This is a genomic window from Rhodococcus sp. Q1 (assembly GCF_004153645.1).
Lineage (GTDB): Bacteria > Actinomycetota > Actinomycetes > Mycobacteriales > Mycobacteriaceae > Rhodococcus > Rhodococcus gordoniae.
The window spans coordinates 629528-686567 of the sequence record NZ_SDMJ01000003.1 but is presented as its reverse complement, the minus strand read 5'-3'; the positions used below and the strand labels follow the sequence as shown (position 1 = coordinate 686567).

At 67.2% G+C, this 57040-nt stretch carries 57 protein-coding genes and 4 pseudogenes (2 of these 61 cut by a window edge); 33 read left to right on the top strand and 28 right to left on the bottom strand.

Features of this window, described 5'->3' with window-relative positions:
* The 4 genes from EQ874_RS11810 to EQ874_RS11795 all read left to right on the top strand — a co-directional run.
* Positions 1–375, top strand: the 3' end of a protein-coding gene (locus EQ874_RS11810; protein WP_129976841.1) for a helix-turn-helix domain-containing protein. The gene continues 693 nt to the left of window position 1, outside the view; the window shows 375 of its 1068 coding nt (coding positions 694–1068); its start codon lies beyond the left edge, outside the window; its stop codon occupies positions 373–375.
* Between the two features lie 70 nt (positions 376–445).
* Positions 446–1297 carry a trehalose-phosphatase gene (otsB, locus tag EQ874_RS11805; RefSeq protein WP_242496730.1) on the top strand — a complete coding sequence of 284 codons (852 nt, stop codon included), beginning with the start codon at positions 446–448 and terminating at the stop codon, positions 1295–1297.
* A 65-nt stretch (positions 1298–1362) separates the two neighbouring features.
* Positions 1363–3780: a glycoside hydrolase family 65 protein gene (locus EQ874_RS11800; protein WP_207213525.1), complete on the top strand. Its 2418-nt coding sequence runs from the start codon at positions 1363–1365 to the stop codon at positions 3778–3780.
* Positions 3781–3795: 15 nt separating this feature from the next.
* A complete protein-coding gene (locus EQ874_RS11795) occupies positions 3796–4560 on the top strand; it encodes an HAD-IA family hydrolase (RefSeq protein WP_129976839.1) in 765 nt (254 codons plus the stop codon).
* A gap of 3 nt (positions 4561–4563) precedes the next feature.
* Here EQ874_RS11795 and EQ874_RS11790 read toward each other — a convergent pair whose 3' ends face one another.
* From EQ874_RS11790 to EQ874_RS23205, 5 genes are all read right to left on the bottom strand, one after another.
* On the bottom strand, positions 4564–6972 hold the full coding sequence (locus tag EQ874_RS11790; RefSeq protein ID WP_064064092.1) for a phosphoketolase family protein: 2409 nt from the start codon (positions 6970–6972) through the stop codon (positions 4564–4566).
* A gap of 61 nt (positions 6973–7033) precedes the next feature.
* Positions 7034–7717, bottom strand: a complete 684-nt coding sequence (locus EQ874_RS11785) for a DNA alkylation repair protein (protein ID WP_129976838.1) — start codon at positions 7715–7717, stop codon at positions 7034–7036.
* A 138-nt stretch (positions 7718–7855) separates the two neighbouring features.
* Positions 7856–8986, bottom strand: coding sequence for a tyrosine-type recombinase/integrase (locus EQ874_RS11780; protein ID WP_129976837.1), 1131 nt, complete (start codon positions 8984–8986; stop codon positions 7856–7858).
* Positions 8983–11475: an aminopeptidase N gene (pepN, locus tag EQ874_RS11775; RefSeq protein ID WP_129976836.1), complete on the bottom strand. Its 2493-nt coding sequence runs from the start codon at positions 11473–11475 to the stop codon at positions 8983–8985. The genes EQ874_RS11780 and pepN overlap by 4 nt, the downstream gene beginning before the upstream one ends.
* Positions 11472–11834, bottom strand: coding sequence for a hypothetical protein (locus EQ874_RS23205; RefSeq protein WP_242496729.1), 363 nt, complete (start codon positions 11832–11834; stop codon positions 11472–11474). The genes pepN and EQ874_RS23205 overlap by 4 nt, the downstream gene beginning before the upstream one ends.
* 61 nt (positions 11835–11895) lie before the next feature.
* On the opposite strand from EQ874_RS23205, the gene EQ874_RS23200 reads away from it, so the two are divergent.
* Positions 11896–12093 (top strand): hypothetical protein, encoded by a 198-nt coding sequence (locus EQ874_RS23200; RefSeq protein ID WP_242496728.1) that lies wholly within the window; start codon positions 11896–11898, stop codon positions 12091–12093.
* A gap of 92 nt (positions 12094–12185) precedes the next feature.
* Here EQ874_RS23200 and EQ874_RS11765 read toward each other — a convergent pair whose 3' ends face one another.
* Together EQ874_RS11765 and EQ874_RS11760 are read right to left on the bottom strand one after the other, a co-directional pair.
* Complete coding sequence (locus EQ874_RS11765) at positions 12186–12830, bottom strand: hypothetical protein (protein ID WP_129976835.1); 645 nt, start codon at positions 12828–12830, stop codon at positions 12186–12188.
* A complete protein-coding gene (locus EQ874_RS11760) occupies positions 12827–13072 on the bottom strand; it encodes a hypothetical protein (RefSeq protein WP_064064086.1) in 246 nt (81 codons plus the stop codon). Before EQ874_RS11760 ends, EQ874_RS11765 begins: the two co-directional genes overlap by 4 nt.
* A 992-nt stretch (positions 13073–14064) precedes the next feature.
* Here EQ874_RS11760 and EQ874_RS11755 point away from each other — a divergent pair.
* Complete coding sequence (locus EQ874_RS11755; protein ID WP_064064085.1) at positions 14065–14502, top strand: carboxymuconolactone decarboxylase family protein; 438 nt, start codon at positions 14065–14067, stop codon at positions 14500–14502.
* Positions 14503–14542: 40 nt separating this feature from the next.
* Here the strand turns inward: EQ874_RS11755 and EQ874_RS11750 are convergent, their stop codons facing one another.
* Together EQ874_RS11750 and EQ874_RS11740 are read right to left on the bottom strand one after the other, a co-directional pair.
* Positions 14543–14851 carry a LysM peptidoglycan-binding domain-containing protein gene (locus EQ874_RS11750; RefSeq protein WP_242496727.1) on the bottom strand — a complete coding sequence of 103 codons (309 nt, stop codon included), beginning with the start codon at positions 14849–14851 and terminating at the stop codon, positions 14543–14545.
* 592 nt (positions 14852–15443) lie between these two features.
* Positions 15444–16169 carry an amino acid racemase gene (locus tag EQ874_RS11740; protein WP_129976834.1) on the bottom strand — a complete coding sequence of 242 codons (726 nt, stop codon included), beginning with the start codon at positions 16167–16169 and terminating at the stop codon, positions 15444–15446.
* A gap of 258 nt (positions 16170–16427) precedes the next feature.
* Between EQ874_RS11740 and EQ874_RS11735 the strand changes: the two genes are divergently transcribed.
* A complete protein-coding gene (locus EQ874_RS11735) occupies positions 16428–19439 on the top strand; it encodes a Tn3 family transposase (RefSeq protein WP_005203168.1) in 3012 nt (1003 codons plus the stop codon).
* A gap of 35 nt (positions 19440–19474) precedes the next feature.
* On the opposite strand, the gene merB is transcribed toward EQ874_RS11735, so the two are convergent.
* Together merB and merA are read right to left on the bottom strand one after the other, a co-directional pair.
* The gene (merB, locus tag EQ874_RS23195) at positions 19475–20596 is read right to left on the bottom strand and encodes an organomercurial lyase MerB (RefSeq protein WP_242496726.1); all 1122 of its coding nucleotides are present in this window, start codon (positions 20594–20596) and stop codon (positions 19475–19477) included.
* 34 nt (positions 20597–20630) lie between these two features.
* Positions 20631–22067 carry a mercury(II) reductase gene (merA, locus tag EQ874_RS11720; RefSeq protein WP_005195274.1) on the bottom strand — a complete coding sequence of 479 codons (1437 nt, stop codon included), beginning with the start codon at positions 22065–22067 and terminating at the stop codon, positions 20631–20633.
* 122 nt (positions 22068–22189) lie between these two features.
* On the opposite strand from merA, the gene EQ874_RS11715 reads away from it, so the two are divergent.
* From EQ874_RS11715 to EQ874_RS11685, 8 genes are all read left to right on the top strand, one after another.
* Positions 22190–22576, top strand: coding sequence for a metalloregulator ArsR/SmtB family transcription factor (locus EQ874_RS11715; RefSeq protein ID WP_004018626.1), 387 nt, complete (start codon positions 22190–22192; stop codon positions 22574–22576).
* Entirely contained in the window at positions 22573–22896 is a 324-nt protein-coding gene (locus EQ874_RS11710; RefSeq protein WP_005180211.1) for a hypothetical protein, read from the top strand. Before EQ874_RS11715 ends, EQ874_RS11710 begins: the two co-directional genes overlap by 4 nt.
* A gap of 87 nt (positions 22897–22983) precedes the next feature.
* Positions 22984–23499, top strand: a complete 516-nt coding sequence (locus EQ874_RS11705) for a TlpA family protein disulfide reductase (protein WP_129976832.1) — start codon at positions 22984–22986, stop codon at positions 23497–23499.
* Positions 23499–23861, top strand: a complete 363-nt coding sequence (locus tag EQ874_RS23190) for a hypothetical protein (RefSeq protein ID WP_242496725.1) — start codon at positions 23499–23501, stop codon at positions 23859–23861. Before EQ874_RS11705 ends, EQ874_RS23190 begins: the two co-directional genes overlap by 1 nt.
* Entirely contained in the window at positions 23858–24403 is a 546-nt protein-coding gene (locus EQ874_RS23185; protein WP_235194085.1) for a cytochrome C biosynthesis protein, read from the top strand. The genes EQ874_RS23190 and EQ874_RS23185 overlap by 4 nt, the downstream gene beginning before the upstream one ends.
* 66 nt (positions 24404–24469) lie before the next feature.
* The gene (locus EQ874_RS11695; RefSeq protein ID WP_005206419.1) at positions 24470–25849 is read left to right on the top strand and encodes a mercuric reductase; all 1380 of its coding nucleotides are present in this window, start codon (positions 24470–24472) and stop codon (positions 25847–25849) included.
* Between the two features lie 167 nt (positions 25850–26016).
* Entirely contained in the window at positions 26017–26967 is a 951-nt protein-coding gene (locus tag EQ874_RS11690; protein ID WP_005195278.1) for a site-specific integrase, read from the top strand.
* Positions 26968–27378: 411 nt separating this feature from the next.
* On the top strand, positions 27379–28446 hold the full coding sequence (locus EQ874_RS11685; protein WP_129976831.1) for a hypothetical protein: 1068 nt from the start codon (positions 27379–27381) through the stop codon (positions 28444–28446).
* Between the two features lie 79 nt (positions 28447–28525).
* Here the strand turns inward: EQ874_RS11685 and EQ874_RS11680 are convergent, their stop codons facing one another.
* Together EQ874_RS11680 and EQ874_RS11675 are read right to left on the bottom strand one after the other, a co-directional pair.
* Complete coding sequence (locus tag EQ874_RS11680; protein ID WP_129976830.1) at positions 28526–28966, bottom strand: VOC family protein; 441 nt, start codon at positions 28964–28966, stop codon at positions 28526–28528.
* Positions 28967–29064: 98 nt separating this feature from the next.
* The gene (locus EQ874_RS11675; RefSeq protein ID WP_129976829.1) at positions 29065–29661 is read right to left on the bottom strand and encodes a hypothetical protein; all 597 of its coding nucleotides are present in this window, start codon (positions 29659–29661) and stop codon (positions 29065–29067) included.
* Between the two features lie 386 nt (positions 29662–30047).
* On the opposite strand from EQ874_RS11675, the gene EQ874_RS11670 reads away from it, so the two are divergent.
* The 5 genes from EQ874_RS11670 to EQ874_RS11650 all read left to right on the top strand — a co-directional run bounded on the left by EQ874_RS11670 (position 30048) and on the right by EQ874_RS11650 (position 34154).
* Complete coding sequence (locus EQ874_RS11670) at positions 30048–30479, top strand: hypothetical protein (protein WP_064064083.1); 432 nt, start codon at positions 30048–30050, stop codon at positions 30477–30479.
* Positions 30480–30854: 375 nt separating this feature from the next.
* Positions 30855–31199, top strand: a complete 345-nt coding sequence (locus EQ874_RS11665) for a lycopene cyclase domain-containing protein (protein WP_129976828.1) — start codon at positions 30855–30857, stop codon at positions 31197–31199.
* The gene (locus tag EQ874_RS11660) at positions 31196–31537 is read left to right on the top strand and encodes a lycopene cyclase domain-containing protein (RefSeq protein WP_129976827.1); all 342 of its coding nucleotides are present in this window, start codon (positions 31196–31198) and stop codon (positions 31535–31537) included. Before EQ874_RS11665 ends, EQ874_RS11660 begins: the two co-directional genes overlap by 4 nt.
* Complete coding sequence (locus EQ874_RS11655) at positions 31534–33108, top strand: FAD-dependent oxidoreductase (protein ID WP_064064080.1); 1575 nt, start codon at positions 31534–31536, stop codon at positions 33106–33108. Before EQ874_RS11660 ends, EQ874_RS11655 begins: the two co-directional genes overlap by 4 nt.
* 2 nt (positions 33109–33110) lie before the next feature.
* Positions 33111–34154 (top strand): DUF5914 domain-containing protein, encoded by a 1044-nt coding sequence (locus EQ874_RS11650; protein WP_129976826.1) that lies wholly within the window; start codon positions 33111–33113, stop codon positions 34152–34154.
* Positions 34155–34276: 122 nt separating this feature from the next.
* Here EQ874_RS11650 and EQ874_RS11645 read toward each other — a convergent pair whose 3' ends face one another.
* Together EQ874_RS11645 and EQ874_RS11640 are read right to left on the bottom strand one after the other, a co-directional pair.
* On the bottom strand, positions 34277–35530 hold the full coding sequence (locus EQ874_RS11645) for an acyl-CoA dehydrogenase family protein (RefSeq protein WP_129976825.1): 1254 nt from the start codon (positions 35528–35530) through the stop codon (positions 34277–34279).
* 56 nt (positions 35531–35586) lie between these two features.
* Entirely contained in the window at positions 35587–36510 is a 924-nt protein-coding gene (locus tag EQ874_RS11640) for a helix-turn-helix domain-containing protein (RefSeq protein ID WP_347400871.1), read from the bottom strand.
* Positions 36511–36706: 196 nt separating this feature from the next.
* On the opposite strand from EQ874_RS11640, the gene EQ874_RS11635 reads away from it, so the two are divergent.
* A complete protein-coding gene (locus tag EQ874_RS11635) occupies positions 36707–37681 on the top strand; it encodes a cyclase family protein (protein WP_064064106.1) in 975 nt (324 codons plus the stop codon).
* Between the two features lie 8 nt (positions 37682–37689).
* Positions 37690–39348 carry an AMP-binding protein gene (locus tag EQ874_RS11630; RefSeq protein ID WP_129976824.1) on the top strand — a complete coding sequence of 553 codons (1659 nt, stop codon included), beginning with the start codon at positions 37690–37692 and terminating at the stop codon, positions 39346–39348.
* A 153-nt stretch (positions 39349–39501) separates the two neighbouring features.
* Here EQ874_RS11630 and EQ874_RS11625 read toward each other — a convergent pair.
* Positions 39502–40010 (bottom strand): annotated as a pseudogene (locus tag EQ874_RS11625) (SRPBCC family protein).
* A 39-nt stretch (positions 40011–40049) separates the two neighbouring features.
* Between EQ874_RS11625 and EQ874_RS23180 the strand changes: the two are divergent.
* Positions 40050–40364: pseudogene (locus tag EQ874_RS23180) on the top strand (ArsR family transcriptional regulator); the annotation flags it as partial.
* Between the two features lie 184 nt (positions 40365–40548).
* On the opposite strand, the gene EQ874_RS11615 reads toward EQ874_RS23180, so the two are convergent.
* Both EQ874_RS11615 and EQ874_RS11610 read right to left on the bottom strand, forming a co-directional pair.
* On the bottom strand, positions 40549–40962 hold the full coding sequence (locus EQ874_RS11615) for a lipopolysaccharide assembly protein LapA domain-containing protein (protein WP_084421742.1): 414 nt from the start codon (positions 40960–40962) through the stop codon (positions 40549–40551).
* A 190-nt stretch (positions 40963–41152) separates the two neighbouring features.
* Positions 41153–41404, bottom strand: a complete 252-nt coding sequence (locus tag EQ874_RS11610; protein WP_016933973.1) for a DUF6480 family protein — start codon at positions 41402–41404, stop codon at positions 41153–41155.
* 375 nt (positions 41405–41779) lie between these two features.
* Between EQ874_RS11610 and EQ874_RS11600 the strand changes: the two genes are divergently transcribed.
* Positions 41780–43036, top strand: a complete 1257-nt coding sequence (locus tag EQ874_RS11600; RefSeq protein ID WP_242496723.1) for a cupin domain-containing protein — start codon at positions 41780–41782, stop codon at positions 43034–43036.
* Positions 43037–43102: 66 nt separating this feature from the next.
* Positions 43103–43942 (top strand): sucrase ferredoxin, encoded by an 840-nt coding sequence (locus EQ874_RS11595; protein WP_242496722.1) that lies wholly within the window; start codon positions 43103–43105, stop codon positions 43940–43942.
* Here the strand turns inward: EQ874_RS11595 and EQ874_RS11590 are convergent.
* The gene (locus EQ874_RS11590; RefSeq protein WP_165369226.1) at positions 43912–44163 is read right to left on the bottom strand and encodes a hypothetical protein; all 252 of its coding nucleotides are present in this window, start codon (positions 44161–44163) and stop codon (positions 43912–43914) included. The genes EQ874_RS11595 and EQ874_RS11590 overlap by 31 nt on opposite strands.
* 445 nt (positions 44164–44608) lie before the next feature.
* On the bottom strand, positions 44609–45490 hold the full coding sequence (locus EQ874_RS11585) for an NAD(P)-dependent oxidoreductase (RefSeq protein ID WP_129976935.1): 882 nt from the start codon (positions 45488–45490) through the stop codon (positions 44609–44611).
* A 152-nt stretch (positions 45491–45642) separates the two neighbouring features.
* Between EQ874_RS11585 and EQ874_RS11580 the strand changes: the two genes are divergently transcribed.
* Positions 45643–46299, top strand: a complete 657-nt coding sequence (locus tag EQ874_RS11580) for a ScbR family autoregulator-binding transcription factor (RefSeq protein WP_064065170.1) — start codon at positions 45643–45645, stop codon at positions 46297–46299.
* A 7-nt stretch (positions 46300–46306) separates the two neighbouring features.
* Here EQ874_RS11580 and EQ874_RS11575 read toward each other — a convergent pair whose 3' ends face one another.
* The 4 genes and pseudogenes from EQ874_RS11575 to EQ874_RS11565 form a co-directional block, all read right to left on the bottom strand.
* Positions 46307–47269, bottom strand: a complete 963-nt coding sequence (locus tag EQ874_RS11575) for a ScbA/BarX family gamma-butyrolactone biosynthesis protein (RefSeq protein WP_064065177.1) — start codon at positions 47267–47269, stop codon at positions 46307–46309.
* Positions 47270–47462: 193 nt separating this feature from the next.
* Complete coding sequence (locus EQ874_RS23175; RefSeq protein WP_242496749.1) at positions 47463–47831, bottom strand: hypothetical protein; 369 nt, start codon at positions 47829–47831, stop codon at positions 47463–47465.
* A 48-nt stretch (positions 47832–47879) separates the two neighbouring features.
* Positions 47880–48068 (bottom strand): annotated as a pseudogene (locus tag EQ874_RS23365) (helix-turn-helix domain-containing protein); the annotation flags it as partial.
* Positions 48069–48236: 168 nt separating this feature from the next.
* The gene (locus EQ874_RS11565; protein WP_129976934.1) at positions 48237–49025 is read right to left on the bottom strand and encodes a crotonase/enoyl-CoA hydratase family protein; all 789 of its coding nucleotides are present in this window, start codon (positions 49023–49025) and stop codon (positions 48237–48239) included.
* Positions 49026–49584: 559 nt separating this feature from the next.
* Between EQ874_RS11565 and EQ874_RS22885 the strand changes: the two genes are divergently transcribed.
* The 4 genes from EQ874_RS22885 (at position 49585) to EQ874_RS11550 (ending at position 52147) form a co-directional block, all read left to right on the top strand.
* The gene (locus tag EQ874_RS22885) at positions 49585–49758 is read left to right on the top strand and encodes a hypothetical protein (protein WP_165369235.1); all 174 of its coding nucleotides are present in this window, start codon (positions 49585–49587) and stop codon (positions 49756–49758) included.
* A gap of 247 nt (positions 49759–50005) precedes the next feature.
* The gene (locus tag EQ874_RS11560; protein WP_129976819.1) at positions 50006–50260 is read left to right on the top strand and encodes a hypothetical protein; all 255 of its coding nucleotides are present in this window, start codon (positions 50006–50008) and stop codon (positions 50258–50260) included.
* A 227-nt stretch (positions 50261–50487) separates the two neighbouring features.
* A complete protein-coding gene (locus EQ874_RS11555; RefSeq protein ID WP_129976933.1) occupies positions 50488–51246 on the top strand; it encodes an HAD-IIA family hydrolase in 759 nt (252 codons plus the stop codon).
* Between the two features lie 142 nt (positions 51247–51388).
* Positions 51389–52147, top strand: coding sequence for a DUF6544 family protein (locus EQ874_RS11550; protein WP_242496720.1), 759 nt, complete (start codon positions 51389–51391; stop codon positions 52145–52147).
* 47 nt (positions 52148–52194) lie between these two features.
* Here the strand turns inward: EQ874_RS11550 and EQ874_RS11545 are convergent, their stop codons facing one another.
* From EQ874_RS11545 to EQ874_RS11535, 3 genes are all read right to left on the bottom strand, one after another.
* Positions 52195–52803, bottom strand: coding sequence for a hypothetical protein (locus EQ874_RS11545; RefSeq protein ID WP_129976818.1), 609 nt, complete (start codon positions 52801–52803; stop codon positions 52195–52197).
* A gap of 142 nt (positions 52804–52945) precedes the next feature.
* Entirely contained in the window at positions 52946–53848 is a 903-nt protein-coding gene (locus EQ874_RS11540; protein ID WP_064065166.1) for a phosphatidylinositol mannoside acyltransferase, read from the bottom strand.
* Positions 53849–53919: 71 nt separating this feature from the next.
* Positions 53920–54624 carry a phosphatase PAP2 family protein gene (locus EQ874_RS11535; protein WP_242496719.1) on the bottom strand — a complete coding sequence of 235 codons (705 nt, stop codon included), beginning with the start codon at positions 54622–54624 and terminating at the stop codon, positions 53920–53922.
* A 129-nt stretch (positions 54625–54753) separates the two neighbouring features.
* On the opposite strand from EQ874_RS11535, the gene EQ874_RS11530 reads away from it, so the two are divergent.
* Positions 54754–55032, top strand: coding sequence for a hypothetical protein (locus EQ874_RS11530; RefSeq protein ID WP_242496718.1), 279 nt, complete (start codon positions 54754–54756; stop codon positions 55030–55032).
* Between the two features lie 214 nt (positions 55033–55246).
* Here the strand turns inward: EQ874_RS11530 and EQ874_RS11525 are convergent, their stop codons facing one another.
* On the bottom strand, positions 55247–55519 hold the full coding sequence (locus EQ874_RS11525) for a GlsB/YeaQ/YmgE family stress response membrane protein (RefSeq protein WP_026003569.1): 273 nt from the start codon (positions 55517–55519) through the stop codon (positions 55247–55249).
* 110 nt (positions 55520–55629) lie between these two features.
* Here EQ874_RS11525 and EQ874_RS11520 point away from each other — a divergent pair, with 110 nt between their 5' ends.
* Together EQ874_RS11520 and EQ874_RS11515 are read left to right on the top strand one after the other, a co-directional pair.
* Positions 55630–56328 (top strand): SIMPL domain-containing protein, encoded by a 699-nt coding sequence (locus EQ874_RS11520; RefSeq protein WP_064065164.1) that lies wholly within the window; start codon positions 55630–55632, stop codon positions 56326–56328.
* Between the two features lie 62 nt (positions 56329–56390).
* A pseudogene (locus EQ874_RS11515) lies at positions 56391–57040 on the top strand (replication protein) (it continues 93 nt past the right edge of the window).

Sequence of the window (57040 nt, the reverse complement as noted above, 5' to 3'; positions counted from 1 at the left end):
TTCACCGCCCCCGACGGCGTCACCGCGACCCGCGCGCGACTCGCCGAACGCATCGACATCCCCTACGCCCTTACCGGGGTCGGCGCCACCGACTACTCCGCACCGGCGCTGCTCGAGCTCTACGCCGACGATCCCGACGACTTCGCGGACGGTCTCGGTCTGCGCCCGGTCGAGCACGGCGGTGATGTGGTGGTGGCGATCCCCTGGTCGCCGGTGGTTTTCGAACGGATGGACCGCCGCGGCGGACTGCGTCACGCGGCAATTTCGCACGTCTACGCCGACCTGCTCGCAGGTCCCTTCCGCAACGACGATGCCGCCGAGCACGTCCGCTCCCGGCTCACCGCGAACGAGCACTGGCGGCGCCCGATCCGCTGACCGTCCCTTCCGGCCGCTCCCCTCCCCGGATCCCGGCCGAGCTTTCCGATCTTTGTGTACGGTGCGAACCATGACGGGTCGCCGCGACGACAGGAGTACCCAGCAGATGACCGCGCCGCGCACCGTGGAGGATCTACCGTCCGCACTCGACGATGCGGCCCTGGCCGACCGTCTCGCCGGTCGCCGTCCCGCGGTCTTCCTCGATTACGACGGTGTGCTCACCCCGATCGTCGCCCGTCCGGAGGACGCGGTGTGGTCGGATTCGATGCGCCGCACCGTCCGTGAACTCGCCGACCGCGTGTCGGTGTGCATCGTCACCGGCCGCGACCGCGACGTCGTCCAGCAGCTCATGGGCGTCGACGATCTCGTCGTCGCAGGCAGCCACGGATTCGACATCTGGAGCCCTACCGACGGGCAGATCGGCCACGACGTCCTCGACGACTTCACCGACCTCATCGTCGAGACCACCGACACCCTGCGCACACGCCTGGACGGTCTCGACGGTGTCGGCATCGAACCGAAACGCGCCTCGGTCGCCGTGCACTACCGGCAGGCCGCCCCCGAGGTGCACGACCGGGTGGGTGCGATCGTCGACGCGCTGCTGCGGGAGAACCCCGATCGCCTCGCGGTGGTGCCGGGCAAGATGGTCTACGAACTCAAACCGGCGGTGGACTGGAACAAGGGCAAGGCGGTCCTGCACCTGATCGAGGTCCTCGGTCTGGCCTCCGACGACGTCGTGCCGCTCTATCTCGGCGACGACATCACCGACGAGGACGCCTTCCGGGCGCTGCGCGGCCGCGGTATCGGGATCCTCGTCGGCAGCCCCGACGACCCGGAGATGGCCGGTCGCCGCACCGACGCCGAGTTCGTGCTGGCCTCCGTCGACGACGTCGAACGCTTCCTGTCGGCCCTGGGTAGATGAAAGTGCCGGCGGGTGAGAGCACCGCCGGACAGTACGTGCCGACTACGACCCGCCAGGAGGTTCGCGTGTACGACCCGGAGTTCACGCTCGACTACGACGGTTTCGATCCCGACGACGAACGCCTGCGCGAGGCCCTGACGTCGACGGGAAACGGCTACTTCTGTTCGCGGGGCACCGCGGAGTGGGAGGACATGGGCGAGGCCCACTATCCGGGGACGTACGCGCACCGCTGCTACAACCGCGAGACCACCATCATGGGCGGGAGCCCGGTCCTCAACGAGGATCTGGTCAATCTCCCGAACTGGCTCGTGCTGAAGCTGCGCATCGACGGTGGGGAGGCGATCCGCCTGGCGCAGGTGGAGATCCTGGCGTACCGGCACATCTACGACATCCGCACGGCCACCGTCGCCCGCGAGCTCCGGTTCCGTGATCGGCACGGCCGCGAGACCTCGCTGCGCAGCAGACGTTTCGTGAGCATGGAACATCCGAACCAGGGCGCGCTCGAATGGTCGCTGACCCCGGAGAACTGGTCGGGGCGGGTCGAGATCGTCACCGCGCTCGACGGGCGGGTCTCCAACCGCGCCGTGGCCCGCTACCGCGATCTCGAGGCCCGGCACCTCGATCCGGTCTCGCCGCGCACCTACGGTCCCGAGACGATCGCGTTGAAAGTGCAGATCCGCCAGTCCGACACCTATATCGCCCAGGCCGCACGGACCCGGGTGTTCCGGGAGGGTTCGGAAGGGGCGATGCTCGTCGATCGGGATCTGTACCAGATGGAGGACTACATCCAGCAGGTGCTCTCGTTCGACATCGCCGCGGGGTCGACGGTGCGGATCGAGAAGATGGTGGCGATGTTCACCTCCCGCGACGACGCGATCACCGAGCCCCTCGCCTCGGCGGGCCGACACGTGCTGCGTTATCCGGATTTCGCCGAGGCGTACGACGAGCACGTCGCGGCCTGGGACGAGTTGTGGGACATCTGCGACATCCGGCTGCCGCGGGAGCCGCGGGCGCAGTTGCTGCTCCGCCTGCACGTCTCGCATGTGCTGCAGGTCTGTTCGCGCCACACCTCACGTCTCGACGCCGGGGTGCCGGCGCGAGGACTCAACGGCGAGGCCTATCGCGGGCACGTGTTCTGGGACGAGATGTTCGTCTATCCCTTCCTGAACATGCGGGTCCCCGAGATCACGAAAGGGCTGATCCTCTACCGCTACCGGCGGCTCGGTGAGGCGCAGGCCGCGGCGAGCGAGGCCGGTTACCGGGGCGCGATGTTCCCCTGGCAGAGCGGCAGCGACGGCACGGAGGAGACGCAGACGGTGCATCTCAATCCGATGTCGGGGCAGTGGGATCCGGATCTGAGCCGCAACCAGCGGCACGTCAGTGCGGCGATCTTCTACAACGTGTGGCACTACTACCGGGCCACCGACGACGTCGACTTCCTCGCCGACTACGGCGCCGAGATGATGCTCGAGATCGCCCGTTTCTGGGCGTCGATCGCGCACTACAACCCCGACCGGGATCGCTACGAGATCCACGGGGTGATGGGCCCGGACGAATTCCACGAACGGTATCCGGGTGCCCGCGAGGCCGGCCTGCGCAACAACGCGTACACGAACGTGATGGCCGCGTGGATCGCGGCGCGGGCCCTCGACGTCTTCGAGGTGCTCTCGAAGAGCCGGCGCACCGCGCTGCGGGCCCGGCTGCGCGTCAGCGACGCGGAACTGCGCACCTGGTCGGAGATGAGTCGCAAGATGTTCGTGCCCTATCACGACGGGGTGATCAGCCAGTTCGAAGGTTACGAGGACCTCGAGGAACTCGACTGGGAGCATTACCGCACCGAGTACGGGAACATCGGGCGGATGGACCGCATCCTGCGCGCCGAGGGACGCGACCCGGATGCCTACAAGGTCGCCAAACAGGCCGACACGGTGATGTTGTTCTTCCTGTTCGACGACGCCGAACTGCGGCAGGTGTTCGAGCAGCTCGGCTGTCCCTACGATCGCGATCTGGTGCGCCGCACCGTCGACTACTACGACCGGCGCACCTCGCACGGTTCGACGCTCAGTCACGTGACGTTCGCCGGTGTGCTCGCCACCTTCGATCCACAGTCGTCGTGGCTGCGGTTCAAGCTCGCGCTCGAGAGCGACGTGAGCGACCTGCAGGGCGGCACCACCAAGGAGGGCATCCACATGGGGGTCATGGGCGGCACCCTCGATCTGGTGCAGCGCTACTACGTCGGTGCCCGCGCCTACGGCGACGTACTCGTCTTCCGGCCCAAGCTGATCTCCCACCTCGACGGCGTGTCCTACTCCATGCGGTATCGCGGCACTCCCCTGCGGGTGCGGATCGACGGCGACAAATTGTCGGTGCGCGCCGAGACGGAGGGTTTCCGGGTTCCGGTGCGGATCGCGGTCGAGGGTGAACTCGTCGAGCTCGGCCCGGGCGACTCGCACGAGTTCCGGCTCGCCGCCGTCCCGGCCTGACCACAGGGGGACATCATGGCCGAGACACGCTCGAGATTCCGCGCGGTGATCTTCGACGTCGACGGGGTGCTCGTCGACTCACCGCACGAGACGGCCTGGCGGGAAGCATTGGCCGAGTTGATGACCGGTGACTGGAAGGATCTGCGACCCGAGACCTCCTGGAAGGAGGACGCATTCACCGCCGCCGTGTACCGGCAGGTGCTGTCGGGCCGGCCGCGGATGGACGGTGCCCGCGCCGCCCTCGAACACTTCGCGGTACCGGACGCCGACCGCCGCGCCGTCGAGTACGCCGACCGCAAACAGACCCGGTTGCTGCAGCTGATCGACGAACGGCGATTCCACGCCTACGACGACGGGGTGCGCTTCGTCGCCGCGGTGCAGGCTGCGGGCATCGCGGTGGCAGCCGCGTCGTCATCGAGGAACGCCGCTCTGTTTCTGCGGGCGATCCCCGCCCCCGACCGGCCGGGCGAGACGCTGCTCGACCGGTTCGACGCGGATCTGTCGGGACGCCCGGTCGCCCACGGCAAACCCGACCCGGACTTGTTCCTCACCGCCGCGAGCGCACTCGACGTGCCCGCCGCCGAGTGCGTGGTGGTCGAGGACGCGATCAGCGGGGTGCAGGCGGCGAAGGCCGGCGGTATGTGGGCGCTCGGGGTAGCGCGCTTCGGCGACACCGACGACCTCGAGGACGCCGGCGCCGATCTGGTGGTGACCTCCCTCGACGAGGTCGATCTCGCCGCCTTCACGGCCGGTCGGCTCACCCGCCGCGGCGCGGTGTGACGTTCAGTCGATTCCGACCCCCTGCCAGTGCCAGTCGGTGATCACCGGCATGTCCTCACCGTGGGTGCGCACGTAGCGGGTGTGTTCGGCGAGGATGTTCTCGAGTTCGTCACGGGCGTGCCCGGCGATCGGCCGGATCCTCTCGACGCGGTCCAGGACGTCGAGGGCGAGGTGGTAGCGGTCGATGCGGTTGAGCACGCACATGTCGAACGGCGTGGTGGTGGTGCCCTCCTCGATGTATCCGTGGACGTGGAAGTTCTCGTGGTTGGTGCGCCGATAGACGAGGCGGTGGATCAGCCACGGATAACCGTGGTAGGCGAAGACCACCGGCCTGTCGGTGGTGAACAACGCGTCGAAGTGCGCGTCGGGCAGGCCGTGTGGATGCGCCCGATCGTCCTGCAGGCGCATGAGGTCGACGACGTTGACCACCCGGATCCGCAGGTCGGGAAAGCGGCGGTGCAGGATGTCGACGGCCGCAAGGGTTTCCGTCGTGGGGATGTCCCCGGCACAGGCGAGCACCACATCCGGCTCGGCGTCCCGGTCGGTCGAGGCCCACTGCCAGATTCCGATACCCTTGCGGCAGTGGGTCATCGCGTCGTCGATGTCGAGAAACTGCACGGCGGGTTGCTTACCCGCGACGATCACGTTGATGTACTGGCGGGTGCGCAGGCAGTGGTCGGCCACCGAGAGCAGGGTGTTGGCGTCCGGCGGCAGATACACGCGCACCACCTCGGGTTTCTTGTTGACGACGTGGTCGATGAAACCGGGGTCCTGGTGCGAGAAGCCGTTGTGATCCTGTCGCCACACGTGTGAGGTGAGCAGGTAGTTCAGCGACGGAATCGGCCGGCGCCACCGGATGCGGTTGGTGGTGAGCAGCCATTTCGCGTGCTGGTTGACCATCGAGTCGACCAGATGCGCGAAAGCCTCGTAGCTGGAGAACAATCCGTGCCGTCCGGTGAGCAGGTAGCCCTCGAGCCAGCCTTGGCAGGTGTGTTCGGACAGGATCTCCATGACCCGGCCGTCGGGGGCGAGACGGTCGTCGCCCGGGTCGATGCGTGCGTTCCAGGTGCGGTCGGTGGCGTCGAGGACGGCGTCGAGGCGGTTGGAGTTGTTCTCGTCCGGGGCGAACACGCGGAAGTTCTCGTCGTTGCGCCGCATGATGTCGCGCAGGAAGGTGCCGAGGACTCGGGTGGCTTCGGCGGTGGCGGTGGCCGGTTCGGGGACGTCGACGGCGTAGTCGCGGAAGTCGGGAAGGACCAGATCGCGCAGCACCGCTCCCCCGTTGGTGTGTGGGTTGGCGCTCATCCGCCGTGTGCCGCGCGGTGCCAGATCGCGCAGGGCCGCGACGGGAGCGCCGTCGTCGTCGAACAACTCGTGGGGCCGATAGCTGCGCAGCCAGGCTTCGAGATCACGGCGGTGATGCTCGTCGCCACGGGGATCGCCGATGGGCACCTGGTGGGCGCGCCACGTGCCCTCGACCGGTGCGCCGTCGACCTCCACCGGGCCGGTCCAGCCCTTCGGGGAGCGCAGCACGATCATCGGCCAGGCCGGGCGGGTCGCGTCGCCGGTGCTGCGGGCGGTCTGCCGGATCTCGGAGATCCGGTCGAGCGCCCGATCGAGGGCTGCGGCGAACCGCCGGTGCATGTCGGCGGGATCGTCGCCGGCGACGACGATCGGTTCGTGCCCGTAGCCGCGCAGCAGCGAGATCAGTTCGTCCTCTCCGATGCGGGCGAGCACCGTCGGGTTGGCGATCTTGAAACCGTTGAGGTGCAGGATCGGCAGCACGGCGCCGTCGCGTCGCGGGTCGACGAATTTCGTCGAATGCCAGCTCGCGGCGAGCGGCCCGGTCTCTGCTTCACCGTCGCCGACGACCGCGGCGACGATCAGATCGGGATTGTCGAAGGCCGCGCCGTAGGCGTGCGAGAGGGAATAACCGAGTTCGCCGCCCTCGTGGATCGACCCGGGTGTCTCGGGGGCGACGTGGCTGGGGATGCCGCCGGGGAACGAGAACTGGCGGAACAGGCGCCGCATGCCGTCCTCGTCGCGGGAGACGTCCGGGTAGACCTCGCTGTAGGTGCCTTCGAGCCACGCCGCGGCCACCGGTCCGGGTCCGCCGTGGCCGGGACCCATGACGTACATCATGTCCAGATCGCGGGCGGTGATCGCGCGGTTGAGGTGCGCGTACACGAAGTTCAGGCCCGGTGTGGTGCCCCAGTGCCCGAGCAGGCGCGGTTTGATGTGTTCGGGCCGCAACGGTTCGCGCAGCAGCGGGTTGTCCATGAGGTAGATCTGTCCGACGGACAGGTAGTTCGCGGCCCGCCACCACGCGTCGAGCGTGTCGAACTCCGGATCGATCGCGGGCCCCGGCTCGGAGGCTGCGTCGGAACTGGTCTGCGGGGTGCGAAGTGACATCGGATTCCTCGTCGTCGGCGACCGGGGTGCTCGTTGCAGCGGTACCCATCCGGCGACGGGCTCACTCGCCCCGTCGCCGCACCATCTCGCCGATCCAGCTCGGCGCGTAGGGCGACGTGCAGCCCGGCGAGGTGGGATAGTCCTTCAGTACCTCGAGGCGTTCGCCGATGTCGAGCGCGCGGGCGCGGTGCTCGGGGTGTTCGATGCCGATCTGCGCCAGGCACGTGTTCATCGCCCACTGCAGACGCTCCGGGGCGTCGCGCATCTGCGCGTCGATGGTGTCGAGCAGGCCGGACAGGTCGAGCCCGTCGGCATCCTTGACGGCGCGGTCGGCGGTGAGCGCCCAGCCGGCGCTCGCGACGATCGGATCGGGGTCGGTCATCCACCGTGCCCGCAGCTCCTCGGCATGCGGGTTCTTCTTCACGACGTAGTTGACGAACCAGTCGTGCACCTTCGGGGTGCCGGTCTCGCGGACCATCGCGTCGAGCTCGTCGACGGTGAACGCAGTGGGGCGGCAGATCAGCAAGGCGAGCAGGCGGGCGGCGGTGTCGCCGGTGGCCCAGAGTTGCTGTGCGAGCTCGTGCTGTGTTTTCACCCGCTTGGCGACGGAACGCAAGGCACTGAGGTTCACGCCGTGATCGTCGCCGTGCTTCTCGTTGACCGCACGGATCTTCGGGTCGTCGAGCGCGGCGAGTTCGGAGAGCAGCTCGTCGACGGTCGGAGCGTCCGTTGTCGTCTGTGCCACCGCGATCTCCTGTCCGTGTGTCGGTCGCGCCTCAGCCTACGAGCGCCGGCCCACAGTCCGGGTCGGTTCACGCTCGATCCGGGTGGGTTCGGCCCCGCCGAGCGGGGTCGGATCCACCGAAGTTCTTTCGCGACGTGGTTACAGCCCGAGCCGAGTGACGGCGTTGCCGACGAGACCGGCGTGGTGGCGGCTGTACAGCGCGACCATCCGTTCGTCCGCGTGCCCGGTCTGCGTCATGATCGTCTGTGTGGTCGCGCCACCGCGCACCGCCTGGGTGACGAACCCGGCCCGCAGGCTGTGCCCACCGAGGGTCGCGACGAGGTCGTCGCTGAACCCGGCGCGACGGGCGCGGCGCTGGATCATCGAGTGCACGGACTGCCCGGCCAGGGCCGTCGCGCCCACGGCGCCGCTGCGGTGCACCGGGCGGAACAGGGGCCGGTCGCCGTCCTGCGGGCGCCCGGCCGCCAGGCCCCGGCAGCAGTGCTCGGCCGGGTCGGGCGCGGCGGTGCCCAGCAGGTCGACGACCGCGTCGCGTCCGGACTCGTCCCACGCGTCGAGTACCTCTCGCCAGCGTCGATACGCGCACACCGGGCAGGTGTGCGGATCCGATCCGTACGGCAGGGTGACGGTGCGGCCGCGGGCGCTGCGGTCGGTCTTGGACCGGCGGACCGTCACGTACAGCCCGTCGGCGCGGTGCGGGATTACGTCGGAGACGACGAGCCCGGTGAGCTCGGAGCGGCGCAGCGCACCGGCCAGTCCCATGAGCAGCAATGCCGAATCGCGGCGTTCGGCGACGCGGTCGGCCCACCCGGCGTCGGCCGCGTCGGTGCGCATTGCGGTGAGGATGGTGCGGATGTCGTCGGTGAGCAGCGGGGTGCGCCGCGCCGGCGGGGCGGCCCGATCACGCCGGATGCCACGCAGTAGATCCCGAACCGATTCGTGCCCACCGGGTTTCGGAAGTCCGGCCAACGCGTGCATCTTGTTGATGGTCGATACCCACCGCGACAGCGTCGACGGCGCGTACGCCCAGCGTCCGTCGGGGCGCAGTTCGGCGGCCTTCTCGGTGAGGAACCAGCTCAATTGCTCGGCGGTCGCCGGCATCGGACTGTGCCCGGTGCGTTCGCACCAGCGGGTGAAGATGGTCCAGTCGCCGAGTTGGGCGACGCGGGTGTTCTCCGAGGCCGCCTTCTCCCGCAGCCGCCGCATGGCGATGGCGACCGTGTCCGGTACCGCGGGTACCTCGGGGCGGGGCAGATCCGGGCTCGTCACGGCGTGGTGATCCTCTGGACACGCATGTCGCGGGCGAGGTGGTCGCGTTGTTCGATTACGAGGCGCCGCAGCGCGGCCGGGGCGTCGGTGTGGGCGTCGAGCCACGCGTCGACGGGGTCGAGGCTGTCGGCCGCCGGGAACAACCCGATGACGATGCGGCGGGCGATCTCGATGCTGCGGCCGCTCCAGGTCTCGTGGAGCACCGCGAAATAGTCGGTGTCGTAGGCGGAGATCAGGTCGCGGCGCTCCCCGGCACGGAACCCGGCGATGGTCGCATCGAGATGGTCGTTGGTGAGAGTGTGATCGGCGAGGATCGTCGCCCACGCATGCGCCTTGACCTCTGCGCGCGGACGAGAGGCGAGCGCGCGCAGGTGAGCGGTGCGTCCCGAGGCGGTGTCGTCGTTGCGCAGTTCCTCGTCGAGGTCGGCCTCGTCGGCGTCGCCGGTGGTCGTCAACGCCGCCCACCAGCTCCACCGCAGGTCGGGGTCGAGGCGCAGCCCCGGCGGGGGTGCGGCGTTGCCGCACAGGATCGCCCGCAGGTCGGCGGCGTGCCGGTCGTCGACGCTCGCCGCGACACCGACCGCGCGGGCGAATGCCAGCTGGGCGTCGCTGCCGGGTGCGGCGCCGTGCAGCCCGTCCCACACCGTGTCCAGCCACCGACACCGCGCATCCGTCCGCCCCGCGGCGGGCACATAGTGCTCGACGGCGTGGGCCGCATTGGCGAGCACCGCGGTCAGCAGCGCGATGTCGGCCTCGTGCGGAGCGAACCGGGCGGCCATGGACAGATAGCGGTCGACGGCGAGTTCACCGTCGCGGGTGGCGTTCCACAGCGCCGACCACAGCAGTCCGCGCGTGAGCGGGTCGCGGACGCGGTCCAGGGAGGACTCGACCGTGTCGAGCGACCGCGCGTCGAGGCGGACCTTCGCGTAGGTGAGGTCGTCGTCGTTGAGCAGCACCAGCGCCGCCTCGGGCAGCTCGACGGGGGTGCGCTCGTCCGCGAGGTCGACCTCGACACGGTGGGTACGTACGAGGTCGCCGGAGTCGTCGGGGTCGTAACAGCCGACGGCCAGGCGGTGCGGGCGCGGATCGCTCTGCACGATCTCGTACGAGTCCCCCGCCGCCTCGAGGTGCAGGGTGGACACGCCGGTGGTCTGCAGCCATGCCTGTGCCCACGACGACAGGTCGCGGCCGGAGGTGCTCGACAGCTCGACGAGCAGATCGTCGAGGGTGGTGTTCCCGAAGGCGTGGGTGCGGAAGTACCGGCGGGCACCCTCGAAGAAGGCGTCGCGGCCGACGTAGGCGACGAGCTGTTTGAGGACGCTCGCACCCTTGGCGTAGGTGATGCCGTCGAAGTTCAGCTTCGCGGCCTCGAGATCGACGATGTCGGCGACGATCGGATGGGTCGTGGGCAGCTGGTCCTGCAGGTACGCCCAAGCCTTGCGGCGGTTCGCGAAGGCAACCCAGGCGTCGGTGAACTCGGTGGCCTCGGCGCTGGTGAAGGCGCCCATGAAGTCGGCGAACGACTCCTTGAGCCACAAGTCGTCCCACCACTTCATGGTCACCAGGTCGCCGAACCACATGTGTGCCATCTCGTGGAGGATCGTGTTCGCGCGTCCCTGGTGCTGGGCGGCGGTCGCCGCGCCGCGGAAGACGTAGGCTTCGGTGAAGGTGACGCACCCGGGGTTCTCCATCGCGCCCAGGTTGTACTCGGGCACGAACACCTGGTCGTACTTGCCGAACGGATACGGATAGTCGAAGTGCTCGGCGTAGAAGTCCATGCCTTGCCGCGTGACCTCGATGATCTCGTCGGCGTCGAGATGCTCGGCGAGCGAGGCGCGGCACAGCACCCCCAGCGGCACCGTCAGCTCGTCGCGGCTCCACGACGACTCGACCCGGTGGTACGGACCGGCGACGATCGCGGTGATGTAGGTGGAGATCGGCTGGGTCGGCGCGAACGTCACGGTATGCGTGTCGTCGCGCTGCACGGTGCGCTCGGCGGCCTCGTTCGACAGCACCTGCCATCGGCGCGGCGCGGTCACCACGAACGTGAACGGCGCCTTGAGGTCGGGCTGCTCGAAGCACGCGAAGACGCGGCGGGCGTCGGCCGGCTCGTACTGGGTGTAGAGGTAGGTTTCGCCGTCGACGGGGTCGACGAAGCGGTGCAGCCCCTCCCCGGACCGGCTGTAACGGCCGGTCGCGACGACGGTGACGACGTTGATCGCCTTCAGGCCACCGATCGCGATCCGAGCGCCGTCGTACACGACGGGCACGAGCTCGCCGTTGACGGTCACCGACTCGACGGAATCACCGATGAAATCGAGCCAGACCTCGTCGGTCGAGGCAGTGAATTCGAGCGTCGTGACCGTGGGGAAGCCGGTGCGGCGGGCATCGACGGCACCCCGCAGGTCGAGTTCGACGCGGTAGGAGTGCACGTCGAGTGCGCGGGCGCGGGCGGCAGTTTCGGCACGGGTCAGATTCGCGGAGCTCACGAGTCCCGATCCTGCCACCACGCGCCCGGACTCGGCGGTATTAGCGGCTGTCGGGCACCGATCGCCTCCGCAGCCGGTGGCGCGGGACATCCGATGAGTCGTTCGAGATCTCCGCTGTCGGTGTCGAGCGCACCGACGGCGATGTCTGCGTCCGAGTCGGCGAGGACGGTGGCGAACTGTGCGGGCACTCCGGCGATCTCGAGGATCCTCGAGTGCTCCTCCTTCGGCAGATCCGTGTAGGTGACGGGCACGCCGACGATGCCGGAGTGGACCTCTGCCAGTTCGGTGTAGGTCGGTCGCCGACCGCCGAGTTCGTAGACGACACCGGCGTGTCCCCGTTCTCGTAGTTCTTCCGGCACCAGCCGTTGCGAAGGAACGCGTGGTCGATGTCGGAGTGGCGAGCCGTTCCTCGGTGGCCTCGTGTTCACCGGCGAGGATCAACGGGCTGGGGGCGACGAGCAGAAGGGAGGTGTCGGTGATGAACGCGACGCTCGTGGTCTTCGCAGCGTCGATGATGTCGGTGTGCCGAGGTGGTCGCTGCTCCACTTCGCGGCCGGGCATGAGGAGCAACTCGTCGACATCGTCGCCGCGCAGGACGAGTACGACCGCACCCACTGATCCGGCGGGATCGTTTCTCTCGATGCCGCCTGTTCGGTGGGGTGTCCTCCGTCGAACAGAACACCGCCCGACGGAGGACAGCTCGAGGGGCGTCACGTCCCATAGGGACGCCGCCGCGGACGAGAGCGAATCCGCTCCTCCGGACCCGGTTCGGGAATCGGAACCCGAATCGGTGGTCGCACCTCCCAGTGCACCGGGAAGTCCGCTTTACGACTCAGCAAGGGTGGCGCCGCGCCGGCAAGCGACAGGCTCACCGTGAGCTCGCCGGCATCGCACTCGATGAAGTCGACTGCGCCGTGCCGAAGCGAGATGCTGGTGTGTCCCATCGCGAAGACGACGTCGAAATCGAAGTCGACGCGCGCCGATTCCTGGTTCTCGACGAGCAACGCCACGTAGGCGGAGCGACGGACCGGGATCCGGTAGGGATCCTGAATGGTCGCGACCACCCGGCGACCCGGGTCCGCCCGGGTGGCTCGAGCCGCGCCCATCACCTCCTGTAGGGCTCCGAGTCCTTTCGCGAACAGCGGGCCGGGATCGTCGTCGAGAAGACTCAGGGCCGTGGCCAGGATCCGACTTTCGACGAGCTTCAGGGCCGCGCGGGGAAGACGCGCGCCGCGCGTCCCGTCCGCGAGTCCCCGGCGGGGGAGGTTCGACGTCATCTGCTCGGTCAGAGCGGCGTCGTCGGCGCGGTCGAACACCAGCGTTCGAAGGGTGGTGTGAGTCTCGACGGTGGTCATGACTCCTCCTGGTTCGAGATTCTCAGTTCGAGATGGATGGAGCGGGTAGGTAGTGGATCCTCTGGCATATCGACCACGACGGGTGTTGCGGCGAGCCGGGTTTCGAAGCGGGTGACGAGATCGCGGCGTGATGTGTACCGCCGGTGGGCACGCGCGACCCGCACCATCAGGAACGTCCCGGCCAGTGCCGCGGCGAAGAGCAGCCATGCCTGGAAGTCCGTGACGACCGCCTTCGACTCCACATCGGCAGTCGACGGAGCCGGTAGCGGTGGGGGTGCCGGTGACTCTGATGGTGCCGGTGGAGCGAGCGGCGCGGACCCGACTTCGGATTCGGGTGGCGGCGCGGGTGGCGCGCTGTCGTCGGGTGCTCGACTCCGGCCTGCTTCGACCCTTGGGGTGGTAGGACCGGCCGGCGCAACTGTGTCCTCGACGGTGGTGGCTCCTGGTTGTTCCGACCGCGGCTGCAGAGATTCGAGGCGCTGCGGTGGGGATGGAGTCACCTCTGGTGTCCACGACGGCACAGAAGGCCGCGACCATGAAGGTGGAGTCCACTGCGGCGGCGTCCACGTAGGAGGTCGAGGGGGTGGCCACGAGAGGGTAGGAATCGGGATCCGCGGAATGACGAGTTCGCCACCCGTTCCACCGGAACCGCGCTTCGAACCGGATCCATCGCCTCCCGACGTCCCTCCTTCGGTACCGGACTCGGTCTCTCGTCGGTCGGGCCCCGAACAGGTCGAACACGCGTCGACTCCGGGCTTCTCCTGTGCTGCTGCGTGCATTGTGGACATCCCACCAACGAGAACCACTGCAAGGCAAAGTGTGAACAAGGCGCTGTATCGGCGTAACGGTGTCATCATGGTTCCCTCCCTGCGTGACATCCACTTTCGCGTCGCTTCACGGGCAACTCGCGAGTAGAGCACTACGCGAATCGGCGAACACGGGGCGCACGCGGTGGCCTGCGGGTCCCCACCGATGTTTCGATCGCTGCCGCACCGCCGTTCGACGTCCTGCTGATCTGGCACTGCATCCGTTCTCGCTCGTCGACCACGAACCGGCGTGCCGGGTCGCGCGACAGATGGACTACCGGTGGCAGGAATCCCCGGAACTCGACGGACCGGGACCGGCCGACCTCTGGTCGCAATGCAAAAATCCGCCCCCACCGGCCCGGACGTGGCTGACAGAATGAAGCAGCCGGTCGTTCCGACCGGTATCGCTCGCCGGAAGGACATTCACGATGGCGCATGTCAACCTCGGTAAGCAGCACCCGGCCGCCTACAAGAGCGTATTGGCCCTGAACAAGGAGGTCGAGGAGGCCGTCGCGCGAGCCGGACTCGATGCGAAGCTGGCCGAACTGGTGAAGGTCCGGACGTCGCAGCTCAACGGATGCGCGTTCTGCCTGCGCATGCACACACGCGACGCGCTCGACAAGGGCGAGACCACCGATCGTCTCGCGGTCCTTGCCGCGTGGTGGGAATCGCAGTACTTCACCGAACAGGAGCGGGCCGCGCTCGCGCTCGCCGAAGACGTCACGCACCCCATGGAGCCCGGCGGTCACGAGTGGGACAACGGATCACTGAGCGACGAGCAGGTCTCCGCGATCACGTGGCTCACGATCGTCATGAACGCGTGGAACCGCATCGCCGTCCGAAGCCACTACCCCGTCGCTCCGTGACCTGCGCCGGACACCACCGCCGACCGGAAGATCTCCCGCGTCAGAAGTCGGTGAGGTCCGGGAAGAACAACACCTGCCCGACGGTGATCTTGTTCGGATCGGCGATGTGATCGGTAGCCGCAACGATCGGGAACATCTCCGCGTTCCCGTAGTGGTGTTGCGCCAAGACCCGCAGGGTATCGCCGGCGACGACGGGGTGCCGGAAATTGAGTCCCGGACGGATCAGCACGCGTCCGACCTCGACGTGGTCGGGTTCGGCGATGCGGTTCGGGAACGAGATGATCGGATGCAACTGCGCCTCGCCGTACCAGCGACGTGCCAGTTCCGAGAGCGTCTCCCCTGCGACCACGGTGTGGTGCCCGACGTCCCCGAGTTCGGGAATGAGAAGCGATGGACGTCGGCGATTCGGATCGAGCCGCCGAGGACCATGCTGCTCATCATCAGCAGCAGGTACACGCGTAGCGCGCTACCCGAATTCACTACCGACGAGTCCCTTCGACTACGTCGGTGCCAGCAGTGGTCAGCAGAGAGGAGTGCGGCACCGAAGCCGCGCGAGTGCGAGCGCTCATCGCGACGTTCTCGAGGTGTCCCCACCGACTCGGTCGTAGGTGCGCTCGGGTCGGAACGAACTGCCGGTCATGATGTCCGCCCTCACGGCCGTTGCGCACCCCCGAAAGCACGCGGAACGTGCTCGACAAGATGGGATACCGGCGTCCGACGTACCCCCGGGGCTCACTGAGCCCGGGCCGTGTGGCCGCCGTGTCGGCACACGGCCGGCCGGGCAACGACCTGTCAGTGCCGGCTGGTGGATTCGTCGGTGACGAGCCGGTACAGCACGTACACCGCGAACCACGCGATGAGCACCGACGCGATCACGAGAGCGATCTCGTAGAAGAGGACCATGTGCTCGATGCTACGACCCCCTGGAGCCCGCCCGCCCACTATCGCGGGAACTGTCCGCCGCGCCAGGTCGGCAGGTCGCGAGTTCCGAGTGCCGTCTCGAGGGCCGCTCGTCCGGACAACCGAGTCGAATCCAGCACCGGTAGGGGCAAGTCGTCCGGAGAGAGCAGGAGTGGGATCTCGGTGCACACCAGCGCGACCGCATCGCACCCGGAGTTCCCGAGCCGGTCGATGATGTCGACGAAGGACGCCCGGGTCTCGTCCCGGAACACTCCGTGGACCAGTTCGTCGAAGATCGCCGCGTTCACCAGGGCCTGCTCGTCGTTCGTCGGGACGACGCCCTCGATCCCCCGGGCCGCCAGTTCCCGCGGATACAACGGGCCTTGCATCGTGAACCGCGTTCCCAGGATGCCGACACTTCGGTGCCCGGCGCGGTGCGCCGCCTCGGCCACGATGTCGATCAGGTGCAGGCCTGGAATCGCGAACGGCTCGCCAGGTGCTTCGAGCGCTAGGTGGGCGGTGTTGTCCGGACACACGAAGAAGTCGCAACCGGACCGCACCAGACGGTCGACGCTGGTCGCGAGCACTGCGCGCACCGCTGCGTAGTCGGATCGCTCCCAGGCGGGCATGCAGCGCTCGAACGAGATGCAATCCATGGTGATGTCCGGATGCGCCGGAAGGCCGAGACGGGTGCTGTGCTGGCAGACCTCGCGCCAACACGACGACGCACCTTCCCAGCTGTGGCCCAGGATCCCGACGTGCTTCACCCCTCTACCCCCTCTGTCCTGCGAGCATGGTAGTGGCGGACCAGGGTCCGGACGACGATCCCGTCTCGATCAGCTGCGTGATGACGACGACGAGAACATCCGCGCGGAACGGGGTCCCGGTAGTAATGGCGCAAAAAACAACGAAGTTCGCGTAGTGCCTGGTCAGCGGCGATTTCTCGGTTCGGGCTGCGGGCCGGGGTGGTTGGTGCTTGGCTTGTCTGCCGATGAGGTTGGTCGGCGTGTTGGAGGCTGGGGTTCGTGGCGACGCGGGTATTCGCGGACGAGGAGTTGCAGCGCCTGCGGGAGTTCCCGGAGATCAGTCGTGAGGAGTTGTTCCGGTACTTCACGCTGACCCCGGCGGATCTGGCGTTTGTTGCTCCGCAGGGCAGGGGCCCTGCGGTCCGTCTGGGCCTGGCGGTGGCGTTGTGCACCTTGCCGTGGCTGGGGTTCGTGCCGGACAAGGTGCCGTCGGCGCCGCCGGTGGCGGTGGCCCGGCTGGCGGATCAGCTGAATATCGATGCAGCGCAGCTTCGTTCGTATGGCAAGCGGGCGCAGACGCGGACCGAGCATGTGCGGCTGGTGGCCCAGTATCTGGGGTGGCGGCCTGCCGGGGCGATGGAGTTGAAGGAGCTGGATGAGTTTCTGCTGGCGCGGGCCATGGAGCACGATTCGCCGACGCTGTTGTTCCGGCTGGCGTGTGAGTACCTGATCTCGGCGCGGGTGATCCGGCCGGGCCCGGAAACGGTGGTCCGCCGGGTCGCGCACGCTCGCACGCGGGCGCAGCGGGAGACCTACGACCGGTTGGCGCGCGAGTTCACGCCGCAGCGGTGTAAGGAACTGGATGCGTTGCTGGTCGTCGACCCGTCGATCGAGATGTCGCGGTTGCGGTGGTTGTCGACCGGCCCGGTGGAGGCGTCGGCGACCGCGGTGAAGGCCGAGGTCGAGAAGCTGGTGTTCCTGCGCAACCTGGGCGCGGATGAGCTGGACATGTCGGTGCTGCCGGCGGAGCGGCGGCGGTTCCTGGCGACGGTGGGCCGCCGCTTGACGGGCCAAGCCCTCGAACGCCGGGATCCGCAACGCCGCTACCCGATTCTGCTCACCGTGTTGGCGCAGTCGGCCACCGATGTGCTCGACGAGGTGGTGCAGCTGTTCGATCAGGCGATCTCGGCCAGGTTGAGCAAGGCCGAACGCCGGATGCGCGACGAGCTGGCCGAGCGCGGTAAGGCCGGAGAGGATCGGCAGGGGTTGCTCGACGACCTGCTGGCGATCGTCTGTGACCTGCAGATCCCCGACGAGGAGATCGGCGGCCTGATCCGGGGCGATCGGATCGGATGGGAGCGGTTGCGGGCCGCGGTCGCGCAGGCCAAGCCTCGGCTGCCGCGCGATCACGGGCACCTGGCCGCTCTGGACAGCTCGTACTCCTACCTGCGGCAGTTCACCCCGCAGGTGCTGTCGACAGTCCGGTTCGCCGGCGGCACCGCCGCGACCGAGCTGCTGATCGGGGTGCACATGCTGCGGGAGCTGAACGCGACCGGTACCCGCAAGGTGCCCGACGACGCGCCGACCGGGTTCGTGCCGACGAAGTGGCGCGGCTACCTCGACGAGGCCCGCAAAGCCGGTAACACCACCGCCTATCGGCACTACTGGGAGCTGTGCGTGCTGCTGGGGCTGCGTGACGGGTTGCGCAGCGGGGATGTGTTCGTGCCGGGGTCGCGCCGCTACGCCGACCCGGCCGCGTACCTGCTGACCCCGCAGGCGTGGGAGCCGCAGCGTGACGAGTTCTGCCGCCTGGTCGGCAAGTCCGCTGATCCCGCTCGCGCGCTGGCGACCGCCACCGACGAGCTCGACGCCGCTATGGGCGAGTTGGAGAAGGTGCTCGCCGGCGGCGACGGGCCGGTCCGTCTCGATGAGGCCGGTGACCTGGTGATCTCACCGCTGTCGGCGGAGGATGTGCCCGCGGAGGCGACGGCGCTCAAGGCCGAGCTGACGGAGATGCTGCCGTTCGCGCCGATCGTGTCGCTGCTGATCGAGCTGGACAAACGCACCGGCTACCTGGACTGCTTCACCCACGCCGGCGGCAAACAGGCCCGCAGCCCGGAGCTGAAACGCAACCTCATCGCCGTCCTGCTGGCCTACTCCACCAACCTCGGGCTGACCCGAATGGCCGAGGCGTCGGGCCTCTCCTACGACATCCTGGCCTGGACCAGCGAATGGTATGTGCGGGAGGAGACGCTGCGGGCGGCGAACCTGACGATCATCGACTACCACCAAAGGCTGCCGCTGACCCCGGTCTTCGGCGCCGGCACCCTGTCGTCGAGTGATGGGCAACGGTTCCCGACCCGCGGCAAATCGGTCACCGCCAGAGCGTTGAGCCGCTATTTCGCGAACGAAGGACTGAGCACGTATACCCATGTCACCGATCAGCACGCCACCTACGGCACCAAGGTCATCGTCGCGACGAGACGCGAAGCTCACTACGTGCTGGACGAAATCCTCGGCAATGCAACGGATCTGCCGATCACCGAGCATGCGACCGACACGCACGGCGTCACCCTCGTGAACTTCGGGCTGTTCGACCTGCTCGGATTGCAGCTCTCGCCCCGCATCCGGGACCTGGGCCGGATCACCCTGTATCGGGCGGCGCCTCGGGCCCAGGTGGAGTCCGCGTTCCCGCACGCCGGGCCGCTGCTGACCCGCAAGCTGAATCTGGATCTCATCGCCGAGCACTACGACGACCTGCTCCGGCTGAGCGGGTCGCTGAAGTTCGGGCACGCCACCGCGTCGCTGCTGGTCGGCAAGCTCTCCGCGTCGGGCCGGCAGAACGCCCTCGCGGCGGCGCTCAAGGAATACGGGGCGCTGCGGCGCACGATCTACGCCGCCCGGTACCTGTCCGACCCGGGCTATCGGCGCAAGATCTCCCGACAGCTCAACAAGGGCGAATCCCTGCACGCGCTCCGCCGCGACCTGCTCTACGCGCACGAAGGCGCCGTGCGCGCGAGGCACCTGGAGGGACAGACCGAACAGGCATGGTGCCTCACGTTGGCGACCAACGCCGTCATCGCCTGGACCACAGAGTATTACGGGCTGGCGACCGAACAGATGCGGCGGGCCGGGCGGCGCATCGACGACGAGGTGCTGACGCACATCTCCCCGGCCCACAGCGAGAACATCAACTTCTTCGGCGCCATCGAGGTCGACATCGACGCCGAACTCGCCCAGCTCGGCCCCACCGGGTACCGGCCGCTGCGCGTGCGGGACACCCTGTTCTGACCCGCAGCGCCGGCCCGGATCGGCGGCGGCGCGATCTAGCAGCAGGCGCTGGTTCCGGTGGTCGTGGTCGGGTCGGTGATCGCGTCGGCGAGGGGGCGGGCGAGCTGGTGGTAGGCGTCGGTGACCGGCAGCACCGTCATGCCTGGGAATTTCGCCTGCCAGTGGTGGGCGGCGTCGGAGGTGGCGAGGAACATCTGCGGGTTGCAGCAGGTGGCGCGGAGGTGACCGGGCTGGATCCGGTCGGGGTCGACGAAGGCCACCATCGCGGTGGCCGGTTCCAGGTCGCTGACCTCGGTGACGGGGTCGATGGTCAGGCGCACGGTGGTGCCCGTGATCGGGCAGTCGGATTCGATGCAGGCGGGTGCGCCGATGACGGCGGGGAAGATGAGGGTCTCGGGGGCACACCAGGTGTAGAGCTGGTGGCCACCGACGCTGAACCGGTGCGGGGTCGGGTTGAGGGTCAGGCCCCAGCCGACGATCCGGCCGGCCTCGTCGTATTCGACGTCGGCGCCGATCGGCGTCTGCGCGGGGTCGAGGTCGGGCACTCCCGCGGCGGCGGCGAGTTCGGTGACGGTGACCGGGGTGCCGTGGGCGAGCAGCCGCAGCGCGGCGCGCATCAGCGCCCGGTCCCGGCCGGCGGGCAGGATCTTGGCGAAAACGTCGGCAGTGAGGTTGTCGGTACTCATGGGATCGGACTCCTCGAGGGCGATCGGACAGTGACGGTGCCGACGGTAGGGTCTGTCCCCGGGGTGAGGGTCAAGCCCGTAGCTCGCATCCGCACGGGTCACCGGCCCAGCACAGGTCGTCGGTGGCCAGATGCGCACGGTGTGCGGTTTCGAAGGCGTCGATGCGGTCGAGGATCTGCTCGGCATCGGGCGCAGCCGCTGCCGCGACCGCTGCAGCAGCTCGGCGAGATGGGCGCCGACCGAACGGCCGTGGTCGTCACGGTCGGTGGAGGTGAGCTGGCAGATCTCGGCGATGGTGAGCCCGAGGCCGCGCAGCTCGCCGATGAACCGCACGCACCACTCCGCGTCGTCGGTGTAGAGGCGGTAGCCGGCCGGGCTGCGGCCCAGGGTGTAGATCAGGCCGAGGTCGGTGTACTCGCGCAGCGCCTTCACCGGCACCCCGGTGCGGGCCGAGAGGTCCCCGATCGTCATGTGTCCGTTCATCACTGCCTCCCGTCCGACGGCGTCAGCCTGCGCAGCAGGACAGTTTGGTGACGTCGGTGGTGAAAGTCTGCGCGGTCAGTTTCAGCGCTTCGGCCATGGTCAGGTACGGCGCCCAGGTGTGGGCGAGCCGGTCGACGGTCAGACCCGCGGTCATCGCATAGGTGGCGGCGGTGATCAGGTCCCCGGCGCCGTCGCTGAGGGCGTGCACGCCCATGATCCGGCCGGTGCCGGCTTCGGCGACGATCTTGACCAGGCCGCGGGTGTCCCGGTTGACCAGCGCCCGCGGCACGCTCGACAACCCCAGCACCCGGCACTGGCAGGCCAGCCCGGCCGCGGCGGCTTGCGCGTCGGTCAGTCCGACCGAGGCGATCGCGGGGCTGGTGAACGTCACGCGCGGCACCGTGGTGTAGTCCAGGACGCGATCGGCACCGGCCAGGGCGTTGTCGGCGACCAGGGTGCCCTGCGCGGCGGCCACGTACACGAACTGCGGATCCCCGGCCACGTCCCCGGCCGCCCAGATGCGCGGATTGCTGCTGCGCTGGCGGTCGTCGACCACGACCGCGCCCCGCTCGTCGACGGCGACGCCGACCGCATCCAGGCCCAGCCCGGCGGTGTTGGGGCGGCGGCCGGTGGCCATCAGCACCTGCTCGGCCCGCAGCTCGGTGCTGGCGCCGCCGCCGGTGCGCACGGTCACCACCTTGTGCCCGTCGTCGGCGAGGACCTTCTCGACGGTGGCGGCGGTGAGCACGTCGATGCGCTCGTGGGCGAAGACGGCCTCGAGCGCGGCCGAGATTTCCGGTTCCTCACCCGAGGTCAGCCGGCTACGCGCGATCACCGTGACCTTGCTGCCCAGGCGGGCGAACAGCTGGGCCTGCTCGAGCCCCACATAGCCCGCACCCACCACGATCAGCGACTCCGGCAGCTGCTGGAGGTCCATGGCGGTGGTCGAGGTCAGATACCCGGCCTCAACGAGGCCGTCGATCGGCGGAGCCCAGGGCGCGGCACCGGTGGCGATCAGATACTGGTCGGCCTCGATCACCCGTACACCGCCCTCGGCGCGCGCGACCCGCAGCACGGGTGCCTCGGCGCTGCCGTCGAACACCGCGGTGCCGGAGACGATCTCCCACCCGTAGTCGGCGGCCAGGTCGACATACTTCTCCGCCTGCAGCTGCCCGACCAGCGCGTCCTTGCCCGCGATCAGGGCGGGGAAATCCAGCGGCACCTCGGCGGGGGTGAGCCCGGGGAACCGGCCCGCCGCCTCGGCGGCGTGGCGGGCCTCGGCGGCGGCCAGCAGCGCCTTCGAGGGCACACACCCGACGTTCACGCACGTGCCCCCGACCGTCCCGCGCTCCACCATCACCACCCGTTTGCCGAGGTTGACCGCGGCGATGGCGGCGGCGAACGCCGCCGAGCCGGAACCGATGATCGCCAGATCGGCGCGGGAATCTGTCAAGGTCACGAGGGTGCCTCCTGGTCGGGCAACCGCTGAACCGACAACGGCTGCTATTCGTGTTGACGAATATCTACCGGAACCATATTATGCGTTTATCCGAATAGTTCAAGTCTCGTGGAGGCGATCCCATGGCCCGGTCCACCACCGCCACTGTCACCGTGCCCGGTGCCGAGTCGGCGTGTACGCATCTGGATACGACGGCGAAGTTTTTTCGCGCCCTGTCGGATCCGACCCGGCTCAAGCTCCTCGAATTCATCCTCGCCGGGGAGCGCACCTCCGCCGACTGCGTCGAACACGCCGGCATCTCGCAGCCCCGGGTGTCGGTACACCTGTCCTGCCTGGCCGACTGCGGGTATGTCCTCGCGCGCCGCGACGGGAAGAAACTGCGGTACTCCGTGGGTGATCCGCGGGTAGCTGACCTGGTGATGCTGGCGCGGTCGCTGGCGGCCGACAACTCCGCCGCGCTGGGCTGCTGCCCGCGCATCCCCGCCGCGGACGGTAGTGGGCGGCGATGAACACACCCGACAACAAGGCGATGAACACACCCGACAACGACTCGGGCGGGTTCGGTGGTCTGCTCGCAGTGGCCGGTGGCGTGCTGGTGATGGTCGCCTGCTGCGCCGGTCCCGCCCTGATCGCCGGCGGCGTGCTCGCCGGTCTCGGCGGTGTCTTGACCAGCCCGTGGCTGCTTGCCGCAGGCGTGCTGGTCGTGGCCGCCGCCGTCGGCTACACCCTGCGGCGCCGCGCCCGTAAGGCCACGGGGTGTTGTCCGCCCCGACCCGGATCCCCTCGGTCGGCTCCGGCCGACCGCGACCGGACGGAAACCCCGGCATGACCGTCTCGAACTCTGACACCCCGATGAGCGGTCGCGAGACCGCGCTGACACTCCCTCGCCCCCCGCACGAAAGGCCACTGTCCTCGAATGGCCACTCTGCCACGCTTTCGCCGCCCCGCCCTCGCCGCCGCCGCGCTGGCGCTGTCCGCAGCCCTGGTCCTCACCGGGTGCACCTCGACCGACACGACGGCGCAGGATCCGGTGGCGCCGGTGCAGGTCGACACCGTCACCGGCACCTCCATCAGCGTGCCCGGTGACAAGCCGACCGCGTTGTTCTTCTTCTCCGTCGGCTGCGGCGAATGCGTGGGCGGCGCGAAATCGGTGGCGCAGGCGGCCGGACAACTCGGCGACAAGGCGTCGTTCGTGCTGGTCGACATGGATCCGGGTGAATCCGCGCAGACGGTGGCCGGGTTCCAGGACTTCACCGGCACCCAGGCGCTGCCCGCCGTGATCGACACCGGCGCCACCCTCACCACACGACTCTCGGTGGCGTCGCTCTCGACGCTGGTCGTGGTCGATCCGGCGGGCAAGGTCCCCTACCGCGCCACCGACCCGTCCGCCGACCAGATCACCACCGCACTGCGCGACGCGGGAGCGGCGTGATGGGCGGACTGCTGGCGCTGGCGTTCACCGCCGGGATGCTCGCCCCGGTCAACCCGTGCGGATTCGCGCTGCTGCCCGCCTGGATCACCCACACCCTCGGCGACACCACCACCGACACGTTCCCGGTCCGCATGGCGCGCGCCCTGCGCGCCGGGACCGCGCTCACCCTCGGATTCGCGGGCACCCTCGCCGCGGCGGGCCTGGCCGTCAGCGCCGGCGCCCGCGCGCTCATCGCCGCGGCCCCCGCCTCGGCCTGGCCGTCGGCGCGGCGCTGGCGGTGCTCGGGCTGGTCATGCTCACCGGCCGTGGCCTTGGCCTGCGCCTGCCCCGCCGCGCTCAGCGCCCGCCCCGCGCATCGATGACCACCACCGGTATGGTGGCCGCCGGTGCCGGCTATGCGGCCGCGTCGCTGTCGTGCACCTTCGGGGTGCTGCTCGCCGTGATCGCCCAAGCCCAGGCCACCGCCGGATGGGCAGCGCTGCTGGTGGTGTTCGCCGTCTACGCCGCCGGGGCCGCGACGGTCTTGCTGCTGGTCAGCCTCGCCACCGCCGCGGCGGGCACCGCTGCCACCCGCTACCTCGCGGTGCTCGCCCGCCACGGCACCCGCATCACCGCCGTCGTGCTCGTCGCTACCGGCGCCTACCTCGTCTGGTATTGGTGGCCCGCCGCTATCGGCAGTACCGGTGGTGCCGCGATGGGCTCCACCGCCTGGTCCGCCGCGGTGAGCATCTGGATTCAAAACCACACCGGCACGGTCATCATTCTCGCCGTGGCGGCCGTGGCCGCCACGCTTGCCGCCACCGTCGTTGCCCGCAACACCCGGGCCCGACACCGCGACGCCACCCCCGACAACGACTGCTGCGCCCCCGCACCCGCCACAATCGAGGAGAAACACGCGCGCTGACCGCGCCGACCGGTCGACTGCCGTACCCCTTCCAGAGCGATTCGATCGAGGAAAGGCACCGAGCACATGAGCGAACGCTACGACACCCTGGTACTCGGCGGCGGCATGGCCGGCCTGCCGCTCGCGCTGCGCGCGGCCCGGCACGGCCGCGTCGCGTTCGTGGAGAAAGAACTGCTCGGCGGGACCTGCCTCAACCGCGGCTGCATCCCCACCAAGACCATGATCGCCTCCGCCGCCGTGGCGCACCAGGCGCGCCGCGCCGCCGAATTCGGGGTCCGCCTACCCGGACCGGTCACCGTCGATTTGGCCGCCGTGGTCGACCGCAAGAACACCATCGTCGACTCCATCCGCGCGGGCTCCTACCGCACCGTCGAGAAATCAACGGACCTCGACTTCTACCACGCCACAGGACATTTCACCGCACCCCGCACACTCACCGTCGACGGCACCGACCTGACCGCCGACCGGATCTTGCTGGTCACCGGCACCCGCAGCACCATCCCCGCCATCGACGGCCTCGACACCGTCCCCTACTTCACTTCCCGCACCCTGCTGGACCTCACCGACCTGCCCTCACATCTGCTCGTCGTCGGCGGAGGCTACGTCGGCTGCGAGTTCGCCCAAATGTTCCGGCGATTCGGCTCCGAGGTCACCCTCATCCAACGCGCCGACCGGCTGCTGCCCGGCGAGGACCCCGACATCTCCGCCGCCGTCAGAGAGGGCATGACCGCCGACGGCATCACCGTGCTCACCGGCACCACCTGCACCGCGGCCACCGGCACCACCGGGAACATCCGGCTCGGCTGCACCGGCAGCGAAGCCGACGACATCACCGGCAGCCACCTGCTGATCGCGACAGGACGCACCCCCAACAGCGACAATCTCGGCCTCGAGTACCTCGGTCTCGAACCCGACCCACAGGGCTTCCTCACCGTCGACGCCTCCCTGCGCACCGACGCCGAAAATGTTTGGGCGCTCGGCGATCTGCGCGGCGGGCCCATGTTCACCCACACCGCCCGCGACGACGCCGACATCGTCTACCGCACCATATTCCGAAGCCAGGACCGCACCACAACCGGGCGCATCGTGCCTCACGCGGTGTTCACCGACCCCGAAGTCGGCGCCGTCGGGCTCACCGAACCTGCCGCCCGCGCCGCCGGCTACGACGTCGTCGTCGGGCGCCAGGACTTCACCGGCGTCGTGAAAGCCCGCGCCATCGGCAACACCCGCGGCCTGGTCAAATTCGTCGCCGACGCCGCCACCGACCGTATCCTCGGCTGCCACATCGCCGGACCCGACGGCGGGAACCTCGTTCACGAGGCCGTCATCGCCATGACCACCGGCGCCACCTACACCCAACTCGCCCAAGCCATCCACATCCACCCCACCCTCGCCGAAGCGGTCAACACCGCCGCCGGCGGCGTCCACCGCGAAATCGGCGCATAGACACCCCATGAGCATCGCCCGGTACTCGGGTGAGGCCATTTTCCGACTGCCACGGATAACACCCTGTTATCTGTAGCATCATGACATCCGGCCTGCGCCGACTCCGCTCCGGCGGTGCGCGACGCGGACCTGTTATCTGCGGCAAGCCCAGTGAGGGAGGTACCACCGTGCCGTCCGGGATCACCGTCCGCGCCGCCGGCGACAGCTTCCTCGACTCGATCGGCTCCCCGAACACCCGCCGCGCCTACGGCATCGCCGTCGACAAGACCACCGCCACGCTCGGCGAGACCCGGCGGCTGGCCGACGTCGCCGACGATGAGATCGGTGAAACCCTCGAAACCCTGTGGGGCTCCTCAGCAGTCAACACCTGGAACGCCCGCCGCGCCGCGGTCGCGTCGTGGCTGGCGTGGTGCCGCGAGCACGGCCACACCGCCCCGGCGGTCCCGGCCTGGGTGAAACGCTCCACTCCACCGGACTCCACCACCCCGGTGCACTCGCGCACCGCGATCGACCGGCTCATCGCCCGCCGCGACATCGACCTCCGGGAGAAGACGCTGTGGCGGATGCTCTACGAAACCTGCGCCCGCACCGAGGAACTGCTCCAGGTCAACATCGAGGACCTCGATCTGGCCGGGCGGTGTTGCCCGGTGAAGTCCAAGGGCGCCAAGCCCCGCACCCGCCGCCGCGGTGCCACCTACCACGAGTACGCGCACGAGCTCGTGTACTGGGACGCGGGCACCGCCCGGCTCCTGCCACGCCTCACCAAGGGCCGCACCCGCGGACCGCTGTTCGTCACCCACCGCCGACCGGGCCCCGGAAAGGCCGCCGCCGACCGGGACATCTGCCCCGACACCGGGCTGGCCCGGCTGTCCTACGGCCAGGCCCGCGCCGTGCTGGATGCCGCCACCGCGACGAATGGGCCCGGCACCGGTTGGGATCTGCACGAACTTCGGCATTCCGGCCTGACGCATCTCGGCGAGGCCGGTGCCAGCCTGGTGGAGCTGATGGCCAAGTCCCGCCACCGCAAACCCGAGAACCTACGCCGCTACTTCAAACCCTCACCGGCAGCCATGCGCGGCATCACCAGCCTCATCGGCCCCGACCGCAGCCACCGATAGCGGCCACCAACAAGAGCGTCCGTCTACCCGCTGACCAGGCACTACGCGAACTTCGTTGTTTTTTGCGCCATTACTACCGTGACCCCGGAACGCTGCCGCAAATAAGGGCCACTCCCCGAGACCGACTCCTCCCATGCCTCCGCCCGAAGGGGGTGCACAGTTTTCGTCGCCGCGCTCCACGTGATCGTCATAAGTGAGGATTATGACGATCAATGGCCGCGTCCGACTTTGTATCGAATTGCATGTATCCGATCGCAATAACCGTGACGAAATCATGAGTTTCCGCTATTTTTCCAGTTCGCAATATTCCATATCATATCGTTTCGTTTCAATATTGATATGTAATTATGTAATGAAATACGGTAAGATGCCCTTCAACAGACCCTTCGAGGCACCACGACGAGGACATCCATGACCGACACGCACCCCCCTGCACCCGAAGCGACCTCGCAGGCGGACGACTCGCCCAAGCCCCGGGTAGGGCGCCCTCGGAAGTACGCCACCGCAGCCGACCGTGTGCGCGCCTACCGCGAACGCGAGCGCGCCAAGAAGGAAGCGGTCGGCATGGCCCCACCCGTGGTCGAAAGCCCCGACGACGCGGTCTCCGCCCTGACGGCTGCCGCCACCGCACTGCGTGCCCTGGCCACCAATACCGTCGAGCAGCACGCCGCGATCGCCGAGCGGATCACCACCGCGGTCGACAAGCTCACCGATGCCGAGGCTCTCGAAGCGCAGATGACACGGGCCGCCGCCGAACTCGCCAAGGTCAAAGCCGACGCCGACGCGAAGGTCGTGCGGTTACGCGAGCAACTCGCCCAGTCGATCGAAGACCGCGACAACGCGGATGCCGCTGTCGCTGCCGTCGACGCCGAACTCGCCGACGCCCGTGCCGCTCACACCGATCAGATGCGCGGACTCGAAGAAACGCACAACGCCGAGCTGACTCGATTGAAGGACGAGCACGCCGCGACGCTGCAACGGTGGAAGGACGAGTTCGAGGCTGCGGCTGCCGAACATACGCGGACCCTCGGCGAGCTGCGGGCGACGATCGCCCAGCAGGACGAGTCCCTCTCTTCGCAGCGACGGCGACTCGACGACGCCACTGCACAGCACGAGCGGGCGACCGGGGAAATCACCGACCTGCGTGCCGAAATCATGCGCCTGCAGGCGGTTCTCGACCGGGAGGTCGCAACCCGAGAACGTCTCGACACCGAACTCACAACCGAGCGCGAACGCGCATCCGACCTGCGGAGCCGGCTCGAAGACTCACGCATCACCGCTGCTACCGCCCAGGCGGCCGAAACTGCGGCACGGGCGCGCGGCGACGAACTGCGTGCCGAACTGGCGACGCTGCGCGATGAGATCACCACCCTGCGCGACGAGACGAGGACACAGCAGGCCGAGAACGCCGCACTCAGGACCGAATCACGCGCTCTGCGCGCCGATCTGGAGGCAGCGAGGGCACTCGACAAGGGCTGAGCCGTCAGCTGTTCATCGGATGCATGTCCCCCAACGGCTCAGAAAGTTCGGCACCGATCTCTGCCCGCGAAGGCGAGCGTCAACCGAGTTGTTCGAACAACGAGACGATGATCCCGTCGGGTCCTCGCACGTAGGCCATCCGCACGCTGTTCTCGTACTCGCCGATGCCCCCGACGAGCCCGTATCCCTGCGCAGCAACGGAGTCGACGGCCGCCTGGAGGTTTTCGACCTCGAACGACACATTGCGGATCCCGAGCTCGTTCGGCATTGCTGCCGGCGAGCCAGGAAGGTGACCCGGCGTGATGAAGCTCGCCAGCTCGAGCCGGGCTCCACCGTCCGGCGGTCGGAGCATCGCGATCTCGCAGTGCGTGCCGGGGAGACCACAGACGGTCGTCGGGAAGTCGCCTTGGACAGAGCCTGTGCCCTCGACCTCGAATCCGAGTCCGACGAAGAACGCCGTCGCGACCTCGAGGTCCGAAACGGTGAGGCCCACGTGATCGAAGCGTCGCACGTGTGTCATGGGATCCATCCTTCGGTGTTGTCCGGTCCGTTCGATGCCGGGACGGAGTCGGTGCTCGGATCTCGACATCGCGCGTGGCTGCCGACCGCCACCCGGCTCTACGGCTTACCTACTGCCCTGCTACGTGCGCCTTTGATCCGAGAAGACCGGAGAATCATCAGCAGACATAGTCCGAGGCCCCACCCCAGCTCCGACAACATGACGCCTACTCCAGCCTGACCGGTGTCATCGGTGCCGGCGACCACGCCGAATGCGGTAGTGAACCCTGCAGCCGTACCTGTTGCGGCCGCGAGCCCGCCGCTCAGCGCCCAGCGAGATCGATGAGCGGCAAAGAAGCACGCCAGCACTACGGTCACTCCACAGGCGATCACCTGCCAGGTGGGGAACTCGTTCGGTGCAGGGAGGCCAGGACCTCGGAACTTCCCGTCGTATTCGGCCGACCAGGTCAACCATCCTGCGCAGGAAAGAAATCCGAGCGCGAATGCTACTGCGCCGGTCGCCCACAGTCCGAGCCGACCGGCGCCCGTGAATCGGGTCCGTGTCGAATTTCGGCGGGCCGGTGCGTGGCGGAGAGCGGCCTGCTCCGACTGCCGGGCGAACCGCACGATTCCCGCACCGAACAGTGTGGGAACGCCCACGAGGATGAGCACGTACCCGAGGAACTGCGACCAGGAGAAATCGAACACGGTGACCATAGGAGGCAGTCTTCTCACAACGCGCATGACTCGTCCACTCCTTACCGGCGATCCCGAATCGGAGCGGCAGAGTCCTCCCGTACTACGAACAGGACCGGACTCCCCATCCGAGAGCAACCGCTCACTCGACTGGGTCGGTGGGTACGGGCGCATGGATTCGGCCACCGTCATGTCCCAGCGTCCCGACTTCGGAAATCCGACCTTCGTGGACTCGGCCCCGTCGCCGACAAGGATCGATGCGGTCGGTGGCGTACGTCGAAAGCGAAGATGTCCCCCTCGCCGACTCGCGGTACGTCACAGGTGGCGTCAGTCGGTCGACCGCGGGATGATCGAAGTACTCCGATGCTCGACCCGAGGTTCGACCTTGCGCACAGAGGAGAAAAGCTGTGAGAGTAAGTCATCTTCCCCTGCGTCTGACAACCGGCGCGTTCATTCTCAACTCGGGCCTCGGTAAGCGAGCACTTTCTTCCGAAGCTGCCGCCGGGTTACAGGGCATGGCCGCCAACGCTGTTCCCGCTGTACGCACGATGCGTCCGGAGACTTTCGGCAAGACGGTCTCCGCGGCCGAAACGACCCTCGGCCTGGCACTGCTCGCACCGTTCGTGCCCTCCGCGCTTGCTGGGGCCGCACTCGCGGCCTTCAGTGGTGGATTACTGACCATGTACTGGAAGACCCCCGGCATGCACGAGCACGGCTCGATCCGACCCACCCAGGACGGCACCGCCGTGGCCAAGGACGTGTGGATGTTGGGCATCGGTGTAGCCCTCGTGACCGACGCACTCGATCTCGGACGGCGAACAGCGGTCGCGGCTCGGTAGAAGCTCCACCTCGACGGCGCGCAGACAGACAGGCACGCCGAGCTCCTGACGTGGCCTGACCGGACATTCGGCGGATCGCGCGCCGGCGATCGTCGCTGATCGACGGAGCCACCGATATCTACTCATCGATCGACTGCGGTGTCTCTCCCTGTGCCTTTCTGCGCCATTCGGGCATGACCGGAGCGATGTCGTGATTGGCTGTATTCGCGGATGCGTTGTCGACACGCGTCCGCAGAATGACGGAGTAGCGCTGAAATCATGGTCCGAACCGTGCTCGGTTGCGACGCTCCCGGCGATCAGGAGTCCGCCGGTCGGCCGAGATGCCCCTGCTGAACGCGAGCTGCATCGACTCCTTCACCCTGAGCGGAGTGTGAGATGGATTCCTGGCATTACGTGTTCGTCCTGGCGGCCTGCCTGATCGTGACCGCTCCCCTCGAGTGGGGTGCCCGGGTCTACCGGCAACCGGCCCGCGTCGTCCGAGCGGTCGCGCCGGTGGCACTCATCTTTCTGGCCTGGGATGTGCTGGCCGTTACCGCCGGGGTCTGGAGCTTCAATCCTCGCTACGTCACCGGGGTGGAACTACCGGGACACCTCCCGGTCGAGGAAGTCTTGTTCTTCGTCGTGATTCCGTTGTGTGGACTGCTCACCTACGGCGCCGTCGAATTTCTGTCGGGCCGGTTACCACAAGGTCGACGGCGAACCGGGCGGCAACGGTCATGACGGGTCTCGGATACACGCTGCCTGCAGCGATCGCGGTCCTGGCTGTATGTCTCGCCGAGACGGTGGTCCTGCGTACCGGCCTGTTCCGACGGCCCGCCTACTGGCTGAGCATGACCATCGTGCTCGGCTTCCAGATTCCGGTGGACGGCTGGCTCACCAAGCTCCACGCCCCGATCGTGATCTACAACGACCGCCACATCAGTGGTGTTCGCTTCCCGCTCGATATCCCGATCGAGGACTTCCTGTTCGGATTCGCATTGGTCACTGCAGTGCTGCTCGCATGGGAGCAACGCCGTCACCGGCGCGCCGACCGGAAACGGACACCAGAATCGCGATGACGCCCCGCACTCATGTCGATCCGCGGCGTATCCGGCACCGGGCACCACCGGGTCTGCCCGACGCCGCACTGCTCCCGGCACGCCCGCACGTAGTTGTCGTCGGAGCCGGTATCGCCGGACTCGCGGCCGCGACCGGCCTGGCGGAACGGGGCGTGAGCGTGGACGTCGTCGAGCGCGAACGTTACCTCGGCGGACGCGTCGGAGGTTGGACAGACCACCTCGCCGATGGCACCCCCGTCGCGATGAATCGTGGATTCCACGCCTTCTTCCGGCAGTACTACAACTTGCGGGCATTGTTGCGCCGCACCGACCCCGAACTCCGCTTCCTGACACCGCTCGACGATTACCCCCTGATCGATGCACACGGTCGACGAGACAGCTTCCGCGGTCTGCCTCGCACGCCACCATGGAACGCGCTCGCCTTCGTGCTGCGCAGCCCCACATTCGGCCTGCGCGACCTGATGCGCATCGACCCCCGTGCCGCGGCGCCGCTGGCAGCGGTGTCGGTTCCCGACATCTATCGTCGACTCGACCGGCTCGATGCCGAGACGTTTCTGGAACGGATCAACTTCCCTGCCGCCGCCCGGCACCTGGCTTTCGAGGTGTTCTCGCGCAGCTTCTTCCTCGAACCGGCGCGCATGTCCGCGGCGGAGCTGGCCACCATGTTCCACATCTATTTCCTCGGCTCGAGTGAGGGCCTGCTCTTCGATGTGGCCGGCACCAACTTCGACGAGCTGTGGGAGCCGCTACGCGAATATCTGACAGCCGAGCGAGTCCCGTCCCGTACCGGCACCGTGCGCTTCCACACCGGTGTCTCCATTGCCGCCATCGACACCACCACCGGCGCTCCATTTCGGCTCTTCGACACCACCGGCACCTGGGTGGATGCCGACGCTGTAGTCCTGGCCACCGATGTCGGCGCGCTCGGCCGTATCGTGGCAGCCTCACCCACCCTCGGCGACGCGGCCTGGCGGACTCGAATCGAACACCTGGGCACCGCGCCCGCATTCCTGGTACAGCGACTCTGGCTCGACCGGCCCGTCGACGAAGACCGCCCGGCATTTCTGGGGACCGGCAGCCTGCATCCGCTCGACAACATCAGTGTCGTCAACCGCTACGAGGACCGAGCCCGCCACTGGGCTCATCGCCACGGCGGATCGGTGATCGAACTGCACGCCTACGCCCTGCCCGAGACCGCGACCGTCGACCCGGACCGGGTCGCACTGCGACAGCAGATGTCGGCGCGACTGCACGCCCTGTATCCGGAAACCGCGGACGCCCGTATTCTCGGCGAACGCCTGCAGTACCGACGCGACTGCCCTCGACTCGGTCCCGGAGACTTCGCCTCCCGGCCCACCGTGGACACCCCACACCGCGGATTGGTGCTGGCCGGGGACGGAATCCGTATCGACCTACCGGTGGCGTTGATGGAACGGGCCGCCACCACCGGATGGTCGGCAGCCAACCACCTGCTCACCCACTGGGGCGTGAGCGGCCACGACCTGTACACCGTGCCCACCCAAGGCCGATCGGCGCTGCTCCGACGACTGGCCGCTCGAGAAAGCCGCTAGCCATGAGCATTCCGGAACCGATGTACCGACGGTGGCCTCGGACGTGGCCGCTGCAACCGATCCCACCGACCTCCTGGGCGCGGCAACAACCCACCTACCAGGATGCCGACCCCCGCGTGATCACCGCGATCCTCGATCGAGCACAACAACGACCCTCCGGCAACTGGTACGTCTTCGCCGCCGGCGACGCCATCCGTACCGATCGCCCGCTGGCCGCCTCCGTCGCCGGCGTCGAACTCGTCGCCTGGCGCGACTCTCGGCGACAACTTCATGTCGGGCCCGGCGCCTGCCCCCACCTCGGCGCGCCTCTGGCCTCGGCAGTCCTCGACTGCGACAACCTGGTGTGCCGTTGGCACGGACTACGCCTGGGCCCCGACGCCGGGCACGGGTGGACCCCGTTTCCCAGTCACGACGACGGCGTCCTGGCTTGGGTCCGTCTCGACCACATCGGCAACGAACCCCCACTGGACGCGCCGGTCATCCCGCCACGACCGCCGGCCCGCACCCACCTGGCGGCCGTAGCGACCCTCACCGGAATCTGTGAACCGGCCGACATCATCGCCAACCGACTCGATCCGTGGCACGGCGCGTGGTTCCACCCCTATTCCTTCACCCACCTGGAGGTCCTCGACGCGCCCAGCCGCCACCGCACCGACGACACCGGCGACCGATTCGTTGTCGCTGTGACCTTCCGCGTCGGCGGCGGGCTCGGCGTCGCGGTGAAGGCCGAGTTCACCAGTCCGGAACCTCGTACCGTCGTCATGCGCATCATCGACGGTGAAGGCACCGGCAGTGTCGTCGAAACTCACACCACACCCCTGGGCGTCGGAGCCGACGGACATCCGCGCACCTGTGTCATCGAGGCTGTCCTCGCCGACTCTCCCCGGCGCGGCTTCGCCGTTGCACGCCGTGCTCACCGTGCCCTCTCACCAGTACTCCGTAGGGCCGCGACCCGACTGTGGCGTGACGATCTGGCCTACGCTGAACGGCGTTATCGGCAGCGCAGCCTGGTCGATCGTGGTATCGGTCCCCGACTGTCGACCTGAACCATCCACTCCGCGGGCAACGGCTCGAGTGTCGTCTTCCCGGTTCGCATGACGTGAAAGTTCCTCCGCCGGCCGGAACCGAGCTCATCGCTCACGCGGGCGTTACTCCCTCGGCCCGGAAGTTACCTCGCATATCTGCGCAGTTCGTTCTTGGCGATCGTGCGCAGGTGTACTTCGTCGGGGCCGTCGTAGATGCGCATCGCGCGGTGCCAGCCGTACATCGCGGCAAGGGGAACGTCGTCGCTGATACCGGCGCCGCCGTACACCTGGATCGCTCGGTCGATCACCTCGAGGGTCATGCGCGGCACCGCGATCTTCGCCGCGGACACGTAGGGGGCTGCGGCCTTGTTGCCGTGTTCATCGATGGTCTTGGCTGCAAGACGACACAGCAGCCGGGCCTGTTCGATCGCGACGCGCGATTCGGCGATCTGGTGCCGGACGACACCCTGCTCGGCCAGCGTCTTGCCGAAGGCGACACGATCCTGGGCGCGGGTGGTCATCAGCGCCAGGGCCCGTTCTGCGGCGCCGAGAGCGCGCATGCAGTGGTGGATGCGGCCGGGTCCGAGACGCGCCTGCGCCATGGCGAACCCACCGCCCTCCTCCCCGAGGAGATTCTCGGCGGAAACGCGCACGTCGTCGTAGACGACTTCGCAGTGCCCGTGCTGGTCGTGTCGTCCGAACACCGGCAGGTCGCGGACGATCGTGACGCCGGGAGTGTCGATCGGTACCAGGATCATGGACTGCTGACGGTGGGTGTCGGCAGAGGGGTCCGTCTTTCCCATGACGATCAGCAGGGTGCATCGGGGGTCCGCAACGCCACTGGTCCACCATTTGCGGCCGTTGATGACGTAGCTGTCGCCGTCGCGCTCGATGCTGGTCTCGATGTTGGTCGCGTCGGAACTGGCCACGGCGATCTCGGTCATGGAGAAGGCCGACCGGATCTTCCCGTTCAGCAAGGGGTCGAGCCACTGCTTTTTCTGTTCATCGGTACCGAACAGGTGGAGCAGTTCCATGTTGCCCGTGTCGGGCGCTTGCCCGTTGATGGCTTCGGGTGCGAGATGCAGGCTCCAGCCGGTGATCTCGGCGAGTCCTGCATAGTCCAGCTGTCCGATGCCGGATTCGGAGGGTAGGAACAGATTCCACAGGCCGCGCCTGCGGGCCTCGTCCTTGAGAGTTTCGATGACGGGTGGAACGGTGTGGTCGTCGGGACCGACGTTGCGGCGGTAGGTCTCGTACTCGTGTTCGGCAGGGAACACGTGGCTGTGCATGAAATCCACCAGCGTCTGCTCGAGTTCGAGTGCTCTGGGCGAGGGTCGGAGGTCCAGCGATTCGGTATTCGTCTGCGCGGTGAGCATGCTGTCGGCTACGTCGGTCATGTGAGTTCTTTCTCGAAGGGCCGTGAAAGGGATGTCACGGGCGGCTCGTTGTTCCGTCAGGGTCCGCGGACGAGATCGGCGCCCCGGTATTGCATGAGATCGAGGGCGTACTCCACATACAGGTCTGCTACCTCTTCCGGGCTCATCCGGCCTCCCGGTCGCCACCAGGTGGGGAGGGCGGTGCACATCGAGACCACTGCGCGAGCGGCGTCCTCGGGGTTGCGGACCCGGAACGATCCGGCACGTACGGCGGCCAGTACCTTCTCGTCCACGACCGCCTGCTGCCAGTTCCTCTTGCCGGCAATGATCTGCCGGTTCTCCGGTGTGAGAGCACGCATCTCACTGGTGCCGATGAACCCGAGTTCACGGCGGTGCGTGTGGTACAGGGCCAGATTCTCGATCAACAGCGTGAAGACCGTGACGGGATCTCGGCCGGCGCCTTCGGTGAGCGCCCCGCGTGTGCGTTGCTCGAGGTCGTCCATCGTCACCTGATAGATCGTCATCAGGATGTCCTGCTTGCCGGTGAAGTAGTTGTAGATCCCGGGAACCGACAATCCACAACGATTGGAGATTTCACGCATGCTCGTGCCGTGGTAACCCACGGCGAGGATCTCCTCGAGCGCTGCCTGGACCACAGGCGCCAGCGACAACGGTTCGTACTCGCGCCACTGCCGGCGTGCTTGGGCCTGCCCGGCTGGGTCCGAACGAATCGCAGCGGGGGCGCCCGGCTCCACTACCGGTGTCGCGAGCGCCGCCCGACCGGCTTCGAGGATCTCCGCCGGCCTCACCCCGAGTGCGTCGGCGATGCGGTTCAGGCGATCGACGGTCAGTCCGGTCCTGTCGTTCTCGATCTGACTCAGCGTGGCCGGACTGACGTCGATGCGCTGAGCCAAGCCCCGCAGCGTCATGCCGCGCGCCATCCGTACCCGACGCAGACCTGCCCCGACCGATGCCGACCTGTCGACCGAAACCGCGCCCACCGACCACTCCCGTGTTTGGAATAGCTGAACACTGCATACACGATCCTCGACCGCCTCGGGCAGCGTATCCACTTCCACGGCTGCCCCGCAGGCATTTTCGCGAGCACATCGAAACGTTGACGTCGGCAGGTGTGACGTGCACCATAGACTTACCGAGCGTGTGCTCGCTCCCGCTGTTTACCCGATGGAGGACAACATGACCGAGGTCGACGCTCCCGCGATGCGTGAACTGCTCGGAGAGAACGCGCCGAGCAATTGGGGCAAGTGGGGACCCGACGACGAGTTGGGCGCCCTGAACTACCTCGACGCGAGCGAAGTGCTGCGCGGGGTGCGGCACGTCGAGTCCGGCGAGACCTTCACCCTGCAGATTCATATGGGACGCGCCGAGAGCCCCGGCGACCCGCTCTGGCCGGGTCGCGAAGGCATCAAGCGGCAGAACGTGCTCGACGAGAGCTCCTGGGACGGTGACGGTGCACCGGCCTTCCCCGGCGGCCTGCACTACGCCGACGACACCGCACTGGTCTTCCTTCAGGGATCGACCCAGTACGACGCGCTCGGACACGTCTGGTACGACGGCAAACTGTGGAACGGATACGACGCACGCAGCACCGTCGGAGGAATGGAGAAGGCTTCCGTCCTCCCGATCGCGGAGAAAGGGATCGTCGGCCGCGGCGTTCTCATCGATATGGCCCGGCATCGCGGCAAGTCCTATCTCGACAAGGGTGAGACATTCGACCACCGCGACCTCGAAGAAGCGGCGACCGCCCAGGGCGTGACCATCGAACCGCACGACATCCTGATCATCCGCACCGGATGGCTCAAGTACTGGTACGAGCTGAACAACCCCGAACAGTTCTACGACGGATTCTGCGAACCCGGCCTGACCTATTCCCCCGAACTCGTCGAGTGGTTCCAGGACAAGGAGATCCCGAACCTGGTGACCGACACGATCGCCAACGAGGTGACCTACGACCCGCAGAGCGGCGTCGCATTGCCGCTGCACTGTGCCCTTATGCGCAATCTCGGTGTCACTCTGACGGAGATCGCCTGGCTCGACGATCTCGCCGACGCCTGCGCCGCCGACGGTCGATGGAGCTTCCTCTACACCGCTGCGCCACTGAAGATCGTCAACGGCACCGGCGCCCCGGTGAACCCCATCGTCATCCGCTGAGGCGAACCATGAGCATCTACGACGACAAGGTGTGGTTGTCGCAGTACGACGCTGCGCAGCGGGAACCACGAACGATCGAGTTCGACAATGCCCTGGCGATGTTCCGGGCGACCGTCGAACGCAATCCGGACGCCGACGTCATCCGTTACTTCGACGGCCGAATCACCGCAGGCGAACTCGACGAACTGAGCGATGCATTCGCCGCCGGCATCCTCGACGCCGGGTTCCGTCCGGGCGAACGAGTCGCGATCTATGCACAGAACGTGCCCCAGTTCGTCATCGCTCAGGTCGGAACGTGGAAGGCCGGCGGTATCGCCGTGTCCGCCAACCCGATGTACCGCGAACGCGAACTCGAGGAGATCCTGCACGACTCCGGTGCGACGGTCCTGGTGGCGCTGCAGTCGCTGTACATCGACGTGGCAGCGAAGGCCGTCGAGTCGACCGACGTGCGCACCCTGATCACCACGTCCGAGTTGGAGTACCAGAGTGCGAACAGTGGCACCCTCGCCGGCGTCCAACGCATCGAGTGTGCGGGCACCACGGACATGGCGGAGATGCTCGCGGCCTTCCGGGGTAAGAGCGTCCCCCCTGCCGAGATCGGCCCCGACACGGTCGCTTTCCTGACGTACACCTCCGGGACCACCGGCCCGCCGAAGGGCGCGATGACCACCCACCGCAACGTGGCGTTCAACGCGCAGACCTACCGGGACTGGATCGACATCGGCCCCGACGACGTCGTCCTCGGCGTCGCGCCGCTGTTCCACATCACCGGACTCGTCGGCCACATCGCCTTGTCGCTGCTGACCGGTGCACCCCTGGTGCTGATGCACCGCATGGATCCGGCCGACACCATCGACACGATCGAGAAGCAACGCGCCACGTTCACCGTCGGATCGATCACGGTGTTCATCGCATTGATGAACGCCCCGAACGCGAGCAAGGAGGCCCTGGCGAGCCTGACCAAGATCTACTCCGGCGGAGCACCGATCCCACCGAGCACCATCGCGGCGTTCGAGGAGAGATTCGGTCACTACATCCACAACATCTACGGTCTCACCGAGACGACCTCCCCGTCGCACGCGGTGCCGCTCGGCAGGCGGGCACCGGTCGACGAGCTGACCGGAGCGACCTCCGTGGGCGTGCCGGTCTACGACACCGTCGTGCGGATCGTCGACGACAACGGCAACCACCTTCCCCCCGGTGAGGTCGGGGAGCTCGTGACCGCGGGGCCGCAGGTGGTGGCGGGTTATTGGAACAAGCCCGAGGCCACCGCGAACTCGATCCCGGACGGAGTGCTGCACACCGGCGACGTGGGCTACATGGACAGCGACGGCTGGTTCTACATCATCGACCGCAAGAAGGACCAGATCAACGCCAGTGGCTACAAGGTATGGCCTCGCGAGGTCGAGGACGTGCTCTACGAACACGACGCCGTTCGCGAAGCCGCAGTGGTCGGTGTACCCGACGAATACCGCGGAGAGACGGTCAAGGCCTTCGTCAGCCTCCGGCCCGGAACCACCGTCACGCCCGAGCAACTGATCGCATTCACGAAGAAACGGCTGGCCGCCTACAAGTGCCCACGCTTCGTCGAGATCATTCCCGACATCCCCAAGACGGCAACGGGTAAATTACTGCGCCGCCGGCTGCGGACCACAACACCTTCCTGACGGTCGTTACGGCGGAAGCGCTGTCGACCCCGCGAACCCGTGACGCGTGTCCGACCTGCAGTCGGTATTGATACCGTAGCGGGTGAGCGGACACACCTGTCGCCCCACTGAGAGGGTGCCGACCCGAACTTCTCGGGTCGGCACCCTCTCGTGTCACATCCGGGGTATGTCCGACAACAGCTCCGTCCGCCCTACCGGTCCTCGAGGAGTGGGTCGGTCCACGTCCCCGCGCCACCCACCGGTCTCGTGTCCGCTCTGCTCGATGAACTCCTTGAACTTCTTCATGTCGTTCTTGACCCGGTTGCCGAGAACACCGGGCTTGTCGGCGACATTCTCGACGAATCCCTCAGGGTCGACATCCATTTGGGCTGTCACTCGGGTCTTCTCGTCGGCGAGACGATGGAACGTGATCACTCCCGCGTGGTTGGGTCCCGAGTCCGAGGTCCACGCCACCCGCTCGTCCGGATGTTGCTCGGTGATGGTGGCATCGAACTCGCGGACCTGACCTGCGATATCGATCACCCAATGGACATGTGTGTCGTCGAGTTGCCGGATCTCTCGAACCCTCCCATGAAATGGGGAAACGATTCGAACTGCGTCCACTGGTTGTACGCGACCCGGATCGGTACATCGACGTCGACGGCTTCCGTGATTGTGCTCATGACGATTGCGTACCCCTCCCCCGGGAAGGCCACACCCGGCACGAGGTCGCACACGATGCCGGACGGCGCGTCGTCGCCGCCGCGGGGGGTGATCTTCTGGAGACGCTGCGCGGCTGCGGCTATCTGCCCCGCGTCGATGCCGACGGCGGTATCGACCTCCGCAACTGCCCCTTCCACCTCGTCGCCCGAGACCATCTGGATGTGGTGTGCGGGTTGAATCTGCACCTGATCGAGGGTTTGATCGCCGGTAGCAGCGAACCCCATGCGCATGCCGAACTGGAACCGAGACCGGACCGGTGTTGCGTGGTGATCCACAAAGCAGTCGCCGGTTCGAGAACTGCGCCGAACAGGTGACGGACGCGCCGCCTACCGTGCGGGCGGCCTCAAACCGTGCGGGCGGCCTCGTCGGTGTGCTTGCCGCGGCGATCGGTATCGATGCGCCGGCCGCGTGTTCACTCGCCGCCGATATCACCCGTCATCACTGTGACGACGACGCGACCGGGACAGCACACCACGGAGGTGCGGTAACCGGGGTCCGTCATCGGCCGGTGCCGAGCGTGCGCTGCCGGTTGGCAGCGTGGCGGAGCTGCAGGATCCGCAGGCCGCCCGCGATTCCGACGATCGCCGCTCCGGCGATCGCAGCGAACAGCAATGCCACGCCCAGCGGCAACGAGAAGTCCCACCCGAAGAGTTCGAGGGTGATGCTGTCGAGATTTTGCAGGATGAATACCAACAGCAACAGCAGAATGAGGACACCGAGTATCAGAGCGGTCCACAGGGCCCCGGTACGAGTCCCCCGGATGCCTTTGCCACGGGCAAGGTCAGGATGCAGTCCGGCGACCGCGTCCGGATCGGGTGTCGTGCCCGACGGGGGAACCGGAACGTCGCTGCGGCGCGCGGAAGGCGAGAAGTCGGAGTTCGAATCGCCTGGGCCTCTCGAGCTGGTTGTCATATCGGTCGAGTACCCCCGTCGTGCTCCGGTTATCCCGTTCCGTTCGGTCGCTCGAGGAGGGACACGGACGATGCGACTCGCAGTCGGCGGTAAGCACCACGAGGTCGACTCGTAGGCCTACACGCAGATGGCTCGACTCCGATAGAGAACTTCACTCCTCGATACGCTCGCCCCTCGCGTCTTCGACCGTTCAGAACAGGCCGATCGCTCGGACGATCAGCCCGACAGCAACCACCAGCACGACGATCACTGCAATCGCGATAGCAACGAGAGCACCGACACTGCGACGTTGCGGCGGCTCATGTTGCGGACCACCCACAGCGGTCTCGGCGGGCGGAGTATCTCCGGGCGCCACGCCTCCTCCGGGTTCGAGACCTGGAGTATTCGCGGGATCGGGGTTCTGCGGATCGAACCTGGACGCATCGGCATTCTCGTCAGCCATGCTTACGTGTACCCGAAAATCAGCGGCCGACGCCTCGATTGCCCCTATACGACGCGACAGTACTGAGGTCGTGAGTACAACCCCTGGGGCAACGATTCGGTGATCTCGAATTTCACATGTCCGCTGACCCGCGCGGATAAGCTGAAATCGGCCTAACGATGGACCGGCACGGGGCTTCGGCGCCGATAACGCCCCTGTTCCCAAGCCTTTCGATCTCGGGAGGAAGCATGACCGATTCACCGCAGGATCCCAGTAAAGAGGAAGGACGGGAAGGGCCGGCGGACGGCGGCGCAGCGGGCGTCCCGGGCGTTCACGACGGAGGTGCCGACGGCGGAGCCGACGGAGGTGCCGACGGCGGAGCCGACGGAGGTGCCGATGGCGGAGCCGACGGAGGTGCCGATGGCGGAGCCGACGGAGGAAGTTAGGTGTGAGCACCCGTCCCCCCGCGTCCAGGATTCCGGCAGCGAGGCAGACGTCGGAGTCCTGGAATCACGCCTGATCGACATCGGCCGGAAGAAGTTCGCATCGGAGATCTGGGGACACTCACCGCTGCTCACCCGCCGCACCGGCACCTTCTCCGATTTGTTCTCGGCAGACGCAGTCGACGAACTCATCTCGCGCCGAGGACTCCGCACACCCTTTCTTCGCGTCGCCAAGGACGGGGCGACGCTCGCGGACTCGTCGTTCACCTCCCCCGCCGGCGTCGGCGCTACTATCGCCGACCAACTCGACGACACCAAGCTCTGGCGCAGCCTCGCCGACGGCGCCACCCTCGTCCTGCACGCTCTGCACCGCACATGGGAGCCGATCACACAGTTCAGCGCTGATCTGAGCAGCGAACTCGGACATCCCGTCCAAGTCAACGCCTACATCACCCCACCGCAGAACCAGGGATTCGACCATCACTACGACGTTCACGACGTCTTCGTCCTGCAGATCGAGGGAAACAAGCGATGGGTTATCCATGAACCCGTCCACCCGGCTCCCCTGCGCGATCAACCCTGGACCGATCACCGCTCCGCCGTCACCCGAGCCGCGACAGGGCCGGCCTGTATCGACACCGTACTCGAGCCCGGTGATTGCCTCTATCTGCCGCGCGGCTGGATCCATGCCGCCGAAGCTCGAGGTGAGATGTCCGTTCACCTCACTGTCGGCGTTCACACGTGGACGCGTTACGCACTGGCCGAGCATCTGAGCCGAGCCGCGCTTGCCGCACTTGCCGACGATCCCGGGATGCGTCGCGCACTGCCTCTGGGTATCGATGCTCCGGACAACGAAATCGGTTCTGTTCGAGAAAGTCTCATCGACTGCATGTCCCGGGTCGACACCACTTCCCTGTTCCACCGTGTCCGGCGGGAACAGGGACGTCCGGCACCCCTGGGCCCGTTGGCCCAACTCGGTGCTGTTCACGATCTCGGCCCCGACACCGCAGTGCAGCTTCGCGGTGCGCTGCACGCACGCCTGGAAGGTTCGCATCTGGTCACGCGTGTGGGCCGGCTCGATGTGCCGGCCGGGGATCGGCCGGGAGTCACGCAACTACTCGACGGCAAGACCCACCTGGCAGAAACTCTCGGAATCGATCTGGTCGAGCGGCTGCTACGCGCAGGGATTCTCGTCCCCGCGGAACAGTGACGGTGCACTGTGGCCTCGGCCGAACGCTTCTTCTGCGCAGACAGTGCCCGGATGCGCGGTGACCCGATGGCCGGCACAGCACCTCGTGGCTTCGTCTGGGTTCTCATCGAATATCGAGGTCGGTGGCCGCTCGACGGCTTCGACGGTCTCGATCTCGAGCCTGCGACCAAGACGCTCGTGTTCTCCGCCGCGCAGACGGCACGGGCACGGATATTGCTGGTCGAGCGCCCGGGTCGCCGTCGCCGCGAAGGGCCCGACCGTTGGGCGGTGCTGCGCCGTGAGACGTCCGGTGTCGTGCGTCAGCAGTGGGGAACGTGGAGTGGTGACGAGGATCTGGCGCAGATCGCCACCGCCCTCGATACTCCCGGACGTCCGGGCGGGCCGCCCGTCCTTCTGGTCTGCACGCACGGTCACCACGATCCGTGTTGCGCCGTACGTGGGCGGCCGGTGGCACGCGCTCTCGCGAAGCACTGGCCGGAACAGGTGTGGGAATGCACCCACGTGGGCGGAGACCGGTTCGCAGCCAATGTCGTCATCGTGCCCGACGGTGTCTACTACGGCGGTCTCGATGCCGAGTCGTCCGTCGTCACGATCGAGGAGCACTTCTCCGATCGCATCCATCACCATCATTTGCGCGGATACACCGACCTGGCTCCGCTCCAGCAGGCCGCGATCGCGGCCACTCTCCGACGTTTCGGCCCGGCCGGACGTAGTGACTACACGGTCGCCGAGAGCGCCCGCCAGGGTGACCTGTGGCGGATCCGGCTCACCGGCCGTGCACCGCACCCGGAGCGCGTCGAGGTCGAGTTGCAGGTCCACCGTTCTCCACCGTGTCGATTGACCTGTCGTGGAGCGGCGGCGAGTTCGGCCCTCGTCTACGAACCCACGTCGGTCCACATCGTGTGAGAGGACGGCACGACCGAACGGTACCGCGTCAAGTCGTCACCCGAACTCTTCTTCTGCCTTCGCGAGTGCTGCGAACTCTTCCTCCGGGGAGTTTGCGACGAGACGGTGCCGAACACCGCCATGTCGAGGAGCATCGCGCCCTCACCTGTCAGCGACAGGACGAATCCGATCACGCCGGGCACGACCATCGCGAGCAGGGGTGCCTTGCGGGAATCGGTCACCGACAGGCTCTCGCCACGTCCTGCACTTCGGCACCCGTCATCGAGATCGTCGTCGAACGAGGAGGAGTTGTGCACACGGTCGAGTTCTCGAATAGTCTGTGCAGTGCCCCATGCTCCCTATGTGGGGCACAGTTCGCGCGCTTTCCCCCCCGACGCGCGGACCATGGTTCCGTCGGCGCCGTATGCCGACGGAACCTCGCAGGCCAGTGATGGTGAGTACCCCTCGTAAAGCTCGCCATCACTGGCCTGTCAGCCACTCCCGATATTCACCCGCATCGATGCCATCCGATACAAACAATACCATTCGACCGGTATTGCCGGTCCAATAGAGAATACCGCATGTACACCACATAGGGAACGCATCACCGACACATACACGCTGCACGGTCGCTCCGTCCCGGAGAACACGTCGAACCCGATCCACGTCGGGATTTCAGGAGCTTCCCTACCGCGAGGTGGGATCTGCCGGGATGGGGTCCGGCGAGGGTTCCAGTGCAGCCTCGGCCCAGATTCGGGCACTGACGTAGTGATGATCGTGCCCGATCAGATCGATGTGACGCGCGGACAGTCCTCGTTCCCGCCCTCTCCGTAGTGCTTGCTCGAAGTCGACGGAGTGGGTCGGTGGTGCGAGCAGCCCACGCGCGGCGGCAGCGTGGACGAGTTCGCGGACGGTCACCGCGGTCGGATGCGCGAGATGCCGTATGCCCCCACGTAACGCAGCCGGTAGCGGGCGCGCCGTGATCGCGGCGGCGAGCCGACCGACGTCACGGCGTGAAATCACCGATTGCCGTGCGACGCCATCGTCGACCCACGCCCCGAGAGTCGAGACGATGTGCGCCAACCCGGGCAGGAACCACCGGTCGCCGGGGCCGTGCACGAATCCGGGACGCAGTACCAGACCGCCGTGCTCGCGTACATGGTTTTCGGCAGTCAGACGACTCGCGCTCAGCGCAGTGACGGGAGCAGGGACAAGCTCCCCCTCGACGACGTTGCGATGCGGTCCGGGGCCGTAGACGCCGATCGTGCTCAGATACACGATGGGGTCGATACCGTGGCGAGCGGCCGCCGTCACCAGATTCTCGGTACCGACAGCGTTGACCTCTTCACACCGGGCTGCGTCGGAGCCCGTATAGGAGGCGGCATGCACAATCGCGTCGACACCGGCAAGCGCGTCGGTCACAGACTCCACATCGAGTAGATCTGCCGCCACGACGCGCATGGACGGTCCCGAGGACGCGGGCGGACGGCGCGCTATCGATGTGCATGTCACTCCCATGTTCAGCAGGGCGTCGAGCACCGCCCCCCCGAGAAAACCACTCGAACCCACCACTGCGACGCACAATGCGGATGTCGGCGACGAGGATGCGCGGTCCGCGATGTCGTTTCGGTCCGGTGGTACGGTTCGCCTCAGGGGAGGCAGAGGGTCGAGGTGCTCCACGACTGGCCTTTCGGTAGATCTTCGAGTAAAGGACACGGGGTGTGGCCAAACAAGCTCGGGCAGTAGAGACCCGACAGCAGATCGTGGCGGCAGCGGCCGCCACGTTCGATCGGCTGGGATTCGACGGTGCCAGCCTCGGGGCGATCGTCGACGCGAGTAGTGGGCTCACCAAAGGCGCCCTGTACTTCCACTTCAAATCGAAGGACGAACTCGCGCACGCCGTCGTGGAACAGCAACACGCCATCTCGATCGCCGCGGTCGACGCGATCGCCGCCACACAGGCCTCGGCGCTCGAGCAGATCGTGATGCTCTGCCATGAAATGGGGCGCCAGATCGTCGAGGATCCGATCGTCCGGGCCGGCATCCGGTTGACCCTCGAATTCAGCGCAGGCGCCGAACCTGACCAGCCGGGACCGTACCAGGACTGGATCGAAGCCTGCCGGCACCTCGTCGAGACCGCGATCGCCGAGGGCGACCTGCTCCCTACGATAGATCCCCCCGAGTTGGCACGGTTCGTGATCTCGGCGTTCACCGGCGTTCAGATGGTCTCGAACGTCCTCGATCGACGCATCGATCTCGAACAACGCATCGACCAGATGCTGCACTTCGTGTTCAACGGCATCCTGACCGCCGACTGCCGCCCCGACAGCGACACGATCATCCACGCCCGCTGGAGCAACACCCGCCAACCGGTCTGACACGCCGCTACCTGCCGGACTCCGGTCCCGGCGCACGACATGCGCCGGCAGCCCATTTCAGCATCGCCGTAGCCATCGCGATTCCACGCTGTTCGAGCACGACATGCGCACTCGCAGGCTCCTCCTCGACGCTCGAGACCACCATCTCCGCCGGAACGTCGAGTTCGACGAACCGGTGAAACCGCACGTTCATCGAGACCGGATCCGCCTCCGGGTTCCCGCGTTCCGCTCGTGCCGCCTGACGGGCAGCCTCGAGAACGAGCATGCCCGGCAGGTGATCGGACGGGTGGTCGAACAACACCGGATGCGACAGATCCGGCAACACCCGCCAGCGACCGGGCCGCGCCGTCGCACCCACCACCACATCCCCGACCACCGGCACCCCGATCACGGCTGGATCCACCGGTGTTCCCCCGGGGACAGACCCCAGCGCCCGCGGCCCACCGGCACCCCAACGCACGATGTCGTACTCTTCAGTAGTCAGAACCGCAGTTCGGCCTCGGCCGGACCCCACACGGCGACCGGCGATCGTGAATTCGAACGCCGCACTCAAAGCGGTGACCTGCGAGCCACGGCGTCGAATATCCGACACCACCGCGGTGACGGCGACCTCCGCGGCGCCGGCACCGATCACCAGTCGCTCCGACTCGGCGGTGATCTCGAGCGTCTGCATCACGAACCGCCGACCGAGCGAGACCCGATACCGGGTGTGCGCCAGATAGATCACGCATTGGCGCAGCGTCTCCGCGAGCAGCATCGGGTCGTAGCAACCCGCCCGGCTGCGGTAGAAACCGTGCAGACGCGGCCATTGCGCACCCAGGACGAACCGGTCCGGTCCGGGACCGCGGACGCAATCGGTGAGGAATACCTCGGACACTGCCTGGCGGTGGACATGCCTTCGCGGCACCGTCGACTCGAACGACAACACCGCGACATCATCCTCCGAACCGGACGAACCGTTCACTTCCATACCGCAAGTATCGCCTTGCGGGTGAGAGGTGATCGCGCCCGATGCCGCCCTCTTCTCTTCGACCACGCCGGCCCGGGGGTCTCCGGTGCTTCGAGATTGTTCTGCCCACCCTGAAGGACACGGTCGACCGACGCCGCACATGCACGAAGCCACGATCGGCTGCCCCGGCCGGTCGGTCGATCCACGTGGTTCACTACCTGCCGGGCAGACCGGTCTTCTCGAGAATTCTGCGCACTTCGGACTGCACGATTGCGTGGTCACGCTCGGGGTTGTCGGTATGGGCCAGGTACAACATCGCCTCTTCGACTGCGGCAACCAGCAGACGGGCGAGTACGGCCGCGCGAGTCGATGGTCCTCGTTCGCTCGTTTCGACCGGTTCCAGCATGGCCGTGATGCGGTGCAGTAGCTGTTCTTGAGCTCCTCGGATGTCGATCCACCCGAGGACTGCGGGCGCCTCGATCAGGAGCAACCGACGCACCGCCGGGTCGTGAGCGGAATCGAGAGCAGTGAGTACCCCACCGATGAGCGCCTCCCACGAAGCGTCGACCGGCTCGGTCGGCACAAGGGCTTCCGCAATCCCCCGTTGCGCGCGCTCGATCACAGCTCGGAACAATTCGTGTTTGTTCGCGAAGTGATGGTAGAGAGCTCCTCGGGTTACCCCTGCAAGGGCCACGATCTCCGCGGTCGTAGCTTTGCCGTACCCGTCCCTGAGAAACACCTCGAGCGCTGCATCCAACAACGCGGTCTGTGTCCGAGTCGCGTTCCGAACGTGTCCGGCCGCCTCTGTCGTTCTCTTCACCAACGCCCCTTGCAATTACGATTGCATGTGGAAAATTCAGGCCGATCCAGAAAATTCATGATGCTCGAGCCTCACCCGATCCCGAGAGGTGCGACAGCTCGAGAAGGTCGTGGATACACACACCAACCCTCGGTCGACGAGCTGCTACGGCGAGAAGATGTGCACAGTTCAGCGGTTCCGCCATACGGGCGGCCGTTTCTCGGTGAATGCGGCAGCACCTTCCAACGCGTCCTCGCTGGCACACACGGCGTCGGACTCCGCCGAATTTACTTTCCAGATGCGGTCTTCGAGTCCGGCTGCTTGCGCGTGCGCCATGATCTTCTTGCTCGCGCGTACCGCGACGGGTGCGTTGGCTGCGATGACATGAGCCAGACGTAATGCTTCGGGCAGTACCTCTGAGGGCGAAACCACCGAGTTGACCAGCCCCCAGCGCAGGGCCGCCTCGGCCGAAACAGGTTCGCCGGTGAAGACTGCGTGCGCGGCGATCTTCGGGGGAATCTGTCCGGGAAGACGTATGAGACCTCCGCCTCCCGCGATGAGACCACGTTTGACCTCCGGCAACCCGAGCGTGGCTTCGGAACTGAGCACGGCGAGATCACACGCCAGCACGATCTCGGTACCACCACCCACCGCCACCCCGTTGACAGCGGCGATGAGCGGCTTGGACACGTAATGCTCGACCAAGCCGGCAAAGCCCCACTCCGGATGGATTGTCGGCAGCACGGACTCGCCATCGGCGAAGGCCGCGAGATCGGCGCCGGCGCAAAATGCTCGTCCCGCTCCGGTCACGACGCCGACTCGCAGACCGGGGTCACGATCGAACTCGTCGAGAACGGCACCCAACGCGTCGGACAGAGCAGCGTCGACGGCATTGAGAACCCGGGGCCGGTTGAGGGTGATGACTCCCACAGGCCCGTCTCGATGGAGCAGTACGACGTTCTTTTCCTCGTCCTGCATTGCCGTATGCGCGTCTTCGGACGCAAGACCTCGAGCAATGTCCCGACCGACTCCCGGCCCGGAGCCGGTCGCTGAAGCGAATTTGCCGTCCGCTGTACTCATCTGATCCTGTCCCTCCATGGGCATCGAATCTCGTCACGAGATCAGGGATCACGTTCGACTGGCAACCCGACTCTTGAAGACCGGGACCGACACTCCGTCCTGACGCTGGTGGGGTCGACAATCGCTGCGCACACGGAGCGCGGCAAACCGGTAGGCATGCCGCTCCGCCCCCGATAGGGTAGATAACCAAAGCCCCGGAGCGGCCTCGGCACCCTCGGTGCATGTCCCCGGGGTTTTGGCCGTTCATCACCCGCATATACGCGCTCAGCACCAGATCCGCACCCCGTTTCCGGTACGCGTGATCCGTACACCTACCTACCGGCCCGACTCGTCCCCTACGCGAAGGAGGACCGATGAGCGACCCTGATTCGACCCGGCCCCTGCGTTCGGGAGCACGGGGCGTCGGGGATCGCACCGACCACGCTTCCTGCTACCCGCGGTATCTGCTTGGCTGGGAGTGCTGTCCCTCGGCTTCTTCTGGTTTTTCGAACTCGGCTTCATCCTCGGGATGATCGCGGCCGGCTGCGGGACGCTTGCCACCTCGCGGCCGACTGTCGCCGAGGACGAGGCCGCCTCCCTGCAGGCCCTGCTCGCAATCGTCAACGCAACTCCCCACTCTCGTACCGCGTAGACCACGCGTACGCGACTCCACACTGCGCGTTGTATCTACCGGTGATTCTGTACCGGCTTCCTATTGGTCTTCAACGTTTCGAAAGTCGAGGCGACACTCACCGACTCGCGACCGGTGAGCCACTTCCCCGAGGTTGCCTCGACCCGCTACGCCGACCGAGGCTCGCCGGGTTCGGCCGGCACTGGACCGGGTATCTCCGCAGAGGCCCACCACTGGGTTCACGAGGACTGCAAGTGCAGGAGGACATGTGCCTACCAACCTCACCGTCGCCGACCTACGAGAACTTCTCGACTCGACACTCGACAACCCCGCACTCGTTCTGGAGGAAGGTCTATTCCGCGTTGTCGGAGGCCACGACGTAACCGATCGGAATCGAGCCTTCCTCGTGGTCACGCGAGAGGAACTCCGGACACGGCTGCCGAAGGATCGGGACTACGACGAGAGCGACCTCGAGCTACAGGCGGGTGTGCTCGACTCGACCATCGCGAACCTCGGCGGGTGAGTTCCTTACGCAGCATCGAATCCGCACGGAGCGGACAGCGCGGAGCCGCCGGGGTCGTCGATGCCCGGCTTCGCAGGACGCAATTTTCACAGGCCGTTCGGCGGCCACGGTTCTACATATCGTCCTCGTCGGGTGATCGGGTTGTATCGGCTGCCGAGCCGAGCGGTCGGTGACACACTCGAACGGTGAGCGACGAACCCGTATCCGCGCCGGTCTGGAACTATCTCATGGACATGGACGGGGTTCTGGTGCACGAGGATCACTTGATTCCCGGCGCCGATACGTTCCTGACCGAACTGCGCGAGAACGGCACACCGTTCATGGTGCTCACCAACAACTCCATCCGCACGCCACGAGACCTCCGTGCCCGCCTGCTGCGTACCGGCCTCGACGTTCCCGAGAAGTCGATCTGGACCTCGGCGTTGGCGACGGCGACGTTCCTGGCCGATCAACGACCCGGCGGTAGCGCCTATGTGGTGGGCGAATCCGGATTGACGACGGCCCTGCACGACATCGGATACGTGCTGACCGACAGCGACCCCGACTACGTCGTCCTCGGGGAGACGCGCACGTACTCCTTCGAGGCGATCACCACCGCGATCCGTCTCGTCGAACGCGGCGCCCGCTTCATCGCGACCAACCCGGATCCGACCGGCCCCTCGCGGGAGGGCTCACTACCCGCCACCGGGGCGGTCGCGGCGCTGATCACCCGCGCGACGGGCCGCGAACCGTATTTCGTCGGTAAACCGAACGCCCTGATGATGCGCTCGGCCCTGCGCGCGATCGGTGCGCACTCCGCCCACACGCTGATGATCGGCGACCGAATGGACACCGACATCGTCTGCGGCCTCGAGGCCGGGCTGCAGACGCTGCTGGTTCTGACGGGTATTTCCACCCGCGAATCCGTCGAGAGATTCCCCTATCGGCCGACCCGCGTCATCGACTCGGTTGCGGATCTGGTGGGCTCCACGGAAAATCCGTTCTGATCAGCAGAACAGCCGGCAAGGACTCGATGGCGGGGCATAGTGTGCTGGAAGCAGCGAATATCGGCCCGATTCGACCGATGACGAACCGACATCCGGACGAATCACCGGAAGGGCCGAGTCGACCGGTGAAGGATGCGGGCGGATGGGCCGTGCACGAACTGTTCCTCTCGCCGCGCGTCATGTCGGCGCACACTGGCGCACCCTTTCCGAGGTTCGGGGCAGCACCGCACCGTTCTCCCCGGCCCTGACCGAATCTCTGCCACCGGCTGTGCGGCGCTGGATCGACCATGCGGTTGCCGACGGTACGCCGATGGCCGCTGCCGTACGACTGGAAATGTCCGGGCAGATCCGGCTCGGATCCTGGCGGCCGTTCACCGCCGTGCAACTTCTCGCTCCGGCGACAGGATTCATCTGGGCTGCGACCACCCGGATCGGCCCTGTTCCCGTATCGGGTTACGACCGTTTCACCGCCGGGGTCGGTGAGATGCGCTGGCGGATAGGAGGATTCATTCCGATGATGTCCGCCACCGGCCGGGATGTCAGCGACAGTGCGGCCGGCCGCCTCGCCGGAGAGAGCATCTTCGTGCCCACCGCTTTTCCCCTCGCGCGGTGGAGTGGCGACGAACTCCTCGCGTCCGCGGCCTGGACGGTGGCGGGCCGGCAGGAGACCGTACGCCTGGACATCGCCGAAGACGGGGCGCTGCGAGGGCTGCGGATGCTGCGGTGGGGCGACCCCGAAGGGCAGGGATTCGGTCGGTACCCGTTCATCGTCACCGTCGAGGCCGAGCGCCGGTTCGGTGGCATGACCATCGCCTCGCGTATCGGCGCGAGGTGGGACACGGGTACCGGTTCGGACGGCGAGTTCTTTCGTGCGGAGATCACCGGAGCCCACTTCGCTTGACCGTCCGATACACCGCATCCGGCACGTGGGCCCATCCGGCGGCGCGCTCAGCCGATGGGCCACCCGGGAAGCCGCCGCGTGTCCTGCCACTCCCGGTGCCACTGGGAGATTCGATGCCGGTTCACAACGCCGTGAATTCCGAGCAGTGTGAGCACGCATCCGACGGTTTCGAGGATGAGGAATGCCAGTGCCGCACCCAGCGCAGCGATCGCGTTCTCGGTTCCGGTGCGGGGAGCAGGCATGTAGTCGCCCTTCTCGTCGACTCGGATGCGCACCGTCTCCCCTGTCTCGCCCCGGGAATCGAGACCCACCAGGCCCGTGTGCTCGACGCCCCCCACTTCCCATCGCGCGAGAACCGGTCCGAGACGCGATGGATACTCGGCCACCGGGTCGCGCACCGCCACATCGTCCGGATCGTCATCGAGAACGATCGCCGGCACCTGCCGCTCTTCGATCGCCTGCTGATGCGATCGTTCGGTCAGCTGCGCATACGAGTCGGTACCGATGACACCGGCGACAGGCACCAACAGCAGCATGATGGCGGCCAGAAGCACCACTGCGACGGCCTCGAGGCGGTCACTGCCGCGCATGAGCGGGTTCGCGCTCCACGGCCGCAAGCGCCACCACCGAACCGCTGCCGTGTCTCCGCGGATCATCACACTCTCCGGGCATCGTGCTTCCGTCCTCAGTGTCGATCCTCCGCAACCGTCGTTGTAGAGCCGAAAGTCGCATCGCCGCTGGGCCCACCTGCAGGGATCGAGGGTTATCGGTAGCGAACCATCTCCCTGCGGGCAGTTCTCAACGCCCCGCCGGAGGCGTCTGCGGGTGGCCCCACCTGTCGGCCGTCCACACCGGTTGCAGCATGTGCCAGTCGGCGGGATGCGCGGCGATACCGGCGGCGAACCGGTCGGCCAGGGACTGAGTCGTGGCCTGTACGCTTCCTGCGGTATCGATCGGCGCGTCGACATGGAACCCCCAGCCGCCCGGAGTGAACCAGCAATGCACCGGCAGCAGCGGTGCGCCGGTGTCGATCGCCAGCCGGGCCGGGCCGACCGGCATGCAGGCCGGTTCGCCGAAGAAGGTGACCGGCACGCCCGCTCCTGTCAGATCACGCTCGCCGAGGAGGCCGACGAACCGTCCCTGACGAATTCGGACGGTCAATCGTTCGAACGGGGGAACCGTGCCACCGGTGAGCGGGAGGATCTCGAAACCCAGACGTTCACGAAACCGGACGAAGCGGCGGAACAACGATTCCGGTTGCAGCCGCTCGGCGACGACGGTCGGTGTGCCGATCCGCTGTACGATCCACACTCCCGCCAGGTCCCAGTTGCCGCTGTGCGGAAGCGCCAATACAGCTCCGCGCCCACGCGCGACGGCCTCGTGGATGTGTTCGAGTCCGGTCGCCGCGGAGTCGATGGTCTCGGCCAGCCGTACCGGGTCCATCGACGGCAACCGGAATGCCTCACACCAATACCGCGCGTAGGAACGCAGACTCGCGCGCACGAGTTCGTCGGGCACCCGATCCGGAGTAGTGGACAACACCCGGGCAAGGTTGCGTCGTAGTTGGATCGGCCCACCGTCTCGCGCCGCACGGTCCGCGGCCATCTCGAACAGGCGGTTCGCCGGCTTCTCCGGAAGCGCGCATACCGCCCGCCACCCCGCTGCATACCCGAGATCCCGGATCCGGTCCCCGGTACTCATCGAGCACCGCCGCCGCGGAAGCCGACAATGATGCCCATGACGGCCTCCCGGTCCGGACTGTGTACCTTCAGTCAACGCCCTGGGCTCACCCGCTGTCCAGACCCGTCCCCGTTCGACCGGGCCTCGCGCGACAGGATGGGAAGTCGCGACGCGAAGGGCAGAAGCACCGCGACGACGAGCGACACGACCAGTACACCGAGCGCCATGCCCGACAGCACGTCGTGCACGTAGTGCACCCCCACCGTCACCCGGGAGAACGCGAGCACCGCCGCGAGCGGCGCGACCAGCCAGATCAGGCGCGGAGCCGCAAGCACACACGCGGTCGCGAACGAGGCGGCGATGACGGAATGGTTGGACGGCCAGGACCAGTCGCCCACCTCGGGACACTCCAGTACCGTCGCGATGCCGAGCGCGCGACACGGTCGCGGCTCCGTCACCACCAGTTTGACGAGTTCGCTCGACAGGTAGGCACCCACCACTCCGAGACCGCCGGCGGCGAGGGCGCCGAAGCCCCGGCGGTCGTTCCGCCACAACCATGCCGCCAGGACACCGGTGAAGGCGACGAGGACGAGCAGCCCCTTGTCGGCGACGAGACCCGCGAGCGGTCCGAGAAACGATCCCTCGACGGTCCGGGCGACGGACAGGTACAGGCGATCGCGGATCGGCACCGTCGCTGCCGCGAGCAGAGTCAGCACGAGTGCGACCCCCACGGCAGGGATGAACATCGAGCGGACCAACCGCGGGGATACAGGAGGTGAACTCTCGGTGACGACCATGACCGAATACGCTAGCGCGCGCTCTCTCCTGTGCGCAGACCCTCAGGTAGCGGCATATGGGCGGAGCGGTCATCGGGCAGCCTTCGAGCCCTCCGTCGATGCCGATTCGAAGGAACTAGGCTCACTCCTGTGTGGCGAACCTGGATCCTGGCTGCGGCGATGGTGGTCGTTGCGTCCGTCGTTCTGCTCACCGGTGCATTCGACGTGACCTCGGTGGTGACGTCGGTATTGCTGCTCGCGATGGCGTGGGTCGTCTCTCCCCTGTTCTTCCCCCATCATGTCGACGACGCGACCGCTCGTCGCGATGCAGTGGCCCGCGGCGTTCCCGTGGTGTACTGGCGCCCGGGCTGCACCTTCTGCATCCGGTTGCGCGCCACCGTGCGTTCGCGGGCACGTCGCGCGATCTAGGTCGACATCTGGCGGGATCCCGCCGCCGCGGCGCGGGTTCGGGAAGTCAACGGCGGGAACGAGACGGTGCCTACCGTGTTCGTCGGCGATGTGTCGCATACCAATCCCGACCCACGCTGGTTCCGCGACCGGTTGGGCTGACGGATACCAGGTCCGGACATGAGCGAGGTCCCGGACCCTGTGCGGATCCGGGACCTCGAGCGGTGCAGAACGGTTAGCGGCGCACGCCGCGGCCGGTGGCGGCCTTGACGACGAACAGCAGGACGACCGCGCCGAGGAGGCAGGTCAGGAAGCTGAAAATCAGTCCGCCGCCTTCGACATCCACGCCGAAGACCTTGAGCAGGAAGCCACCGATCAAGCCGCCGATGACGCCGACAACGACGTTGAGGAGAATGCCCTGCTGGGCGTCGGTGCCCATGATCTTGCTACCGATCCAGCCGGCGAGACCACCGATGATGATCCAACCGAGGATTCCGAGTCCGAGCATGTGCAGTCCTTTCGTGAACACTGGCTAGTTCGACTCACCTCGAGTACCCAGTCGTCCCATCAGTCACACCTCTCACTTCTGAAAACTTTCGGAGTGGCACACTCGTGCGCATGACCCAGCCTCCCGTCACGATCACCGTCACCGGTCATGCCGAACGCACCGTCGCACCCAACCGGTGCACGGTGGTGCTGCGCGCGCACGCCGATGGCACGTCGCGCAAGCAGGCTGCAGAACCGGTGGCCGCGGCTGTCGCCACGATCACCGATCTCGTGACCGAATTGCGGGAGTCTTCCCCGAGCCCGGTGAAGAGGTGGACCTTCGATCGGGTACGCCACAGTCGGCGACGCCCGTTCAGCCGTGAGGGTAAGAATCGGCCCTGGGTGTACAACTCGTCGGCGTCGATCACCGTGACCTTCCACGAGTTGGACGTGGTGGGTACCTTCGTCGAGCAGGTTGCGGCGCTCGAGGTGGTCACCGTCGCCGATCTTCGTTGGTGGATCACCCGCAAGGCGCAGCAGAAGCGACTCGCGCGGGTCCGCGATCTCGCCGTGGGCGACGCACTGGTCAAGGCGAAGGCGTACACGGCCTCGTTGGGCCTCAACACGATTCGCGCTGTGGCCATCGCCGATCCGGGCATGCTCGGGTCCCAGCCCTCCCCCGTCCACACGGCGGGCGCTCCCATGATGCACACCGCGATGTTGCGGTCGGATGCGATGGGCGCGCCCGAGTCCGCCGAGCCCGAGTTGGTGTTCGAACCCGACCGCGTCACTCTCACCGCCGACGTCGAGGCACGCTTCGAAGCCCGTTGAGCGCGCCAGATGTCCGACCGATCAAGGAGTCGAACGGGGGTCAGAATACCCTGGCCGGCGGGGTGCGTCGTGGACCGCGCCTGGCCGCCGATTTCACCGTTCTCAGCAACGCTGTCATCACCGATGAGCGGCTGTCCTTCCGCGCCCGGGGCGTGCTCGTCTGGTTGCTGTCCAAACCCGACGACTGGCGCACCCGCGCCGACTCGATCGCGGCCCAGTCGCCCAGGGAAGGCCGCGACGCGATCCGAGCTGCACTGCGCGAGCTCGCCGACCTCGGCTACCTGGTGCGCGAGACGATCCAGAACGAGCTCGGCCGGTGGATCACCATCCAGACCGTCTACGAACGTCCCGTCGCCGACCCGGCACCTGAGAATCCGACCCGTGGCGGCGCGGACAGCGGCGCCCCAGGCGTTCTTGAAAGTACTGATCTACCGAGGACGGAAACCAACCGCACTCCGCGCGTCGCGAAGGAACCGCTGAGTCCGGCGATGGTCGAGCTCGCAGCGGCCTGCAGGCGAGCCGAACTCACTGCGACATTCGTCTACCTCGAACCCGATGCGGCAGCGGCAATCGAAGCACTCATCGCTACGCACGGGGTGGCAATGCTTGTCGCAGCGGCGAAATCCGTGCACAGACCGGGTAATCCGATGCGCTTGGCGCACGGATGGTTGCCCTTGTGGCGGTCGCTGCCGACACCCCGTGTCACCAACCG

Excerpts from the sequence above, each read along its gene's own strand:
- EQ874_RS11545 (WP_129976818.1), bottom strand. The coding sequence starts at position 52,803 with ATGATCCGCGGAGACACGGCAGCGGTTCGGTGGTGGCGCTTGCGGCCG.
- EQ874_RS11550 (WP_242496720.1), top strand. The coding sequence starts at position 51,389 with ATGGGCCGTGCACGAACTGTTCCTCTCGCCGCGCGTCATGTCGGCGCA.
- EQ874_RS11600 (WP_242496723.1), top strand. The coding sequence starts at position 41,780 with ATGGCGGAGCCGACGGAGGTGCCGATGGCGGAGCCGACGGAGGAAGTT.
- EQ874_RS11565 (WP_129976934.1), bottom strand. The coding sequence starts at position 49,025 with ATGCAGGACGAGGAAAAGAACGTCGTACTGCTCCATCGAGACGGGCCT.
- EQ874_RS11575 (WP_064065177.1), bottom strand. The coding sequence starts at position 47,269 with ATGGAAGTGAACGGTTCGTCCGGTTCGGAGGATGATGTCGCGGTGTTG.
- EQ874_RS11790 (WP_064064092.1), bottom strand. The coding sequence starts at position 6,972 with ATGTCACTTCGCACCCCGCAGACCAGTTCCGACGCAGCCTCCGAGCCG.
- EQ874_RS11710 (WP_005180211.1), top strand. The coding sequence starts at position 22,573 with ATGAACACACCCGACAACAAGGCGATGAACACACCCGACAACGACTCG.
- EQ874_RS11665 (WP_129976828.1), top strand. The coding sequence starts at position 30,855 with ATGGATTCCTGGCATTACGTGTTCGTCCTGGCGGCCTGCCTGATCGTG.
- EQ874_RS11685 (WP_129976831.1), top strand. The coding sequence starts at position 27,379 with ATGACCGACACGCACCCCCCTGCACCCGAAGCGACCTCGCAGGCGGAC.
- EQ874_RS11715 (WP_004018626.1), top strand. The coding sequence starts at position 22,190 with ATGGCCCGGTCCACCACCGCCACTGTCACCGTGCCCGGTGCCGAGTCG.
- EQ874_RS11615 (WP_084421742.1), bottom strand. The coding sequence starts at position 40,962 with ATGACAACCAGCTCGAGAGGCCCAGGCGATTCGAACTCCGACTTCTCG.
- EQ874_RS11595 (WP_242496722.1), top strand. The coding sequence starts at position 43,103 with ATGGCCGGCACAGCACCTCGTGGCTTCGTCTGGGTTCTCATCGAATAT.
- EQ874_RS11525 (WP_026003569.1), bottom strand. The coding sequence starts at position 55,519 with ATGCTCGGACTCGGAATCCTCGGTTGGATCATCATCGGTGGTCTCGCC.
- EQ874_RS11655 (WP_064064080.1), top strand. The coding sequence starts at position 31,534 with ATGACGCCCCGCACTCATGTCGATCCGCGGCGTATCCGGCACCGGGCA.
- EQ874_RS23190 (WP_242496725.1), top strand. The coding sequence starts at position 23,499 with ATGGGCGGACTGCTGGCGCTGGCGTTCACCGCCGGGATGCTCGCCCCG.
- EQ874_RS11535 (WP_242496719.1), bottom strand. The coding sequence starts at position 54,624 with ATGGTCGTCACCGAGAGTTCACCTCCTGTATCCCCGCGGTTGGTCCGC.
- EQ874_RS11540 (WP_064065166.1), bottom strand. The coding sequence starts at position 53,848 with ATGAGTACCGGGGACCGGATCCGGGATCTCGGGTATGCAGCGGGGTGG.
- EQ874_RS11795 (WP_129976839.1), top strand. The coding sequence starts at position 3,796 with ATGGCCGAGACACGCTCGAGATTCCGCGCGGTGATCTTCGACGTCGAC.
- merB (WP_242496726.1), bottom strand. The coding sequence starts at position 20,596 with ATGACGATCGGGGACCTCTCGGCCCGCACCGGGGTGCCGGTGAAGGCG.
- EQ874_RS11765 (WP_129976835.1), bottom strand. The coding sequence starts at position 12,830 with ATGACCACCGTCGAGACTCACACCACCCTTCGAACGCTGGTGTTCGAC.
- EQ874_RS11680 (WP_129976830.1), bottom strand. The coding sequence starts at position 28,966 with ATGACACACGTGCGACGCTTCGATCACGTGGGCCTCACCGTTTCGGAC.
- EQ874_RS11630 (WP_129976824.1), top strand. The coding sequence starts at position 37,690 with ATGAGCATCTACGACGACAAGGTGTGGTTGTCGCAGTACGACGCTGCG.
- EQ874_RS23185 (WP_235194085.1), top strand. The coding sequence starts at position 23,858 with ATGACCACCACCGGTATGGTGGCCGCCGGTGCCGGCTATGCGGCCGCG.
- EQ874_RS11555 (WP_129976933.1), top strand. The coding sequence starts at position 50,488 with ATGGACATGGACGGGGTTCTGGTGCACGAGGATCACTTGATTCCCGGC.
- EQ874_RS11705 (WP_129976832.1), top strand. The coding sequence starts at position 22,984 with ATGGCCACTCTGCCACGCTTTCGCCGCCCCGCCCTCGCCGCCGCCGCG.
- EQ874_RS11610 (WP_016933973.1), bottom strand. The coding sequence starts at position 41,404 with ATGGCTGACGAGAATGCCGATGCGTCCAGGTTCGATCCGCAGAACCCC.
- EQ874_RS11695 (WP_005206419.1), top strand. The coding sequence starts at position 24,470 with ATGAGCGAACGCTACGACACCCTGGTACTCGGCGGCGGCATGGCCGGC.
- EQ874_RS11635 (WP_064064106.1), top strand. The coding sequence starts at position 36,707 with ATGACCGAGGTCGACGCTCCCGCGATGCGTGAACTGCTCGGAGAGAAC.
- EQ874_RS11755 (WP_064064085.1), top strand. The coding sequence starts at position 14,065 with ATGGCGCATGTCAACCTCGGTAAGCAGCACCCGGCCGCCTACAAGAGC.
- EQ874_RS11660 (WP_129976827.1), top strand. The coding sequence starts at position 31,196 with ATGACGGGTCTCGGATACACGCTGCCTGCAGCGATCGCGGTCCTGGCT.
- EQ874_RS11520 (WP_064065164.1), top strand. The coding sequence starts at position 55,630 with ATGACCCAGCCTCCCGTCACGATCACCGTCACCGGTCATGCCGAACGC.
- EQ874_RS11645 (WP_129976825.1), bottom strand. The coding sequence starts at position 35,530 with ATGACCGACGTAGCCGACAGCATGCTCACCGCGCAGACGAATACCGAA.
- otsB (WP_242496730.1), top strand. The coding sequence starts at position 446 with ATGACGGGTCGCCGCGACGACAGGAGTACCCAGCAGATGACCGCGCCG.
- EQ874_RS11675 (WP_129976829.1), bottom strand. The coding sequence starts at position 29,661 with ATGGTCACCGTGTTCGATTTCTCCTGGTCGCAGTTCCTCGGGTACGTG.
- EQ874_RS11650 (WP_129976826.1), top strand. The coding sequence starts at position 33,111 with ATGAGCATTCCGGAACCGATGTACCGACGGTGGCCTCGGACGTGGCCG.